Origin of the sequence: Streptomyces sp. NPDC006235 (assembly GCF_040613735.1) — a bacterium.
GTDB lineage: Bacteria > Actinomycetota > Actinomycetes > Streptomycetales > Streptomycetaceae > Streptomyces.
The window spans coordinates 1-57671 of the sequence record NZ_JBEXSR010000014.1; the positions used below are offsets into that span (position 1 = coordinate 1).

The following is a 57671-nucleotide window of genomic DNA, read 5'->3' on the forward strand; positions in this document are numbered from 1 at the left end:
GTCTCGTGACCAGCGACCCTCGATCAGATCGACCCTGGTCCGTGCCTAGCACGCGCAGCGCCTACTCAGGGACTCAACCCTGGGAGAGAGGGCAGCGCGGTGCCCGCGCCCGCAGCCTGCGGCCCCCGGCGGCCAGCCGCCCGCGGTCCCGGCCGTCGGCGTCCGGGTCCCTGGCGTTCCTGGCCCCCACGTTCCTGTCCCTGGTGTCCCTGCCCCCGACGCCCCTGTCCCCGACGTCCCTACACCCCCGACGCAAGCCACCGCGCCCGCTGTGCCCCGCTGCGTCCCCGCCCTAGAGGACAAGCCCCGCCCCGCACGCCGCCATCGCGAGTGTGCACAGCACCGTGGCCGTGGCGTGGCGTGGTGCGAAGGCCTCGGGGCTGGGCGTGGCCGCGAGTGTGCGGATGCGGCGGTGGGCGATGGTCAGGAAGGCCAGCCACAGGACGCAGCACAGTGCGCAGGCGACGATCCTGGGCGCCGACAGCCCGCCCTGCAGCGCGGTCTTCACGGCGAGCACGGCGGCGGCCGTGCCCGACAGCGTCGTACGCCGCCACGCGAGCCGGGTCCGCTCGGGTTGCAGCCCGGGGTCGCGGTCGGGGTCCTGCCGCCGGGCCGCCGGTGCGTTCACCCCTCCCATCCCACCAGCACCACGACGACCATGGCGAGGGCCACGATCGCGACGACGAGGCTCAGCACCGCCGGGAACCGGGACACCGGCAGGTCCTCGCCCCGGCGCATGGCCCGCTCACAGCGGACCCAGTGGTTGACCGCGCGCAGCGCGCACAGCACGCCCGCACCCAGCAGCGCGAGCGCCAGTCCCACCCGCCAGCCCCAGCGCAGGTCCGGCAGGAACTGGTCCACGGCGAAGCCGCCGCCGATCAGCGCCATGGCGGTGCGCAGCCAGGCCAGGAAGGTGCGTTCGTTCGCCAGCGAGAACCGGTAGTCCGGCGTCTCGCCGTCCCGCCGCACCTCCGCCGGCGCGAACCACAAACGGACGTTCCGTACGAACTCGATCACGTGCGCGACCCTACCGGGGCCTTCGTCACGGAGCGCTGCCGGTGGTCGCCCGGCGCTCCGCCCCTGCCTCGCGGCGGCCTCCTCGGCCCTCAGTCCGTCGACCGGAACGCCACGAGCCGCTCGTACGCCGCCAGCCCGTCCGGCACCCACTCCCAGTCGCCCAGCCGCCGCCGCACCTCCTCCTCGGGCAGGAAGTCGTGCCAGGCCACCTCCTCGGCCTGCGGCTGGACCGGAAGGTCGCAGCGGACCTCGTACACCGCCGACCACCAGGTCTGCCCGGCGCCGTTGTCGTAGAGGAACTTGAAGAGGTACCGGGGGTGCGGCAGACCCGTGACGCCCAGCTCCTCCTCGGCCTCGCGCAGCGCCGCCGTGTCGTAGGCCTCGCCCGCGCCGACCACGCCGCCGACGAACATGTCGTAGAGGGAGGGGAAGACCAGTTTGGTCGGCGTCCGCCGGTGCACGAAGATCCGGCCCTCGGCGTCCCGGGCCTGGATGAACACACAGCGGTGCCGCAGTCCCCGGGCGTAGGCCTCGCCCCGGGGCGACTGCCCGATGACCCGGTCGTTCTCGTCGACGATGTCGAGGATCTCGTCAGCCGGGCTCGTGCCCTCGTCAGCCGGGCTCGTGCCCTCGTCAACTGGGCCCATGCCCTCGTCCGCAGCGCTCATGCCCTCATCCAAGCAGGGCGTGAGGCCTCACTGCGCCTGCGGCTGCGGCTGAAGCCGCCCCGCCCGGGCCCGCTCCGGCGCCCCCGTCGGCATGGCCGGATGCAGACCCAGGAGCACGATGCCGGCGATCACGGCCAGGAGACCGCCCGCCTCCCAGCTCAGGGCGACGGTGTCGGTCCGCAGCCGGTCGCCCAGGAAGCCGACGCCGCAGATGATCCCGGCGATCGGCTGGGCCGCGGTCAGGGCCGGCAGCGACTTGCGCAGGGACGCGGTCTCGAAGGCGCTCTGCACGAGGACCAGCCCCGTGACGCCCAGCGCGAGCACGGCGTACGGCTGCCAGCCGGTCAGCAGCTCGGTGAAGCCGCCCTCGGAGAACCTCTCCCCGCTCACCCGCGTGAGCGCGTCCTGCACGCCGTAGAGGAGCCCGGCGCCCAGGGCCAGCAGTACCGGCCCGGAGCTCAGCCGGGAGCGCTTGGCGTGCGCGGTGAGCAGCAGGGCGAGCCCGATCATGGCCCCGATGATCAGCCACTGCCGGGTGGGATCGGCCGTCGCGGCGCCGCCCTGTGGCTCGCCCGCCACGATGAACGCGCTCACCCCGCCCGCCAGCAGCAGCAGGCCCGCCCAGCCCTGGCGGCCGAGCGGCTGCCGGGTCTGCCGACGGGACAGCGCGAGGGCGAACAGCAGGTTCGTCGCCAGCAGCGGCTCCACGAGCGACAGCTCGCCCTGCCCCAGCGCGGCCGCGCCCAGCGCCATGCCGACCACCATCAGCCCGATGCCGCCGAGCCAGCGCGGCACCTTCACCAGGTCGAGCAGCAGCCGGAAGGACAGGAAGTCGTTGAGCGGGGCGCGCTGGGCCGCGTTCTGCTGGAGCACGAAACCGAAGCCCAGACAGCAAGCGGCGCTCACGGCGAGCACCAGTACCAGAACCGACACGCGGTGTACCTCGATCATCAGGTCGGGTCACGATGGCGTAGGGGCCGACTGTACCGGCCGGCTCCGCCCGGCGCGCCCGTACGTCATGCCATGGTGCGCGGTGGTGACCGCCCAGCACTATGACGCACGCCACAAAGGGCGAAACGGATAAATCGGATGCCCGACTCGCCTACCCCTTCAGCTTCGCTGGTCACAAAATCCTCACAAGTGGTGGGAGTTGACGCGTGTAACGCCCTTGCGGCCCTTGACGTCAACCGTTGGCTGGGGGTTGGCTGTCCGTGATCAGTTCATGGCGAAGCGCACACACGCGCTCCATCGACCGCCGTGAGCCGAAACACCAGAAGAGCGCGTGAGGAAGTTCCGCGGTGCCCCCACCCCCGCCTCCCCTCGGCCGTGGCCGCAGACGTGCGTCGCAGGCCTTCGACGAGGCCCTCGACGACGCCGACCTCGTGACCGCGCGCTCCGCGCTGGCGCAGGGCCGCTGGCAGAACGCCCGCTCCCTGCTGGTGCACACCGGAGACGACTGGGACCGGCGCGGCCACCGCGTCACCGTCCTCGCCCGGGAGTCCTACTGCGCCGCATGGGCCCGCGAGTGGCTGCTCGCCGAACCCGAGTCCGCCGACGCCTCCGTCCTGCTCGCCCTCGCCCAGGTCCGGCGCGCCCTGCACGGCAAGGGCAAGCCGGTCCGCGCCCGCGAGGCCTGCGCGACCGCCGCCGCCCGCGCCCCCGCCGACCCCACTCCCTGGCTCGGGCTGCTCCTGCTGGAGTGCGCGGTCGGCACCGACCAGGACGTGGTCCGGACCTTCGAGCAGGTCCGCGCCCGGTACGCCGACCACCACCACGCCCACCACCTGATGGTCGCCCGGCTCGCCGGGCGCCGTGCGGAGGCCGGCGACGACCCGCTGCACGAGGTCTACGACTTCGCCAACTGGGCCGCCGAACAGGCACCCGCCGACTCCCCGCTCGCGATCCTGCCGGTCATCGCGCACGCCGAGCGCTACCGCGTCCTCGCCGCCGCCGGGCACCAGCCCGCCGACCCGGCCGCCTCGGGCCACTGGACCGGCCGCCGCGCCCGGCAGGTCATGAAGGCCGCCTTCGACTGGTGGCTGGAGTGGGAGCTGGAGGGACATCCGCGCCGGCTGATCGACCTGAACTTCCTCGCCCACGCCAAGTACTGCGAGGGCCGCGGCGCCGAGGCCGCCGCCCTGTTCCACCGGATCGGCCGGTACGCCACCCCGGCGCCCTGGTCGTACCCGGACCGCGACCCGCACACCGTCTTCGCCGCCGCCCGCGCCGGCGCGCTCGGCACGGCCTGACACCCCCGGAAATCCAGAAGTGAGGACGCTCTCCCGATGACCACGGACAGTAGTTCGCGCACGAATGCGAGTACGAGCACATCCGCAGCCGGCGGCATCAGTACGTTCAAGGGGCAGGAGCGCGCCCTGCGCGCCGACCGGCTCGGCACCGGGGGACTGCTGCTCTCCGTCCTCGCCGCGACCGCCCCGCTCATGGTGGTCGCGGGTGTCATGCCCACCACATTCGCGGTGATGGGCATCGTCGGCCAGCCGCTGCTCTTCGTCGTCCTCGGCGTCGTCCTGATCCTGTTCAGCATCGGGTACGCCGAGATGAGCCGCCACGTCCACAACGCGGGCGCCTTCTACGCGTACATCTCCCGCGGCCTCGGCGGCACCGCCGGCGCGGGCGCCGCCCTGGTCGCCCTCGTCGCCTACAACGCGCTCCAGATCGGCATCTACGGCATCTTCGGCTTCGAGGTTTCCGGGCTCCTCGCCACCTACGCCGAGGTCGAGATCGCCTGGTGGATACCGGCGCTCGTGGCCGCGCTCGCCGTCGGTCTGCTGGGCTGGCTGAAGATCGACGTCAACGCGCGCGTGCTCGGCGTGCTGCTCGTCATCGAAGTGCTCCTCGTCGTGATCTTCGACGTCGCCGCCCTCGCCGACCCGGGCACGGAAGGCCTCTCGCTGCACGCCTTCAACCCGGACACCCTCACCGGCGCGGGCGTCGGCACCGCGCTGTGCTTCTGCATCGCCGCGTTCCTCGGCTTCGAGCAGGCACCCGTGTACGCCGAGGAGACCAGCCGCCCCCACGTCCTCGTGCCGCGCGTGATGTTCCTCGCCGTCGGCGGGGTCGCCGTCTTCTTCGCGCTGAGCAGCTGGGCCCTCACCGTCGCCACCGGCCCCGCCGCGATCGTCGGCACCGCCCAGAAGCAGAGCGCCGGACTGCTGTTCTTCCTCACCGAGTCCCGCCTCGGCGGCACCTTCACCGACGTCCTGCACGTCCTGTTCGTCACCGGCATGTTCGCCGCGCTGCTCAGCTTCCACAACGTCGTCGCCCGGTACGCCTTCGCCATGGGCCGCGAGGGCCTGCTGCCCGCCGCCTTCGGCCGCACCAGCGGCACCAGCGGTGCCCCCGGCACCGGCTCGCTGCTCCAGAGCGTCGTGGCGGTCGTCGTCGTGGTCGGCTTCGCGATCGCCGACGACAAGCCGGTCGGCGACCCGACCGCGCCCGTCCTGCAGCTGTTCACCTGGTTCGGCAACATCGGCGCCCTCGGCGTGATCGTGCTGATGGCGGCGGCCTCCCTGTCCGTCGTCGTCTTCTTCGTCCGCCGGGGTGCCGCGGGCGCCCAGGCCTGGCGGCTGGTCACCTCCGCGCTGGCGGGCCTCGCCCTGCTGGTGATCGCCGGCTACACGGTGAAGGACTTCGAGGTCCTCGTCGGCGCCGGCCCGGACTCCTCGCTGAGCTGGATACTGCCCGGCATCATCGGCCTCGCCCTGGCCGCCGGCCTGGTCCTGGGTCTGGTGCTGCGCGCCCGCGCCCCCGAGAAGCACGCCCGGATCGGGCTCGGCAACGAGGCGTTCCAGCTGGACAAGGCGGCGTCGTCCTGACCCCGGCCGCGTAAGAAGTGGTTACGGAACTCTGACGAGCACCCGCGATCCCTGTCCTGACGGGGCCGCGGGTGTTCGAATGAGAACGTGAACGAGGACGTACATGAGGGCATGAACGACGAACGCCCCCCACAACGGGGCACCCCGGTTGGCCGCCGCGTCTTCCTCGGCACCCTCGGCCTGGGCGCCCTCGGCGTGGTCGCCGCGCCCCGGCTGCAGCGCGGCCTGGAGGACTTCCTCGGCGGCGCCGCCGACAAGGACCCCACCGGCCTGACCGGACTGCTCCCGAACGGTGGCGGCTTCCGCTACTACTCGGTCGCCTCGTCCGTTCCCCGCAAGAACGCCGACAGCTACCGCCTCAGGGTCGACGGCCTGGTCGACCGCCCCACCACGTACACGCTGGCCGACCTCAAGGCCCTGCCCCAGACCCGCATGGTCCGCGACGTCCAGTGCGTCACCGGCTGGCGCGTCCCCGACACTCCCTTCGAGGGCGTACGCCTCTCCCGCCTCCTGGACGCCGCCAAGGTCCGCCCCACCGCGAAGGCCATCCGCTTCACCTGCTTCGACGGCACCTACACCGAGAGCCTCACCCTCGACCAGGCCCGCCGCGCGGACGTCCTGGTCGCCCTGCGCATGCAGGACAAGGACCTCGGCCACTCCCACGGCGGCCCGGTCCGCCTCTACGTGGCGCCCATGTACTTCTACAAGTCCGCCAAGTGGCTCTCCGGCATCACCGTCACTGACGAGGTCCGGCCGGGCTACTGGGAGGAGCGCGGCTACGACGTCGACGCCTGGGTGGGCCGCTCGAACGGACGCGACGATGAGCCTACGAGCTGACGCCCCGGCCGGTGTCAGGCGCTTCAGCCGGACCGAGCGCTGGGTGCACCGCACGACGGCCGCGCTCATGGGCGTCTGCGTCCTGACGGCGGCCTGCCTCTACGTTCCCCAGCTCGCCGAACTCGTCGGCCGCCGCGAACTGGTCGTCCGCATCCACGAGTGGGCCGGCCTCGCCCTGCCCGTCCCGGTCCTGGCGGGCCTCGCCTCCCGCGCCTTCCGCGCCGACCTGGGCCGGCTCAACCGCTTCGGCCCGCACGACCGGACCTGGCTGCGTGCCGCCCTGCACCGCGACAAGAGCCCCGCGTCCCGCCCGGCCGGCAAGTTCAACGCGGGCCAGAAGCTCTACGCGTCCTGGATCGCCGGCGCCACCCTCGTCATGCTCGGCACCGGCCTGATGATGTGGTTCACCCGCCTCACCCCCCTGCTCTGGCGCACCAGCGCGACGTTCGTCCACGACTGGCTGGCCCTCACGATCGGCATAGTCCTGGCCGGCCACATCGGCATGGCCCTGGCCGACCCGGAATCGAGGAGAGGCATGCGCACGGGCTCGGTGAGCAGAGACTGGGCGGACCAACAGCACCCTCTATGGCGCCAGTAGGTGGGTCTCAGGGGCGCGGGGAACTGCGCGAACAACCCCCACGCACCCGCAGCCGCACCACAACGCACAGCCCTATGGCGAGGGGGCGAAATCCAACAGCACCTTGCACGACCGACTCCGATCAGCGGCCAAGGCAAAAGCGGACTCGGCATCCCAAACAGGCACCACCGCACTCACGAGCCCGTCGAACGCCGCCTCCCCCGCCAACAACTCCAACGCCTGATCGAACTCCCCGTCGAACCGAAACGCCCCCCGCAACTCGATCTCCCGACTCACCACGAGGTTCCCCGCAAACGCACTGTGCCCCGCCGGCAGCATCCCCAACTGCACGACGACCCCGCCCCGCCGCACCCGCCGCAGACACGTGTCGAGCCCGGCAGCCACTCCCGACGCCTCGATCGCGACGTCCACTTCGGAAGGCCACCCCGGGTCGTCAGGATCATCGGCCCGTACGAGAGCCCCGGCACCGGCGACCCGCGCGTACTGCAGCGCTTCGGGCAGCAGATCCGTGACAGTCACCCGGGAAGCCCCCGCCGCCTTCGCCGCCGCGACGACGAGACACCCGATGGGCCCGGCACCGGTCACCAGGACATGCCGCCCGGCCACGTCCCCGGCCCGCCGCACCGCGTGCAGCGCGACGGACAGCGGCTCGGCGAGCGCGGCCCGCCGCAGCTCCAGACCGTCCGGCAGGGCCCGCACCTGCTCGCAGGGCACGACGACCTGCGCCGCGAATCCGCCCTGCACGTGCGGAAAACGCGCCGCACTGCCCAGGTACCGCGTGTCCCGGCAGATGTTCCGCCGCCCCTCCGCGCACTCCGGACACACCCCGCACGGGGTCGCCGGATGCACGGCGACGGCGGTACCCGGTGCCGGCCCCGACGCGCCGGCACCGTACCCGACCACCGTCCCCACGACCTCGTGCCCGAGCACCATCGGCTCCCGGAGCCGGAAGTCCCCGACCCCGCCGTGCCGCCAGTAGTGCAGATCGGACCCGCACACCCCGCCGTACCGCACGGCGACCAGCGCCTGCCCCGGCCCGGGCTCGGGAACCGGCAACTCCGCCACGCGCAGGTCACCCTGACCGTGGATCACACAACCCAGCATCACAGCCTCCCGGCAGGTGGTCACAGCACGCTCGTCATACCGCCGTCGACATACAGCACCTGCCCGCTGACGAAGTCGGCCGCGGGGGAGGCGAGGAACAGCACCCCGCCCACCAGATCCTGGGTGCGACCCCACCGGCCGGCCGGGGTGCGCCGCCGCACCCAGGCACTGAACTCCTCGTCGTCGACCAGCGGCCGCGTCAGTTCGGTCTCGATGTAGCCCGGGCCGAGCCCGTTGACCTGCACACCGCTTGGCCCCCAGTCCGCACACATGCCCTTGGTGAGCATCTTCAGCGCGCCCTTGGTGGCGGCGTACGGCGCGATCCCGGGCCGTACCACCTCGCTCTGCAGGGAGCAGATGTTGATGATCTTGCCGTGGCCGCGTTCCGTCATCCGGCGCGCGGCCTCCCGGCCGACCAGGAAGGCACTGGTCAGATTGGTGTCGATGATCCGGTGCCAGTCGGAGTCGGTGAACTCCAGCAGCGGGGCGCGCAGTTGCATGCCCGCGTTGTTGACGAGGATGTCGAGCGGGCCCACCCGCTCCTCGACGTCCGCGATGCCGTCCGCCACCGACGGGCCGTCGGTCACGTCGAACGCCGCCGTGTGCACCCGGTCGCCGGGCAGTCCGGCGGCGGCCTCGGTGAGCCGGTCCTTGTCGCGTCCGTTGAGGACGACCGTGCATCCGGCCTCCGCCAGACCACGGGCGAGGGCGAGTCCGATGCCCCGGCTGGAGCCGGTCACCAGCGCCGTACGGCCGCTGATGTCGAAGAGGGGGTGAGCCGTCATGGCCGTGGCACTCCTAGATCACGAGGGACAACAGCAGGACGATGCCGCCGGCGACCACCGAGATGATCGTCTCCATGACCGACCAGGTCTTGATGTTCTGGCCGACACTCAGCCCGAAGTACTCCTTCACCATCCAGAACCCGGCGTCGTTGACATGGCTGAAGAACAGCGAGCCGGCGCCGATGGCGAGGACCAGCAGGGCCGCATGCGTGGTGGACATGTCGGCCGCGAGCGGGGCGACCAGCCCGGCGGCCGAGACCGTCGCCACCGTCGCCGAACCGGTCGCCAGCCGGATCACCACCGCGATCAGCCAGGCCAGCAGCAGCGCGGGGATCGACCAGTCCTTGGAGATGTCCAGGACCATCTGGCCCACCCCGGTGTCGATCAGGGTCTGCTTGAAGCCGCCGCCCGCGCCGACGATCAGCAGGATGCCCGCGATGGGCGCGAGGCTCTTCTCGACGAGCGGCGAGATCCGCTCCTTGGAGAACCCGGCGGGCCGCAGCAGCGTGAAGATGCCGACCAGCACCGACGCGAGCAGCGCGATCATCGGGGCGCCGATGACGTCGAAGACCCGCTGGACCAGGTTCTCCGGGTCGTCGATGACGATGTCGACGAGCGCCTTGGCCAGCATGAGGATCACCGGCAGCAGGATCGTGAACAGCGTGGCGCCAAAGCTGGGGCGCTTGTCCAGGTCCTCCGAAGCGCGCTGCGGGATCATGCGGTCGGGGGCGGGGACGTCCACCCAGCGGGCCGCGTACCGCGAGAACAGCGGGCCGGCGATGATCACCGTGGGTATGGCGACGAGGACACCCAGCGCCAGCGTCACCCCGAGGTCGGCCTTGACCGCCTCGATCGCGACCAGCGGACCGGGGTGCGGCGGCACCAGCCCGTGCATCACGGACAGGCCCGCGAGCGCCGGGATGCCGATCCGCATGAGCGAGTAGTTGCCGCGCTTGGCGACCATCAGCACCACCGGGATCAGCAGCACGATGCCGACCTCGAAGAACAGCGGCAGCCCGATCACGGAGGCGATGAGCACCATCGCCCACGGCATCGACCGGCCGCCGGCCTTCGCGAGGATGGTGTCGACGATCTGGTCGGCGCCCCCGGAGTCGGCGAGCATCTTCCCGAGGATGGCACCGAGGGCGATCAGCACGCCGACGCCGGCGACCGTGGTGCCGAGGCCGGTGCTGAAGCTGGTGAGGACCTTGTCCAGCGGCGCCCCGGCGATCGCGCCGAGCGCCAGTGACCCGATGGTCAGCGCCAGGAAGGCGTGCAGCTTGGACTTGGTGATGAGCAGGACGATGACGGCGATGCCCGCCAGGACGGCGATGCCCAGCTGAGCGTGGCCGGCCGAGGTGATCGGCTCGGGTGCGTCCGCTGCCAGCATCTCGACGCTGAGTCTGGTCACGGGGTGGGTTCCCTTGAGTTGGAGGGGAGTCGGGGGAGGGGACCGCCAGGGACTACTGGACGGGCTCGGGGAGATCCTCCAGAGCGAGCGCCGCCCGCTCGGTGATCTCCTCCGGGCTGCCCGAGACGTCCACGTCGACCCCCGCCTCGTCCGCCTGGAGCGGCTGGAGCGTGGCGAACTGGGAGTCGAGCAGCGCCGTGGGCATGAAGTGCCCCTGCCGGTGCGACATCCGGTCCTCGATGAGCGCGCGGTCACCCGTGAGGTGCACGAAGACCACGCCGGGCGCGGCGGCCCGCAGCCGGTCGCGGTACGACCGCTTCAGTGCCGAGCAGCTGACCACCCCGCCGAGCCCGGCCCGCCCGTGCGCCCACGTGCCGATGGCGTCCAGCCAGGGCAGGCGGTCCTCGTCGGTGAGCGGGGTACCGGCCGACATCTTGGAGATGTTGGCCTGCGGGTGGAAGTCGTCGCCCTCGGCGTACGGAACGCCGAGCCGGGCCGCGAGCAGGGGACCGATGGTGGTCTTGCCGGTGCCGGCGACGCCCATGACCACGACGACGTGGGGGGTGTTCATCGCTGCCTCACTGTCTGCTGTCTCCGTCGACACGTGATGTCGACGCAACTGAAACCCATTAGGTACGACGAATTCAAGAGGTCGTGATGAATAAGTCTGACTTTTTGTCTCCGTGATCTACCCCGTACGCTGAGTGCATGAGCACACCGGGCCGGGGGCTGCACGGCCATGTTCTGGACACCCTGGGCCCCGAGATCACGGCGGGCGAGTACCCGCCGGGCAGTGTCCTGCGCACGGACGAGCTCGCCCAGCGTTTCGACGTGTCACGCTCGGTGATGCGCGAGGCGGTCCGCGTCCTGGAGTCCATGCACCTGGTCGAGTCCCGCCGCCGCGTGGGCGTGACCGTGCGCCCGAAGTCGGAGTGGAACGTCTACGATCCGCAGGTCATCCGCTGGCGCTTGGCCGGCAAGGACCGCGCTCCCCAGCTGCGCTCCCTCACGGTGCTGCGCTCGGCGATCGAACCGGTCGCCGCCGGCCTCGCCGCCCGGCACGCCACCGCCGACCAGTGTGCCGAACTCACCGAGTGCGCCCTCGGCATGGTCGCCAACTCACGCGGTCACAAGCTGGAGGAGTACCTCGTCCACGACATGGCCTTCCACCGCGTCATCCTGGACGCCTCCGGCAACGAGATGTTCGCCCGCCTCGGCGATGTCGTCGCCGAGGTCCTGGCCGGCCGCACCCACCACGACGTGATGTTCGAGGACCCCGACCCCGCCGCCGTCACCCTGCACGTCCAGGTCGCCGAGGCGGTCCGCGCCGGCGACGCGACCCGCGCGGAGGAACTGACCCGCGAGATCACGGTCGGCGCCCTCCAGGAGCTCGACATCCTGGCGCCGTAGGGGGATCCGCTCCCGCTACGGCAGGAACTCCCCGTCGACGTACACCCAGGCCCCGTCGACCCGCTCGAACCGGCTTCGCTCGTGCAGCGAACCGCCCCGGTACGACGCCCGGAACTCCACCGTCCCGGCGGAGTGGAACGCCGACCCGTCACTCGTGCCCAGGATCTCCAGCCCGGCCCACCGCATCCGCGGATCCAGCTCCAGCGTCCCGGGCCGCGTCCGCGGATGCCAGGTCCGCAGCAGATACCCGGCGTCCTCCTTCACGAAGGCGCAGTACCGCGACCGCATCAGCGCCTCGGCGGTCGGCGCGGCGGCGGCGCCGGAGTGGTAGCGGCCGCAGCACGCCTCGTAGGCCTGAGGCAGCCCGCACGGGCAGGAACGCGTACTCATGCCGGTCATTGTCCTAGACAGCCGCGTCCGTCCCGGACGAGGGCAGCGGCGGCAGCGCCGTCCCGTACACCCACGCGTCGAACAACTCGTCCGGCGACTCGTCCGCGAACCGCGCCACGTGCGCGATGAAGGCCGCCGTCGTCACCGCCCCGCCCCGGTGCAGGCCCGCCCACCCGCGCAGCATGCGGAAGAACGCGTCGTCGCCCAGGGCGCACCGCACCGCGTGCAGGGTGAGCCCGCCGCGCTGGTAAAGACGGTCGTCGAACATCGACTTCCGCCCCGGATCGGCGAGGCAGAGGTCCTGCGGCAGCGCGGACAGCGACCGGTGTGCGGCGGCGGCCAGCTGCCGGGCACCGCGGCCTCCCGAGCGCTCCGACCACAGCCACTCGGCGTACTTCGCGAACCCCTCGTTCAGCCAGATCTGCCGCCAGTCGGCGATGGACACGCTGTTGCCGAACCACTGGTGCGCCAGCTCGTGCGCGACCAGCCGTTCCGAACCCCGCGCCCCGTCCACGTGGTTGGACCCGAACAGCGACAACCCCTGCGCCTCGACGGGGACGTCGAGCTCCTCCTCGGTCACGACGACCGCGTACTCGTCGAACGGGTACGGCCCGAACAGTTCCTGGAACAGCTCCATCATCGCGGGCTGCCGTGCGAAGTCCCGGGAGAACCGGGGGAGCAGGTGCGCCGGAATGTGCCCGTGCTGCGGCACCCCGCCCGGGCCCGGGTCACCCAGCAGTACGGTCTGGTACTTCCCGATCGACAGCCCCACCAGGTAACTGGAGGTCGGCGCCGCCTGCTCGTACACCCAGGTGGTCGTCGAGGCCTTCGTCGTGCGGGTGAGCAGGCGTCCACCGGCCACCACCGCGTAGGCCGACGGCGTCGTGACCGAGATCTGGTACGAGGCCTTGTCCGCCGGCCGGTCGTTGCACGGGTACCACGACGGCGCCCCGACCGGCTGGCTCGCCACCAGCGCCCCGTCCTCCAGCTCCTCCCAGCCGAGGCCGCCCCAGGGGCTGTTCACCGGCCGGGGATTCCCCGACCACTGCACCTCGACGGTGAACGCGGCACCGGCGCGCAGCGGCTTGGCGGGGCGCACGCGCAACTTGCCGCCCCGGTGCGTGTAGTGCGCCGTACGGCCGTCGACCTTCACCCGGCCCACCCGGAAATCGGCGAGGTTCAGCTGGAACTCGGTGAGCTGGCCACGGCCCGCGATGGCGTTGATCCGCGCCGTTCCCGACAGCCGGTTCGGCGCGGGGCGGTAGTCCAGCGTGAGCTCGTACCGGTGCACCCGGTACCGGTGGTCACCGTGGCCCGGGAAGTACGGGTCCTGACCCGCTGACTGCTGAACCGCCACTGTTGCGTCCGCTCCCTGCACTGCGCTCGTACGACGTCCGTCGGCCCCCGGCCCCGCGGGGGTACCGCCTAGCGACGCCATGCCTCGATCGGGTTGCCCAGCCAGCGCGTGTCGTCGGGCACGGACTCCGCGGCCATCACCAGGGACGCCGGACCCAGCGTGGTGCGGGCCCCGACGGTGCTGCCGGGCAGGACGATCCCGCCCGGGCCCAGAGTGGCGCCCTCACGGAGGACCACAGTATCCGTCCGCAAGATCCGGTCGTGGAAGAGGTGGGTCTGGAGCACACAGCCGCGGTTCACGGTCGTCCCCTCGCCGAGCGTCACCAGGTCGGTCTCCGGCAGCCAGTAGCTCTCCACCCACACGCCCCGGCCGATCCGGGCACCGAGCCCGCGCAGCCACAGCGTCATCAGCGGCGTACCGGGCACGCGCCCGGCCAGCCACGGCACCGCCACCACCTCGACGAACGTGTCCGCCAGCTCGTTGCGCCACACGAAGGAGCTCCACAGCGGGTGCTCACCACTACGGTGCCGCCCCACGAGCAGCCACTTGGCGACCACGGACAGTGCACACCCCGCGGCCCCCGCCGCCAGCAGCACGACCCCGGCCAGCGGCCACGCCCAGCCACCCAGCGCGCTCAGCGCCGCCACCGTCAGCACCGCCAGCGCGGCCGAGCACAGCACCGGAGCGATCCGGCACACCTCCACCAGGCCCCGCGCCCACAGCAGCCGCGCCGGCGGCTCGTACGTCCGGCTCTGGTCGCCGCCGCCCGCGTTGCGCGGCAGCTTCACCGGCGGCAGCCCCAGGTACGAGCTGCCCTTCTTCGCCTTCTTCGGCGTCGCCGACAGCACCCCGACCAGCCCGCCGTCCGGCACGCTGCGCCCCGGCGCGGTCATCCCCGAGTTCCCGAGGAACGCCCGGCGCCCGATCTGCGCACGCCCGATCCGCATCCACCCGCCGCCCAGCTCGTACGGCGCGGTCAGCGTGTCGTCCGCGAGGAACGCGCCGTCGCCCACCGTGGTCAGACTGGGCAGCGCGAGCACCGTCGACACCTCGGCGCCCCGCCCGATCCGCATCCCGAGCAGCCGCAGCCACACCGGCGTGACCAGCCCGGCGTACAGCGGGAACAGTATCTCCCGGGACTGGTCCATCAGTTGCGTGACCGTCCAGGCCTGCCAGCCGACCCTGCTGTGCGTGGCGTGCGTGCCCTCGCGCAGCCGGAGGCTCAGCAGCCGTACCGCGACGAGCAGCAGCAGCGCGTACACCGCACCGAAGGCCAGGGTCGCCGGAACCAGCGCGAGCGCCGCGCCCCGCAGCGCCTCACCGAGCCCGGCACCGGGCGCCACGAACAGGCCGGCGGTGAGGAGCGCGGCGAGTCCGGCGAGCAGGGGCAGAGCGCTCAGCCCGAACCCGGAGACGCCGTACATCGCCCGCCAGAACACGCCCTTGCCCGGCCGCTCCTCGGGCCAGTTCCGCTTGGCCTTGCCGAGCTTCACGGCGGGCGCCCCGGCCCAGCGCTGCCCGGTGGGCACCTGCCCGGCGACGGCGGAACCGGGCGCGACCTCGGCCCGCTTGCCCACGCGCGCCCCCGGGAACAGCATGCTGCGCGTCCCGAGCACCGCACCGGCACCCACCTTGACCGGCCCGATCTCCAGCCGGTCACCGTCCAGCCAGTAGCCCGACAGATCCACCTCGGACTCCACGGCGGCACCCCGCCCGAGCTTGAGCATCCCGGTCACCGGCGGCAGGGAGTGCAGGTCCACGTCGGCCCCGACCCTGGCGCCGAGCGCCCGGGCGTACCGCTCCAGCCAGGAACCGGTGAGCGAGGCCGCGCCACTGAACTCGGCGAGACGCTCGGCCGTCCACAGCCGCAGATGCGCACTCCCACCGCGTGGGTAGCGACCCGGCGTCACCCCGCGCAACAGCAGCCGCGCCCCACCGGCGGCGATGGCCAGCCGTCCCGGCGGACTGAAGAACAGCAACGCCCCGGCGCCCACGACCCACCAGGGAGCGGTCGGCAGCCAGGCGTACGCCCCCAGCACGTTCCCCAGGGCGGCCAGCGGCACCATCCAGCGCAGCCCGAGCAGCGTGAACAACGGCAGCAGCAGGAGGAGTTGCAGCACCCCGGCCCGCACCGGCACGGGCTCGACCACCCGCCGGGAGCCGTCGCCCTGCGTGGACTCCTCCAGGTGCCGGGCCAGCTTGCGCAGCGTCGGATGCTGGTAGAGGTCCAGCACCGCCGCGCTCGGGTAGCGGGTGCGCAGCCTCGTCGTCAGCTGGGCGGCGGCCAGACTGTTCCCGCCGATGGCGAAGAAGTCGTCCGAGGCGCTGCCCACCGGGATGCCCAGCACCTCGCCCCACTGCTCGGCGAGCCACGCCTCGGTCCCGTACAGCTCTTCGGCCGGGCCATCGCCGACCAGGCCCTCCAGCGGCCACGGCAGCGCGTTCCGGTCGACCTTTCCGGACGTACGGGTGGGCAGTTCGTCGACCTGCGCGAGCAGCGGCACGAGAGCGGCGGGCAGTTCGGCACGCAGCTTCTCGACGGCGGCGGCCTGATCCCACCCTTCCTGGATGACGACGTACCCGACGAGGAGCTGATTTCCGCTGCGAGCGGTACGCACGGCGGCGGCCGCGCCGGCGACACCGGGAAGCGCCTGCAGGGCGGCGTCCACCTCACCGAGCTCGATCCGCCGCCCCCCGAGCTTGATCTGCTCGTCGGCCCGCCCGAGGAAGACCAGCCCCTCCGGCTCGGCCCGCACCAGGTCACCGCTGCGGTACGCCCGCTCCCAGCCCAGCGCCTGAAGCGGCGCGTACTTCTCCGCGTCCTTCTCGGTGTCGAGATACCGGGCGAGCCCGACCCCACCGATCACCAGCTGCCCGCTGCCGCCCATCGGCACGGGCTCCCCGGCCTCGTCCACGACGGCCAGCTCCCAGCCGTCCAGCGGCAGCCCGATCCGGATCGGCTCCTCGCCGCTCATCAGCGACGCGCACGCCACGACGGTGGCCTCGGTCGGCCCGTAGGTGTTCCACACCTCGCGCCCCTCGGTCACCAGCCGCTGTGCCAGCTCGGGCGGGCACGCCTCCCCGCCGAAGATCAGCAGGCGTACGTCATTGAGCGTCTCCGGCTCCCACAGCGCCGCCAGCGTCGGCACGGTGGACACGACCGTGATCTCCCGCTCGACCAGCCAGGGCCCGAGATCGGCACCGCTCCTGACCTGCGAGCGCGGCACCGGCACCAGACAGGCGCCGTACCGCCACGCCAGCCACATCTCCTCACAGGACGCGTCGAACGCGACGGACAGCCCCGCCATGACGCGGTCTCCGGGTCCGATCGGCTCGTCGGTCAGGAACAGGGCGGCTTCCGCGTCGACGAAGGCCGCGGCGCTGCGGTGGCTGACGGCCACGCCCTTGGGCTTTCCGGTGGAGCCGGAGGTGAAGATGATCCACGCGTCGTGCCCGGCACCGGGCCGGGTTGCGGTGTGACCGGCGCCGCCTCGGACGGTCAGCTCGTGACCGGCCCCGACGACCGCCCGCACCCCGGCCTCGCCGAAGACCAGATCGGCCCGCTCGTCGGGGTCCTCGGCGTCCACGGGCACGTACGCGGCGCCGGCGGCCAGCACCGCGAGGATCGCCACGTACAAGTCGTTGGTGCCCGACGGGACCCGGACACCGACGCGGTCCCCGAGCCCGACGTCCAGGGCGGCCAGCCGCTGCCGCAGGTGGTCCACCTCGACCGCCAGCGCGCGGTAGGTGAGCGGCCGGTGGCCGTCGTCGAGCGCGGGCTCGTCGGGGTACGCGCGTACGGACGCCTCGAAGATGTCGACCAGGGTGCGGGGGGAGGCCGCGGCACCGGCGGAGAAACGGGCGACGTCGCTCGGAGCCGTGCTCAGCTCCCGGTCCAGCACGGTGAGGTCAGGGCTGTCGTGCAGGGCGGCCATCGGATCCTCGAAGTCTCGAACCCGGACCATCCGGGGCGCCGGTGGGCCCGCAGGTCTGCCTGGGGATGTTCCGTTCCGGTGCGAACAAGCCCAATACTCTAGTGGTCGGGTGACTTCGCCCTGTCATGTCCGCCACGCGGAGGCGAACGCGAGAAACCGCGGAGATCCGGCGCCCCGGCTCCCACCTGTGCTTCTGCCGACCTGGCGAGATGTCGCCCACATTCCCCCGGTGGGAGGCCGTCCTGCCCGGAAAACGACGAAAAGCCCCTCGGTGAGAGGGGCTTTTCGATCTGTGTCCGAGGGGGGACTTGAACCCCCACGCCCGATAAAGGGCACTAGCACCTCAAGCTAGCGCGTCTGCCATTCCGCCACCCGGACAAGGTGTCTGTCGCGCGGGTTCTCCCCGCGGCGACGACGTAAACATTACCAGGCTCTCAGGGGTGGCCGATCACCCCCGCCCGCACCCGGCCGGGCGTGAACGGCGTGTGACGGGCCGGGACCGGTCTTGGGGTGCGGGCCGGGGAGAGGGAGGATGAGGGGGACCCACCAGCAGTGACACCGGGAGGAAGCACGTGAGCGAGACGGACACGGCCAGGAACGTCACCGGCGAGGACGAGGTCGTGGACCTCTGCCGCGAGCTGATCCAGATCGACACCAGCAACTACGGTGACCACTCGGGTCCGGGCGAGCGCAAGGCGGCGGAGTACGTCGCCGAGAAGCTCGCCGAGGTAGGGCTCGAACCGCAGATCTTCGAGTCGCACCCGGGCCGCGCCTCCACGGTGGCCCGGATCGAGGGCGAGGACCGGTCCCGGCCCGCGCTCCTCATCCACGGGCACACCGATGTCGTACCGGCCAACGCCGACGACTGGACCCACCACCCCTTCTCCGGCGAGGTCGCCGACGGCTGCGTGTGGGGCCGCGGTGCCGTCGACATGAAGGACATGGACGCGATGACCCTCGCGGTCGTCCGGGACCGGATGCGCAGCGGGCGCAAGCCCCCGCGCGACATCGTCCTGGCGTTCCTCGCGGACGAGGAGGCGGGCGGCACGTACGGGGCCCGTTACCTCGTCGACAACCACCGGGACCTCTTCGAGGGCGTCACCGAGGCGATCAGTGAGGTGGGCGGATTCTCCTTCACCGTGAGCGAGGAGCGGCGGCTGTACCTGATCCAGACGGCCGAGAAGGGCATGCACTGGATGAAGCTGACCGTGGCCGGCACGGCCGGGCACGGGTCGATGATCCACCGGGACAACGCGATCACCGAGCTGTCGGAGGCCGTCGCCCGGCTGGGGCGGCACAAGTTCCCGGTGCGGGTCACCAAGACCACCCGCGCCTTCCTCGACGAGCTCGGTGACGCGCTCGGCATCGAGCTCGACCCGGAGGACATGGAGTCGACCCTCGTGCGGCTCGGCGGCATCGCCAAGTTCATCGGCGCGACGCTGAGCAACACGGCCAACCCCACGCAGCTGGGTGCCGGCTACAAGGTCAACGTCATCCCGGGCGAGGCGACCGCCCACGTCGACGGACGGTTCCTGCCCGGGCACGAGGAGGAGTTCCTCGCCGACCTCGACCGGATCCTCGGCCCGAAGGTGCGGCGCGAGGACGTCCACGCCGACAAGGCCGTCGAGACCACCTTCGACGGGGCGCTCGTGGAGGCGATGCAGTCCTCGCTGCTGGCCGAGGACCCGACCGCCAAGGCGATCCCCTACATGCTCTCCGGCGGGACGGACGCGAAGTCCTTCGACGACCTGGGCATCCGGGGCTTCGGCTTCGCGCCGCTGAAGCTGCCGCCGGAGCTGGACTTCGCCGGCATGTTCCACGGCGTGGACGAGCGGGTGCCGGTGGACGGCCTGAAGTTCGGTACGCGGGTGCTCGACCGGTTCATCGACGCGTCCTGAGGCAGCCCATACGAAACAGCGCTATTCGGTCGGGTGTACGAGATCAACTGGGAAGGGTGAATGCGACCATAAGCTCGTAGCCTCATTACTCCCTCCTCGTTACAGGTAATGCGATCGCAAGATGGGTCGCTTTGCCAACTAGGAGGAATAATGATCAAGAAGGTCGTCGCTGCTGCGGCTGCCACCGGTGGTCTGGTTCTCGCGGGCGCGGGCATGGCCGTCGCCGACTCGGGTGCCCAGGGTGTCGCCGCGCACTCCCCGGGCGTCCTGTCCGGCAACGTCATTCAGGCGCCCGTTCACGTCCCGGTGAACGTCTGCGGCAACACGGTCTCCGTGATCGGGCTGCTGAACCCCGCCTTCGGCAACACCTGCGTCAACAAGTGACGCTCCCCGCTCTTCAAGGGGAGTTCTGAGCCATCGGTCCCGGAGCGCGTGCCATGCGCTCCGGGACCGAACGCTTCTTTCGAGGAATTCGAGAAGAATTCGAGACAGTCCGAAGGCAGGTATTCAGGAATGCGACAGGTCACCCGCAAGGGTCTGATGACCGTGGCGGCCGCGACCGGCGTGATCGCCGCCGCGGGCGGCTCCGCTCACGCCGACTCGGGCGCGCAGGGCTCCAGCGCGGGCTCGCCCGGCGTGCTGTCCGGTAACACGGTGCAGGCGCCGGTGCACGCGCCGGTCAACGTCTGCGGGAACACGGTCAATGTGATCGGTGTCCTCAACCCGTCGGTGGGCAACTCGTGTGCCAACGAGGGCGGTGGATCGTCGTCGGGGGGATACGGCGATTCAGGCGGTAACGGCGGCTCGCACGCCGGCGGCCATGCCGGTGACTCGCCCGGCGTCGGCTCGGGCAACCATGTCGAGGCGCCGGTCTACGCGCCGGTGAACGTCTGCGGCAACAGCGTCGACGTCATCGGCGCCGGCAACTCCAGCACGGGCAACGACTGCGCGAACGGCGGCTCCGGCGGGCATCACACCGACCCGCCCGGCGGCGGCCACGAGAACCCGGGACAGCCGGGCGACCCGGGCAACCCCGGAAACCCGGGCGACCCCGGTGGTCCGGACGGTCCCGGAAACCCGGGCGACCCCGGTGGTCCGGACGGTCCCGGAAACCCGGGCGACCCCGGCAAGCCCGGACACCCGGACGACCCCGGCACCCCGCCCGGCGAGAAGCCGGGCGGTTCGTCGGACGGCAACGAGCTGGGCGGCCAGTTCGTCACCCAGCCCAAGGGCGACGCCCAGCTCGCCAGCACCGGCAGCGACCTGCCGCTCGGCCTCGCCCTGCCGGCCGGCGCGGGCGCGCTGCTCGCGGGCTCGATCCTCTACCGCAAGGCGCGCACCTCGGCCTGACAGCCCCGGGGAAGGCCGAGCCAAGGCCTGGCACCAGCGGAAAACGGAGCGGGCCCCGCCGATGCGGGGCCCGCTCCCGTGTGTGCCTTCTCCCAGTGCCCCGTCTCAGCTCACCACGTGGCCCGCACCTGACGGATGATCCGCCGGCGCAACCGCACCTTGCGGCTGCCGTCGCGCAGCAGGCTCAGACGGTGCAACTCCCAGTGTCCGTACTCGGCGTGGTCGGTCAACAGACGTGCCGTCTCCTTGCGGGAGACCCCGCGCGGCACGTACACGTCGACAAATTCGTATTCCGGCATCGCATCTATTGTGCGGGCTGGGGCCTGGTACGGATAGCGTCTGCACTATGTCTGATGCTGCGCAGCCCACCGCTGCCGAGGTACGCGCCGCCGCCGAGGCGGTCAAGACCGCGCTCGACCGCCACCTGGCCGCGGTCGAACGCAGGTCGGGGGAGGACGACCCGGCCGTCTACGAGGCGTTCAACCAGCTGGCCGCGGCCGCAGAGGTGTACGACGAACTGCTCTATGACCGTTACGACGAGGTCACACCCTTCGAGATCCCCGGTACGGAGGACGCGCTGCCCCCGTACACGGGGCCCGAGGAACCGAACGCGCTGAGCGTACTGATCCGCCGCGACTACGCGGTGGCGGAGCCACAGCGGCTGCTCGCCCATGCCCAGCGGATCGAGGCCGCGGAGGGCGAGGACGGCCCGGCCGCCTCCGGGACGATCCACGGTGCGCTCGGCCTCCTCTTCGGCGAGTTCGAACCGGACGAGATCGCCTCCCGGCACAAGGAGTTCGGGCTGGAGGAGGGCGACTCCACGCTCTGGGTGACGGCGGCGGAGGAACCGGCCGACCCCGGCGAGTGGCTGGAGGCGCCGTTCGAGCAGGTCGATCCGCAGAGTGTGGTCTGCCGCTTCGACGTCAGCGCCGTGTTCGACGACGTCGACGACGAGGACGACGAGGTGGTGGACGAGGCCGAGGACGACCTCGACACCGACCTGGACGAGGACGAGGATCTGGAACCGCTCGACGCGGACCGCCGCTGAGCGCACACGTCAGCCACCCGACGGCGGTGGTCACGGGGCCGCCCCGTGACCACCGCCGTCGTCGTCAGCCGCTGATCTGCGGGGCGAGCAGCACCGGAAGCCGGGTCGTCCGGGGCTTCGCCGGAACCTCGGCCACAGCCCTGGCCAAGGCCTGTTCCACGCCGTGCACGACGGACAGATGGCGGTCGGCCCGCCCGAACGCCGTGTACACCCACGGCCGGCTGAGGGCCTGCGCGGCATCGCCGGGCAGCACCACGACCACCGCCGGCCACCGGCTCCCCACCGCCTGGTGCGCGGTGAGCGCCCAGCCGTGCCGCACGGACTGCTCCACCCGCTCCTTCGGTACGACGACGTCCTCGCCCTCGCACGCCAGATGCAGCCCCTCGGCATCTGCCTTCACCACGCGGCCCGGCAGCGCACGGCCCGGCACGGGGGAGTGGACGACACGGTCACCGGGGTCGAAGCCGCCGAAGCGGCCCGGGCCCGGATTGAGCCGCTCCTTCAACGCCGCGTTGAGCGCACGCGTGCCGACGGCGCCGCCGTGCCCCGGCGTGATCACCTGCGTCTGCTCGGCCGGTACGCCGATCGCCCGCGGCACCGAGTCCGCGACGAGCTGCACCGTCCGGTGCACGGCCTCGCCCGCGTCCCGCACCGGCACGATCACGACCTCCTTGCCGGGGGCCTCCACCTGGTTCAGCTCACCGACGCCGATACCGGAGACCAGCTCGCCCAGCGGCCCGGGATCCGGCTGCCGCGAGGCGATCTGCGGGCAGATCCGCGCGGCGAGCAGATCCGCGAACACCCGGCCCGGACCGACGGACCACAGCACCGCCGGATCCCCGGCCAGCACCAGCCGCGCCCCGTCCGGCAGCGACTCCGTCAGCAGCGCGGCCGTCTCGACATCCAGCTGCGGCGCGTCGAGCACGACGAGCAGATCGAGATCCAGCGCCCCGTCCGCGTCCCGGCCAGGTCCTTCGGCCCCGGAGAGCAGCCCGGCGACGGTGACCACGGGGGCGTGGGCGCCGGGAGCGGCATCGGCCGTTTCGGCGGTCTGCCCGGGGACGGCCTGCCCGGGGACGACCTGCCCGGGGAGGGCCGCCGCCAGATCCGCGCCCGGGTCCGCCGGGTGGCCGGACCGACGGAGCAGCGCCGCGAAGCGGTTACGGCCGATCGGGCCGTGGGTGGCGGCCCAGGCGCGCAGGCCCAGGGTGTGCGCGGCGGTCAGCAGTGCCGCGGGCTCGGTCAGGGAGGCCTCGCCGCCGGTGTGCAGGACCAGGCCGTGTGCGGCGACCGCGCGGAGCAGCTCGGCCGTCGAACCCCGGGTCGCGGCGGCGGCCCGCTCCCAGTCCTCGGCCGAACCGTCCTGCTTGGGCACCGAGTTCACCAGCCGGGCCAGACCGTCGGCCAGGCTCTCCTCCGCGAGCGCGTACCGCTCCAGGCCGACCAGGACACGGACCGGACGCTCCTCGTCGTCCTCGTCCGCGCCCTCCTCCTCCGCACGGGCAGGCGCGCCACCGGGCTCCTCCAGGGCGTCCTGGAAGACCAGTGCCTCGCCCTCCGCGATCGCGTCCTGCACGGCACTGTTGGGGTCAGGCACGCCCCGCTGGGCCAGGGCCGCGAGGAGCGCCGGCATCTCCAGGGCCGTGTGACCGGCGAGCGCGGCCTGCTCCAGGAGCCAGACGGTGACGGCCCGGCCCCGCCGCTCGTCGTCCGGGCCGCACTCGGCGCCGAGCAGGGCCCGGGCGAACCCGTCGGCCTGCTCGGGACGCACACCGGCGACCCGCAGCAGCTGCCACGGATCGGCCCGCAGAAGTTCGTCGGCTCCCTCGCCGAGTGCGGCGGCCACCTGCGGTGCGAGCACCTCGGGGGCACCGCCCTCGCCGAGCACCTGCCGCACGGCCTGCACCGCGGCCGGCGCGGGGGCCGTCGACGCGGCGGCGGTCCCGGCCGCGGCCGGCTGTGGCCGTCGGACCGGCTCCGGGGCGGAGCGGCGGGGGGCGGGCTCGGGCTCCGCGAACACCGCGGCGACCGGCTTCTCGCCGCTCTCCACGGCCCGTACGGCCGCGAGGAGATCGGCGGCCTTGCCGCTCAGCTTGGTGCCGGCCTCGACCGGCGCCTTCTTCCCGGCCTTGCGCTGCTCGATGCGCTCCCGCTCCAGGCGCTGGGCCCGCAGCTCGGCCTCGGCCTCGGACACCTCACCGGCATCGGCCGCGTCCCCTTCGGCCCCCTCGGCCTCGGACACATCACCGGAACCGGCCGCATCCGCCCCGGGCTCCTCGGCCCCCTCGGTCTGCGCACCACCGGTCGGCGTCCCCGGCTCGGCGTCCTCCGTGGTCTCCGGCTCCGTGCTCACAGCGTGCTCCAGTCGTGATCGGGATAGCGGTGCACAGGCGCCGACACGTCGTCGAGCGCCCGGCAGATCTCGTCAGGAAGACTAAGGGTCTCCACTGACAACGCCGCCGTGAGCTGCTGCGCGTTGCGCGCGCCGACGATGGGCGCGGCCACTCCCGGCCGGTCGCGGACCCAGGCCAGCGCCACCTGGAGCGGTGTCACCGCGAGACCGTCGGCCGCGGTGGTCACGGCGTCCACGATGCGCCTGGCCGTGTCGTCCAGGTACGGCGCGACGAACGGCGCGAGATGCTCCGAGGCACCGCGCGAGTCCGGCGGGGTGGTGTCGCCCCGGTACTTGCCCGTCAGCACGCCACGCCCCAGAGGTGAGGACGGCAGCAGCCCGATGCCCAGGTCCAGCGCCGCAGGCAGCACCTCGCGCTCGACGCCCCGCTGGAGCAGTGAGTACTCCAGCTGCGTGGCCGCCAGCCGGGTCCGCGTGCCGGGGGCCGCCAGCTGCCAGGTCGCGGCCTTGGCGAGCTGCCAGCCGCAGAAGTTGGAGACGGCGGCGTAGCGGGCCCGGCCGCTCGCGACCGCGAGGTCGAGGGCCTGGAGGGTCTCCTCCAGCGGGGTGTCCGGGTCGAAGGCGTGCACGTGCCACAGGTCGACGTAGTCGGTGCCGAGCCGGGAGAGCGAGGCGTCCAGCGCGGAGAGCAGATGGCCGCGGGAGGTGTCGAAGCGGCGGTCGGGGTCCGGCACGCTGCCGGCCTTGGTCGAGATGACCAGGTCCCGGCGGGCCACCAGGCCGTCCATGAGCCTGCCGAGGAGGTACTCGGCGTCTCCGTCGCCGTACACGTCCGCGGTGTCGACGAGGGTCCCGCCCGCTTCCCAGAACGTCTTCATCAAGTCCGCTGCGTCGTGCTCGTCGGTGTCCCGTCCCCAGGTCAGGGTGCCGAGCCCGATCCGGGACACACGCAGGCCGGTGCGGCCGAGATGCCTCTGCTCCATGAACGCCGAGATTACTGGCCAGAGCCTTCCCTGTGGTGGGCTGTGGACAGCCGATTTCGCGGATCCGGCCGCGAGTTGTTCCGGCACCGCTGCCCGCGGCCGGGCCCATACACCTAGGTCCCCGCCGAGCCGCACGCTAAGGTCTCCGCACATGCACGTTACTGATCGGTAAGGGGATTCGGCATGCAGCTCGGTATCAACCTCGGCTACTGGGGTGCCGGAATGGACGCGGACAATCTGGCCGTCGCCCAGGAGGCCGACCGGCTCGGATACGCCGTCTGCTGGGCCGCCGAGGCCTACGGCTCCGACGCCGCCACCGTACTGACCTGGGTCGCCGCCCAGACCGAACGCATCGACGTCGGCTCCGCCATCTTCCAGATCCCGGCCCGCCAGCCCGCGATGACCGCCATGACGGCGGCCACCCTCGACTCCCTCTCCGGCGGCCGCTTCCGCCTCGGCCTCGGCGTCTCCGGCCCGCAGGTCTCCGAGGGCTGGTACGGCGTCAAGTTCGACAAGCCCCTGGCACGCACGCGTGAGTACGTCGAGATCGTCCGCAAGGCCATGACGCGCGAGCGCCTGTCCTACGAGGGGCAGCACTGGACGCTGCCCCTGCCCGACGGCCCGGGCAAGCCCATCAAGCTGACCGTGCACCCGCAGCGCGAGCACATCCCGCTGTACATCGCCGCGATCGGCCCGAAGAATCTCGAGCAGACCGGCGAGATCGCCGACGGCGCCCTGCTGATCTTCCCCTCCGCCGACCACCTGGAGGAGACGACGATCAAGTACCTGCGCGCCGGGCGCGAGAAGGCCGGCAAGACCCTCGACGGCTTCGACGTCTGCCCGACCGTCCCGCTCGCCGTCGGCGACGACAAGGACGTCGCCGCGCTCGCCGACACCTTCCGCCCCTACACCGCGCTGTACGTCGGCGGCATGGGCAGCCCCAAGCAGAACTTCTACAACCAGCTCGCCCAGCGCATGGGCTACGAGAAGGAGGCCGCCGAGATCCAGGGCAAGTACCTGTCCGGCGACAAGCAGGGCGCCGCGGCCGCCGTCCCGCACGAGCTGATCGACAAGACCACGCTGCTGGGGTCCGTCGACCGGATCGCGGACCGGATGAAGGCCTACGCGGAGGCCGGCGTCACCACCCTGAGCCTGGCCCCGGCCGGCTTCACCCTCGACGAGCGGCTCGCGTCTCTCCGCGCCGGCACCGAGGCCCTGGAGCGCGCCGGGCTCGCCTGACACGACGCCACCCGGCGGAGTTGTCTGCGGCCGTGGTGGGGGCTCGGGGGTCTTCCCCGCCACGGCCGTCACGCAGAACAACGCCCCGCGCCCCCCGCGGTTACGCGGGGATCTCACCGCCCCAGGCGGCAGAGACCCCCGCGGCCGTGCCGGACTCGCCTGTCCTCCATTCGGCGGAGTTGTCCGTCGCACCTGTTGCCGCGCCTTTCCTCCCGCATTTGACTCGTTCCTTGCGGAAACCTGCGGAATCACGCAGCACGCGCACGTGCGCGGGAGAGGTGCTCACGATGCTTTCGGCCAAGAGTGTGTTCCAGGAGATCCTCGCCGACGACGAGGCCTTCGCCCTGTTCTGCTCCATCGCCGCGAGCGGCGAGTCCCAGGGCGGCTGGGAGAACGCCCGAATCGCCGCGCTGGTCCCCGACAGCGAGCGGGAACTCGCCCCCAAGATCACCCGGCACGGCGCCGACGAGGACAAGCACGGCCGGATCTTCAACGCCCTGCTGAAGAAGCGCGGCCTCGACCCCGTCCCGGTCCCGCCGGAGACCGACTACACGATGCTCCTGGAGAAGAACGGCATCGGCCTCGCGCACGAGCAGCTGGGCCGCGACGAGCGGCTCACGGTCCAGGACATCGTCACGTACCTCTCGCACAGCAGGGTCACCGAACAGCGCGCCTCCGAGCAGATGCAACTGCTCCGCAAGCACTTCGCCGACGATCCCGACATCGGCCGCGCCGTCAAGCAGATCTCCCACGACGAGGACAACCACCTCGCCTACTGCCACGAGGAACTGCTGCGCTTCGCCTACGCGGGCCACGGCCGGGCCATCCAGCGGACCCTGCGCGCCTGCGCGCTCGCCGAGATCCGGATCTACCGGGACGTCAGCCTCGCCGTCATGGCGCACATGGGCCGCATCCTCGGCTGGTCCCGGGCCAAGTCGGCGGTGCTCGCCGCGGGCATCCACGCCATGTACGCCTACGAACGGCTGGGCGGCTGGCGCCGGATGGTGTCGCTGAAGATGCCCGAGCGCCGCGACGCCCTCGGCGGACCCGCGTCCACGGCCCCCGAGTTCGCCTGAGCCGGCCCGCCCGCAGCTCCGCCCTACAGCCAGCCCCGGCGCTTGAACAGCCGGAACACCAGCACCTCGAGCACGGCCATCACCGCGATCAGCGCCGGGTAGGACCACTCCCACCGCAGCTCGGGCATGTGCTCGAAGTTCATGCCGTAGATCCCCGCGATCATCGTGGGGATCGCGGCCATGGCCGCCCACGCGGAGATCTTCCGCATGTCGTCGTTCTGCCGGACGCTCATCTGCGCCAGATGCGCGTTGAGGATGTCCGACACCAGCCGGTCCAGGTTCTCCACCGACTCGTTCACGCGCGTGAGGTGATCGCTGACGTCGCGGAAGAACGGCCGCGCCCGGTCGTCCACGAACGGCACGGCCACGCCGGCGGGTGCCGTGCCCGCCAGCCGGCTCATCGGCAGGGCCAGCGGCCCGGTCGCCCGGCGGAACTCCAGGACCTGCCGCTTGAAGTTGTAGATCCGGGACGCGGTGTGCCGCGAGCCCCCGTCGTCCGGCGAGAAGACCTCCGCCTCCAGTCCCTCCAGGTCGGCCTGCAGCTCGGTGGCGACCTCCAGGTAGTGGTCGACGGCGGCGTCGGCGACCGCGTAGAGGACGGAGGTGGGACCGGTGCCCAGCAGGTCCGGCTCCTGCTCCAGCCGGCGCCGTACGGCCTTGAGCGGGGCGCCCTCGCCGTGCCGGACGGTGACGACGAACGCGTCGCCCAGGAAGATCATGATCTCTCCGGTGGAGACGGTGTCGCTGTGCGGCTCGTACGCCACCGGCTTCAGCACCACGAAGAGCGAGTCGTCGTACACCTCCAGCTTGGGCCGCTGGTGGGCCTTGAGGGCGTCCTCGACGGCCAGCGGATGCAGCCCGAACTCCTGGGTCACGACGTCGAATTCGCGCTCTGTCGGCTCATGCAGCCCGATCCACACGAAACCGCCCGCCGCCCGGGCCTCACCCAGGGCGTCGGAGAAGTCCTCCGGCCCTTCCGACCGGTGTCCCTCGCGGTAGATGGCACAGTCGACGATCACGAAGCGAGTCTCCCGTCACTCGAACGACACCGTACGCGCGCGTGCGCCTACGCTGGACCGCATGCCCACGTTGATCCTGGTCCGGCACGGACGTTCCACCGCCAACACCGAGGGACTGCTCGCCGGCTGGACACCCGGTGTCGCCCTCGACGAACGCGGCGCGGCGCAGGCCGCCGCGCTGCCCGGGCGGCTCGCCGAACTGCCCCTCGCCGAGATCGTCACCAGCCCGCTCCAGCGCTGCCAGGAGACGATCCGGCCCCTTCTCCGGGCCCGGCCGGACCTCAGCCCGCACACCGACGAGCGCATCGGCGAGTGCCACTACGGCGACTGGTCGGGGCGCAAGCTCGACGAGCTCAAGGACCAGCCCCTGATGGAGGTCGTGCAGGCGCACCCGTCCGCCGCGGCGTTCCCCGGGGGCGAGTCGATGCGGGCCATGCAGACACGCGCCGCCGAGGCCGTACGCGAGTGGAACGCGCGCGTGGAGCGCGACCACGGCGCCGACGCCGTCTACCTCATGTGCTCGCACGGCGACGTCATCAAGTCGCTCGTCGCGGACGCACTCGGGCTTCATCTGGACCTCTTCCAGCGGATTTCCGTTGAACCGTGTTCCATCACCGCGATCCGTTACACGCGGCTGCGTCCGTTTCTCGTCCGCCTCGGCGACACGGGCGACTTCACGTCCCTGGTGCCGCGCGAGGAACCGCCGGGCGAGGAGGCCCCCGTCGGGGGTGGTGCGGGCGCACCGTGATCGTCGGCCGCAGTAGGGTGAAGCGGTCGCAGCAGTGCCGTAGTCACACGGTTCCCACGATTCCAATGGAGACAGGACGTGTCCCGTCAGGTGTTCCTCTACGACCATCCGGAGCGTTTCGTGGCCGGTACGGTCGGACTGCCCGGGCGCCGTTCGTTCTTCCTCCAGGCCACCGCCGGCTCCCGGGTGACCAGCGTGGCCCTGGAGAAGACCCAGGTCGCCGCACTCGCCGAACGCATGGACGAACTGCTCGACGAGGTCGTACGCCGTAGCGGGGGCAGCGCCGCCGTCCCCGCCGTCGCACCGTCGGAGATCACCGACACCGCCCCGCTGGACACCCCCATCGAGGAGGAGTTCAGGGTCGGCACGATGGCGCTCGCCTGGGACGGCGAGGAGCAGCTGATGATCGTCGAGGCGCAGGCGCTCGTCGAGCTCGACGCCGACACCGAGGAGGACCTCGCCGAGGCGGAGGAGCGGCTGCTCCAGGACGAGGAGAACGGGCCTCCGATGCTGCGGGTGCGGCTCACCGGCGCGCAGGCGAGGGCCTTCGCCAAGCGCGCCCTCGACATCGTCAACGCCGGGCGGCCGCCGTGCCCGCTGTGCAGCCTCCCGCTCGACCCGGAAGGACACGTATGTCCGCGCCAGAACGGATACCGCCGCGGAGCGTGACACCTCCGGACGCCGCCGAACTGCTCGCCCGGGGCGAACTCGCCGTGCGCGGACGCATCCGTGAGGCGTCCAACGCGGCCCTGTACTGCACGGTCTCCCTCGACGGCCGTGACGCGGCCTGCATCTACAAGCCGGTCGCCGGGGAGCGGCCCCTGTGGGACTTCCCCGACGGGACGCTCGCCCAGCGCGAGGTCGCCGCGTACGAGGTCTCCGAGGCGACCGGCTGGGGCCTCGTCCCGCCCACCGTGCTGAGGGACGGCCCCTACGGCGAGGGCATGTGCCAGCTCTGGGTCGAGGCGACGCCGGAGGCGGAGCTGCTCGCGCTGGTCGACGCCGAGGAACCGGAGCCGGGCTGGAAGGCGATCGGCTTCGCCGAGGTCGGCGAAGGCCGCACCGCGCTCCTCGTCCACGCGGACGACGAGCGCCTGCGGCGGCTCGCGGTGCTGGACGCGGTGCTCAACAACGCCGACCGCAAGGGCGGGCACCTGCTGCCGATCGGCGAGGGGCGGCTGTACGGGATCGACCACGGGGTCACCTTCAACGTCGAGAACAAGCTGCGGACCCTGCTGTGGGGGTGGGCGGGAGAGCCCCTCACACAGGAGGCCGTCCACGTCCTCGAAGGTCTCAGGAAAAATCTGGCGGACGGCGGTCCCCTCACGGCCCGGCTCCAGCCGCTGATCACCGGCGCGGAGATCGAGGCCACCCGCGCGCGGGTCGCCGCGCTGCTCGCCTCGGGGAAACATCCCGAGCCCAGCGGGGAGTGGCCGGCGATCCCCTGGCCCCCGGTGTAGCAGCACAGCCGCCGAGCTCCCGCAAGAGCGCCTTCTCGGCCGTCCGGTCCGCTCCCATTCGTATATGGAACTTCAGTCCGGTTAGGCTCAAGGCATGCATGCCTGGCCCGCTTCCGAGGTCCCCGCCCTGCCTGGTCAGGGCCGCGACCTGAGGATCCACGACACCGCGACCGGTGGTCTGGTCACCCTCGACCCCGGTCCCGTCGCCCGTATCTACGTCTGTGGCATCACCCCGTACGACGCCACCCACATAGGACACGCGGCGACCTACAACGCGTTCGACCTCGTGCAGCGCGTGTGGCTCGACACCAAGCGGCAGGTTCACTACGTCCAGAACGTCACCGACGTCGACGACCCGCTCCTGGAGCGGGCGCAGCGCGACGGCATCGACTGGGCCGGGCTCGCCGAGCAGGAGACGGCCCTCTTCCGCGAGGACATGACGGCCCTGCGGATGCTCCCGCCGCGGCAGTACATAGGCGCCGTCGAGGCGATACCCGGGATCGTCCCGCTCGTCGAGCGGCTGCGGGACATGGGTGCGGCGTACGAACTCGAGGGCGACGTCTACTTCTCCGTCGAGTCCGACCCGCACTTCGGCAAGGTCTCCGGGCTGGACGCCGCGGCGATGCGGCTGCTGTCCGCCGAGCGCGGCGGCGACCCGGACCGGCCGGGCAAGAAGAACCCGCTCGACCCGATGCTGTGGATGGCGGCCCGGGAGGGCGAGCCCAGCTGGGACGGCGGATCGCTCGGGCGTGGACGCCCCGGCTGGCACATCGAGTGCGTGGCCATCGCCCTCGACCACCTCGGCATGGGCTTCGACATCCAGGGCGGCGGCTCCGACCTGGCCTTCCCGCACCACGAGATGGGCGCCTCGCACGCCCAGGCCCTCACCGGCGAATTCCCCATGGCCAAGGCGTACGTGCACGCCGGCATGGTCGCCCTCGACGGCGAGAAGATGTCCAAGTCCAAGGGCAACCTGGTCTTCGTCTCCACGCTCCGCCGCGACGGCATCGACCCGGCCGCCATCCGGCTCGCGCTGCTCGCCCACCACTACCGCGCCGACTGGGAGTGGACCGACCAGGTCCTCGAGGACGCCGTGGCACGGCTCGGCCGCTGGCGGGCCGCCGTGTCCCGGCCCGACGGACCGCCGGCGGAGGCGCTCGTGGCGGAGATCCGCGAGGCACTCGCCAACGACCTGGACGCCCCGGCCGCGCTCACCGCGGTCGACCGCTGGGCCGCGCTCCAGGAGCGCAGCGGCGGCACGGACGAGGGCGCCCCCGGGGTCGTCTCCCGGGCGGTGGACGCGCTGCTGGGCGTCGCGCTGTAGCCGTACAGCACTGCAGCCGTACAGCACGCGAAGGGGCGCCTCCCGGCCGGGAGGCGCCCCTTCTGCTGCCGCTCGGGACCGCTCAGTCCTCCGACGACTCCTCGTCGTCCGTGCCCGGCTTGGGCGGCTTCGGAGGCCGCGTACGGCCGCTGGGGTTGTCCCGCAGGTACGACGTGCTGTCGCTGCCGTCGGCCGTGGCGTGCCCGCCGGAGGCGGTCGGTCCGCCCCCGTCCCGGCGCCGCAGATAGCGCTCGAACTCGCGGGCGATCGCCTCGCCGGACGCCTCCGGCAGCTCGGCGGTGTCCCGGGCCTCCTCCAGCGACTGGACGTACTCGGCGACCTCGCTGTCCTCGGCGGCCAGCTGGTCCACGCCGACCTGCCAGGCGCGCGCGTCCTCGGGCAGCTCGCCCAGCGGGATGCGCACGTCGATCAGGTCCTCCAGCCGGTTCAGCAGGGCCAGCGTGGCCTTCGGGTTCGGCGGCTGCGACACGTAGTGCGGCACCGCCGCCCACAGCGAGACGGCCGGCACGCCCGCGTGCGTGCACGCCTCCTGCAGGACGCCGACGATGCCCGTGGGCCCCTCGTACTTGGTCTCCTCCAGGTCCATGCGGCGGGCCAGGTCAGGGTCGGACGTCGTCCCGCTGATCGGAACCGGACGGGTGTGCGGGGTGTCACCGAGCAGGGCGCCCAGGACGACCACCAGTTCCACGCCGAGTTCGTGTGCGAAGCCGAGCAGTTCGTTGCAGAACGACCGCCATCGCATGGACGGTTCGATACCCCGGACCAGGACGAGATCGCGTGGCTTGTCCCCGCCGACCCGGACCACCGACAGTCTTGTCGTCGGCCAGGTGATCTTGCGGACGCCGGCTTCCATGAACACCGTGGGCCGGTTGACCTGGAAGTCGTAGTAGTCCTCGGCGTCCAGCGCCGCGAAGACCTCGCCCTTCCACTCCCTGTCCAGATGCGCGACCGCGGTGGAGGCGGCGTCGCCGGCATCGTTCCAGCCCTCGAACGCGGCCACCATGACCGGGTCGATCAGCTCGGGAACCCCCTCGAGCTCGATCACCCAGCGCCTCCTTCCGACGTGCCCTCGCGTACCCCCCAACCTTACGGCGTGCCAAGGGGGCGCCCGCAGCCCCCTTGCAGGGGGAGTGACCCCATCACTGCCCCGCGATCCACCGCGGAACACCCCGGATTCATCCGAGCTGTGCGTGAGTCCCTGGTCACAGCGTGGAGCGCAGCCACTGCTCCACGCTCGCGATGTGCACCGTCGCCCACGAGCGCGCCGCCTCGGCGTCCCGGTCCCGCAGGGCCGCGAGGATCGCCCGGTGCTCGCGCAGCGTGCGGCCGACCGCGTCCTCCTGGGTGAGGCCGCGCCAGATCCGGGCCCGGGTGGTGGGACCCGACAGCCCGTCGAGCAGCGAGCACAGCACGGAGTTGCCCGAGCTGTGCACGATGCCCCGGTGGAACTCCAGGTCGCAGGCGACGAGGTCCTCCACGGACGGGTCGTCACCGAGCTTGTCCAGCTGGGCCGTGAGCGCGTCGAGTTGCTGTTCGCTGATCCGCAGGGCCGCCATCGCCGTCGCCGCCGGCTCCAGGATGCGGCGCACGGCCAGGAACTCCAGGACCGTGTCGTCGCGGTGGAAGTCCACGACGAAGCTCAGGGCCTCCAGCAGCAGCTGCGGATCGAGGCTGGTGACGTACGTGCCGTCGCCCTGCCGGACGTCCAGGATCCGGATGAGGGACAGCGCGCGCACGGCCTCCCGCAGGGAGTTGCGGGACAGGCCGAGGTCGGCGGCGAGTTCGCTCTCCTTGGGCAGCCGGTCGCCCGGGCGCAACGCGCCGGAGACGATCATGCCCTTGATCTTCTCGATCGCCTCGTCGGTGACTGCCATGGCCGGCCTCCCTGTCGCTCAAGACCTCCGACGTATCAGGTCATTATGGGGGTCCCGAACGGCGTCGGGAACGCGGAAGGGGCGGCTCCGTCGGCGTGGAGCCGCCCCTTCCGGCAACGGGAGCCCCCTCGGTCCCCGTGGCGGGGCCCCTCCCGGGCCGTACCTACTTCTTGTCGAGCAGGTCCTGGACCTTGGCGCGGACGTCGTCCGTGGCCAGGCCGCGGATCGTCAGCGTCGTGCGGCGGCGCAGCACGTCGTCCTGCGTCTCGGCCCACTCGTGGTCCCGGGCCCACACGACCTGCGCCCAGATCTCCGGGGCGTCCGGGTGGACGCGCTCGGCGAGCTCGGGGCTCTCGTTGGCCAGACGGGCGATGTCGAAGGCCAGCGAGCCGTAGTGGGTGGCCAGGTGCCTGGCGGTGTCGGCCGCCATGCGCGGGCCGGGCGCCGGGCGGTCGGTCAGCAGCCGGTGGGCGACCGCGCGTGGGTTGGCGATGCCGGGCAGCGGCAGCTTCTTCGGCAGCGAGCTGATCGGCTCGAAGTCGTCGCCCAGCGGGTGGCCCGGCAGCGACTCCAGCTTCTGCATGATCGTGCGGCCGATGTGCCGGAACGTGGTCCACTTGCCGCCCGCGACGGACAGCATGCCGCCCTTGCCCTCGGTCACCACCGTCTCGCGCTTGGCCTTCGCCGTGTCGCCGGGGCCGCCCGGCAGCACGCGCAGACCGGCGAAGGCGTACGTGATGAGGTCACGGCTCAGCTGCTGGTCGCGGACCGAGAAGGCGGCCTCGTCGAGGATCTGGGATATGTCCTTCTCGGTGACCGAGACATCCGCCGGGTCGCCCTCGAACTCCTCGTCGGTGGTGCCCAGCAGCAGCATGTCCTCCCAGGGGAGGGCGAAGGTGATGCGGTACTTGTCGATCGGGGTGGCGAGCGCGGCCTTCCACGGGGAGGTCCGCTTCAGGACCAGGTGCGCGCCCTTCGACAGGCGGATGGAGGGCGCCGCGTTCGGGTCCTCCATCTTCCGCAGGTGGTCGACCCACGGGCCGGTCGCGTTCAGCACCAGCCGGGCGTTGACGCCGAACTCGTCGCCGGAGAGACGGTCCCTGAGCTCAGCGCCGGTGACACGGCCCTGGGTGAAGCGCAGGCCCGTCACCTCGGCGTGGTTGAGGACGACCGCGCCCGCCTCGACAGCGCCGCGGACCGTCATCAGCGCCATGCGCGCGTCGTTCATCTGGTCGTCGCCGTACACGGCCACGGCCTTGAGGTTCTCGGTGCGCAGCTCGGGCACGTCCTGCGCGGCCTTGGCCGGCGAGAGCAGGTGCCCGACGCCGTCACCGAAGGCCGACAGCGCGGAGTAGGCGAAGACGCCCGCCCCGAGCTTCGCCGCGCCGTGCGGCCCGCCCTTGTAGACGGGGAGGTAGAACGTGAGCGGGTTCGCCAGGTGGGGAGCCACCTGCCGGGAGACCGCACGGCGCTCGAAGTGGTTCTCCGCCACCAGCTTCACCGCGCCGGTCTGCAGGTAGCGCAGACCGCCGTGGAGCAGCTTGGAGGAGGCGGAGGACGTGGCACCGGCGAAGTCGCCGGCGTCGACCAGAGCCACCCTGAGGCCGGACTGCGCGGCGTGCCAGGCGGTGGAGATGCCCAGAATGCCGCCGCCGATCACGAGAAGGTCGTACGACGCCTTGGCGAGCTGCTCCCTGGTCTCGGCTCGGCTCGGGTTCGAGCCGGAGGACGGGCGCGTCCCCAGGGCAGGCACGGACTTCAGGGTGGACTGAGTGGTCATGCTGTTTCTTACTCCTCGTCCTCGAGCCAGCCCATGGTCCGCTCGACGGCCTTGAGCCAGTTCTTGTACTCACGGGCGCGGGTGTCCGCGTCCATGCGGGGGGTCCACTCGGCGGCCCGGCGCCAGTTGGCGCGCAGGTCGTCGGTGCTGTTCCAGAAGCCGACGGCGAGGCCGGCGGCGTAGGCGGCGCCGAGGCAGGTGGTCTCGGCGACCATCGGGCGCACCACGGGGGCGTCCACGAAGTCGGCGAGGGTCTGCATCAGCAGGTTGTTGGAGGTCATGCCGCCGTCGACCTTCAGGGCGGCCAGCTCGACGCCGGAGTCCTTCGTCATGGCGTCGGCGATCTCGCGGGTCTGCCAGGCGGTGGCCTCCAGGACGGCACGGGCCAGGTGCGCCTTGGTGACGTACCGGGTCAGGCCGGCGATCACGCCGCGGGCGTCGGAGCGCCAGTACGGGGCGAACAGGCCGGAGAAGGCCGGCACGAAGTAGGCACCGCCGTTGTCCTCGACCGACAGCGCGAGGGTCTCGATCTCGGCGGCCGTGGAGATCAGGCCCATCTGGTCGCGCATCCACTGCACCAGCGAGCCGGTGACGGCGATCGAGCCCTCCAGGGCGTAGACCGTGTCCTGGTCGCCGATCTTGTAGCCGACGGTGGTCAGCAGCCCGCTGTACGAGTTGATGATCTTGTCGCCGGTGTTCATCACCATGAAGGTGCCGGTGCCGTACGTCGACTTGGTCTCGCCCTCGGCGAAACAGGTCTGGCCGAACAGGGCCGCCTGCTGGTCGCCGAGCGCGGAGGCGACGGGGATGCCGCCGAGCAGGTCGCCGAGCTTGCCGCCGGTGATCTCGCCGTAGACCTCGGCGGAGGAGCGGATCTCGGGCAGGATCTGCTTCGGGACGCCGATCGACTCGCAGATCTTGTCGTCCCACTCCATGGTGTGGAGGTTCATCAGCATCGTGCGGGACGCGTTGGTGACGTCCGTGACGTGCTTGCCGCCGTCGGTACCGCCGGTCAGGTTCCAGATGACCCAGCTGTCCATGGTGCCGAAGAGGATGTCGCCCGCCTCGGCGCGCTCCTTCAGCCCGTCGACGTTGTCGAGCAGCCAGCGGGCCTTCGGACCGGCGAAGTAGGAGGCGAGGGGGAGACCCGTCTCGCGGCGGAAGCGGTCCTGGCCCACGTTGCGCCCGAGCTCGCGGCAGAGGGCGTCGGTGCGGGTGTCCTGCCAGACGATGGCGTTGTGGACGGGCTCACCGGTGTTCTTGTCCCACAGCACGGTCGTCTCGCGCTGGTTGGTGATGCCGATGGCCTTGATGTCGTCGCGGGTGATGCCGGCCTTCTCGATGGCCCCGGCGACGACCTCCTGGACGTTCGTCCAGATCTCGGTGGCGTTGTGCTCGACCCAGCCCGGCTTCGGGAAGATCTGCTCGTGTTCCTTCTGGTCGACGGACACGATCCGGCCGTCACGGTCGAAGACGATGCAGCGGGACGAGGTGGTGCCCTGGTCGATGGCGGCGATGAAGGGGCCGGCGGTGTGCGCGTCGGTCACTGTGTGCTCCTGATAATTCCGGGTTTAAGGGGCTTTACGTACGGCGCGTGCTGGAAGTTTCGCGACGGGCGCGAGGATTGCTTCCTAAGCGAATGCGACGTTGTAGATGCCTGCCGCGATGGCGCCGCCGATCAGCGGACCGACCACCGGGACCCAGGCGTAGCCCCAGTCGGAGCCGCCCTTGTTGGGCAGGGGCAGCAGGGCGTGCACGATGCGCGGACCGAGGTCACGCGCCGGGTTGATCGCGTAGCCCGTCGGGCCGCCGAGGGACAGGCCGATGGACACCACCACGAGCGCGGTGATCAGCGCGCCCAGCGTGCCCAGGCCGTTGCCCTTGTCGTTCAGGCCCTGCGTGAGCACGGCGAGCACCAGCACGACGGTGCCGATGATCTCCGTGGCGACGTTCTGCCAGGCGACCCGGACCTCGGGCCCGGTGGAGAAGATGCCCAGCACGGGGCCGGCGGCCTTCTCCTGGGCCTCGACGGCCTTGGCCGTGTCCTGCGCGCCCGGACCGCCGACGATCTCGCGGTCGGTGAGGTGGGCTTGGAACTGGCCGTAGTAGGCGATCCAGACCAGGGCGGCACCGATCATGGCGCCCAGGATCTGTCCGGCCCAGTAGACCGGGACGTTCTTCCAGTCGCCGTCCTTGATCGCGATCGCGAGGGTCACGGCGGGGTTCAGATGGGCGCCGGACAGCGGCGCCGACGTGTAGACCGCCGTGAGCACCGCGAAGCCCCACCCGAAGGTGATGGCGAGCCAGCCGGCGTTACGGGCCTTGGAGGCCTTCAGCGTGACGGCGGCGCAGACTCCGCCGCCGAGGAGGATGAGTATGGCGGTACCGATGGTCTCGCCGATGAAGATGTCGGAGCTGGACACCCGCGACTCCTTTGTCCTTCGTCCAGGGGTGAAGTTCTGTACCGGCCTGGCGTTGTCACACTCTAGCGCGTATTGCCGGTAGCTGTTCGACAATGTCGACCGATGGACGGGAGTCTTGCTTCGGCGTTACGAGCACGTCAAGGGCTGTGTTGTCGAAAACACGATCGTTACTGATCGCCGCGGCCTCGTGGATCTCCAGCGCGGTTCGCCGGCGGCCCGTGCGCGGGCATGCCGAGGACCGGAACGCCCCGTGGCGTCCCGGTCCTTCCGTGTCCCTGTCAGAAGCGCCCGGCACCCAGATCCCGTGAGACCGCGCGGGCGCAGTCCCGGACCGCCGCGATCAGCTCGGGGCGCAGCGCTCGCTCTTCGTCGGGCCGGCACAGCCGCTCCACGGCGCCCGTGATGCCGACCGCGCCGACCGGCATGCGCCGCCGGTCGTGGATGGGCGCGGCCAGGGAGGCGACGCCCTCCCAGGTCTCCTCGACGTCCGCCGCGTAACCGCGCGCGCGGGTGACGTCGAGGATGTGCTCGAAGTCCTCCGGCTCGCACACGGTCCGGTCCGTGAACGCCTTGCGGTCGGCCTCCAGGGCCTCGCTGTGCGCCACCGGGTCGTAGGCGGAGAGCACCTTGCCCAGAGCCGTGGAGTGCAGCGGCTGCATGGCCCCGATCTCCAGGACCTGGCGGCTGTCGTCGGGCCGGAACACGTGGTGCACGATCAGCACGCCCTGCTGGTGCAGCACGCCCAGGTAGACGCTCTCGCCGCTGGAGCGGGCCAGGTCGTCGGTCCACACCAGGGCGCGCGCCCGCAGCTCGTGCACGTCGAGGTAGGTGGTGCCCAGGCGCAGCAGCTCCGCGCCGAGCTGGTAGCGCCCCGAGGTGTCGTCCTGCTCCACGAAGCCCTCCTGCTGGAGGGTGCGCAGGATGCCGTGAGCGGTGCCTTTGGCCAGGCCCAGCGACGAGGCGATGTCCGACAGGCCGAGCCGCCGCTCGCCGCCCGCGAGCAGCCGCAGCATCGCGGCCGCCCGTTCGAGCGACTGGATGTTCCGTGCCATCGCCGTACTGCCTCCGTCCCCTTCGACCGCCGACCAGCGGCGCCCGCAGCCTTTGTTCGGCAATGCCGAACACTACCGGTCGATGCCGACCTCTCGCTAATGGCGGTCACCATTTGTTGCGTCGGCGGGTGGCACATCAGGGGCATCAGTGCCACAAGGGCGATCAGAGGCGCCATTCGCGTCCGTCCCGTGGACGCCCTGCCCATAGCGGCCCGCACCCGGTTACGCTGGCGCCGTGCGCCGTTCCCCCGGATGCCCCCCGTGTGTCCGGGAAGCCGCATAGCCGACAGCCGTCGCATTCGAGGGAGCCCTTTACATGGCCTCGTTGCCACCGACCCCTTCCGACAGCCGGACCCGCGTGTCCGCCCTCCGAGAGGCCCTGGCCAGCCGTGTGGTCGTGGCCGACGGGGCCATGGGCACCATGCTCCAGGCGCAGGACCCGACGCTCGAGGACTTCGAGAATCTCGAAGGCTGTAACGAGATCCTCAACGTGACCCGGCCGGACATCGTCCGTTCCGTCCACGACGCGTACTTCGCGGTCGGCGTCGACTGCGTCGAGACCAACACCTTCGGCGCCAACCACACGGCCGCGGCGGAGTACGAGATCTCCGACCGTGTGCACGAACTGTCCGAGGCGGGTGCCCGGATCGCCCGCGAGGCGGCCGACGAGTACGCCGCCCGGGACGGCCGGCCGCGCTGGGTGCTCGGCTCGATCGGCCCCGGCACCAAGCTGCCCACGCTCGGCCACGTCACCTACGGCACCATCCGCGACGGCTACCAGGCCAACGCCGAGGGCCTGCTCGCCGGCGGCGCCGACGCGCTGCTCGTGGAGACCACGCAGGACCTGCTCCAGACGAAGGCCTCCATTCTCGGCGCCCGCCGGGCCATGGAGGCCACCGGCGTCGAGGTGCCCCTGCTGTGCTCGATGGCCTTCGAGACCACCGGCACCATGCTGCTCGGCTCGGAGATCGGCGCGGCGCTGACCGCGCTGGAGCCGCTCGGCATCGACATGATCGGCCTGAACTGCTCCACCGGCCCGGCCGAGATGAGCGAGCACCTGCGCTATCTGACGCGCCACTCGCGCATCCCGCTGCTGTGCATGCCGAACGCCGGCCTGCCGATCCTCACCAAGGACGGCGCCCACTTCCCGCTCGACCCCGAGGGCCTGGCCGACGCCCAGCAGAACTTCGTCCGGGACTACGGCCTGTCCCTGGTCGGCGGCTGCTGCGGCACCACGCCGGAGCACCTGCGCCAGCTGGTGGAGCGCGTCCGGGACGTCACCCCGAGCGAGCGCAGCCCCCAGCCCGAGCCGGGCGCGGCGTCGCTGTACCAGTCGGTGCCGTTCCGCCAGGACACCTCCTACCTGGCCATCGGCGAGCGCACCAACGCCAACGGCTCGAAGAAGTTCCGCGAGGCCATGCTGGACGGCCGCTGGGACGACTGCGTGGAGATGGCCCGCGAGCAGATCCGCGAGGGCGCGCACATGCTCGACCTGTGCGTGGACTACGTCGGCCGCGACGGCGTCGCCGACATGGAGGAACTGGCCGGCCGCTTCGCCACCGCCTCGACGCTGCCGATCGTGCTGGACTCCACCGAGGTGGAGGTGATCCGGGCCGGGCTGGAGAAGCTCGGCGGCCGCGCGGTGATCAACTCGGTGAACTACGAGGACGGCGCGGGCCCCGAGTCCCGCTTCGCCAAGGTCACCCAGCTGGCCAGGGAGCACGGAGCCGCGCTGATCGCGCTGACCATCGACGAGGAGGGCCAGGCCCGCACCGCCGAGAAGAAGGTCGAGATCGCCGAGCGGCTCATCGACGACCTGACGGGCAACTGGGGCATCCACGAGGAGGACATCCTCGTCGACTGCCTGACCTTCACCATCTGCACCGGCCAGGAGGAGTCCCGCAAGGACGGCATCGCCACCATCGAGGGCATCCGCGAGCTGAAGCGGCGCCACCCGAAGGTGCAGACCACGCTCGGCCTGTCCAACATCTCCTTCGGCCTCAACCCGGCCGCCCGCATCCTGCTGAACTCCGTCTTCCTCGACGAGTGCGTCAAGGCGGGCCTGGACTCGGCGATCGTGCACGCGAGCAAGATCCTGCCGATCGCCCGCTTCAGCGAGGAAGAGGTCCAGACGGCTCTGGACCTCATCTACGACCGCCGCGCCGAGGGCTACGACCCGCTGCAGAAGCTGATGCAGCTGTTCGAGGGCGCCACCGCCAAGTCCCTCAAGGCCGGCAAGGCCGAGGAACTGGCCGCCCTGCCGCTGGACGAGCGCCTGAAGCGGCGCATCATCGACGGCGAGAAGAACGGCCTGGAGGCCGACCTCGACGAGGCCCTGCAGTCCCGCCCGGCCCTGGACATCGTCAACGAGACGCTGCTGGAGGGCATGAAGGTCGTCGGTGAGCTGTTCGGCTCCGGCCAGATGCAGCTGCCGTTCGTCCTGCAGTCGGCCGAGGTGATGAAGACGGCCGTCGCCCACCTCGAACCGCACATGGAGAAGACCGACGAGGCCGGCAAGGGCACCATCGTGCTGGCCACCGTGCGCGGCGACGTGCACGACATCGGCAAGAACCTCGTCGACATCATCCTGACCAACAACGGCTACAACGTCGTCAACCTGGGCATCAAGCAGCCGGTCTCGGCGATCCTGGACGCCGCCGAGGAGCACAAGGCCGACGTCATCGGCATGTCCGGTCTCCTGGTCAAGTCGACGGTGATCATGAAGGAGAACCTGGAGGAGCTCAACACCCGCGGCCTCGCCGCCCGCTTCCCGGTGATCCTCGGCGGCGCCGCCCTCACCCGCGCCTACGTCGAGCAGGACCTGCACGAGATCTACGAGGGCGAGGTCCGCTACGCCCGCGACGCCTTCGAGGGCCTGCGCCTGATGGACGCCCTGATCGGCGTCAAGCGGGGCGTGCCCGGTGCGAAGCTGCCCGAGCTGAAGCAGCGCCGGGTCCGGGCCGCCGCCCCGGCCGCCGTGGAGGAGCGCCCCGAGGAGGGGCACGTCCGCTCCGACGTCGCCACCGACAACCCGGTCCCCGAGCCGCCCTTCCGCGGCACCCGCGTGATCAAGGGCATCCAGCTCAAGGAGTACGCGAGCTGGCTCGACGAGGGCGCCCTCTTCAAGGGCCAGTGGGGCCTGAAGCAGGCCCGCACCGGCGAGGGCCCGTCGTACGAGGAACTCGTCGAGAGCGAGGGCCGGCCCCGGCTGCGCGGGCTGCTGGACAAGCTCCAGACGGAGAACCTGCTGGAGGCGGCCGTGGTCTACGGCTACTTCCCGTGCGTCTCCAAGGACGACGACCTGATCATCCTGGACGAGCAGGGCAACGAGCGCACCCGCTTCACCTTCCCGCGCCAGCGCCGCGGCCGGCGCCTGTGCCTGGCCGACTTCTTCCGCCCGGAGGAGTCCGGCGAGACCGACGTCGTCGGCCTCCAGGTCGTCACCGTCGGCTCGCGCATCGGCGAGGAGACCGCGCGGCTCTTCGAGGCCAACGCCTACCGCGACTACCTCGAGCTGCACGGCCTGTCCGTGCAGCTGGCCGAGGCGCTCGCCGAGTACTGGCACGCGCGCGTGCGCTCGGAACTCGGCTTCGCCGGCGAGGACCCGGACGAGATGCAGGGCATGTTCGAGCTGAAGTACCGGGGCGCCCGCTTCTCCCTCGGCTACGGCGCCTGCCCCAACCTGGAGGACCGCGCGAAGATCGCCGACCTGCTCCAGCCGGAGCGCATCGGCGTCCACCTGTCCGAGGAGTTCCAGCTGCACCCCGAGCAGTCCACGGACGCCATCGTGATCCACCACCCGGAGGCGAAGTACTTCAACGCCCGCTGAGCCCCTCCCGGGCGCCCGGGCCAAAAGAAGCGTTTCGTCCGCGCACGACGTAGACTGGTCGGTCCACCGCAGGCCGGTTCCCTCCTGGGAACCGGCCTGAATGTCCCTCAAGGAGGTACGTGGATGACCAGTACGGTCCGCGCGCTCGGCACCCTTACGGCCGAAGGTTCAGCTCTGCAAGCCGTGCTGCTCGACATGGACGGCACCCTGGTGGACACGGAGGGCTTCTGGTGGGACGTCGAGGTCGAGGTCTTCGCCTCCCTCGGCCACGTGCTCGACGAGTCCTGGCGCCACGTAGTGGTCGGCGGCCCCATGACCCGCAGCGCCGGGTTCCTGATCGAGGCCACCGGCGCCGACATCACCCTCGACGAGCTCACCGTGCTCCTGAACGACGGCTTCGAGGAGCGCATCGGCCGCGCCCTGCCGCTGATGCCCGGCGCCGGCCGGCTGCTGGCCGAACTGTACGAGTACGAGATCCCCACGGCCCTCGTCTCCGCCTCGCACCGGCGCATCATCGACCGGGTGCTGACCTCCCTGGGCGCGCACCACTTCGCCCTGACGGTGGCCGGTGACGAGGTGCCGCGCACCAAGCCCCACCCCGACCCGTACCTGGCGGCCGCCGCCGGCCTCGGCGCCGACCCCGCCCGGTGCGCCGTCATCGAGGACACCGCGACCGGAGTCGCCGCCGCCGAGGCCGCGGGCTGCCAGGTCGTGGCGGTGCCCTCCGTGGCCCCCATCGCCCCGGCCCTCAGGCGCACGGTCGTCACCTCTCTCGAAGAGGTCGACCTGACATTTCTGCACGGCCTGATGACGGAAATGCGCTAGCTGTTCACCCAGCGTGCAGCGGCGTTAGGACGGTAATTCCGAAGGTGAATTCGAACTCCCCGGAGGATCGAATTCCCGTACTCTCGCACCCGTTTACGAGTGTGACGTTCCCCACGCGGGCCGGGGTCGACAGCAGGTCCGGCGCGTGCTGCGCACCCCCTCAAGAGGGCTGTCGGCGTGCCCTTGTGTCCCGATTGATGGAACGCTGCACCAAAGCTTCCGCTGTCGGGTTTTCGGTGCGTCCACGCCCGGTTCCGCAGCGTGATGGGTGCTCAACTCCGGTGGCGGCGAACCCTCCTGCAGACCGCGACTAATCTCGACGCGAGAACATCGCCCCACCCCCGTGATCCGCTGCGCCACCCCTGCATGCCGGGTACACGGAGTCGACAGCTCTGGAGAAACTCGAGCATGAACCGCAAGACTTTGGTGCTGCCGGCCGTGATCGGCCTGCTCGCGCCGGTGCTCGCCGCCTGCGGCGGGACCGACAGCGGGAGCGACAACGGCGACGCGATCGTCGTCGGCACCACGGACCGGTTCACGGCCTCGAAGGACGCCCCCGCACCCCTCGACCCGGCGTACGCCTACGACGTCGGCACCTGGAACATCCTGCGCCAGACCGTGCAGACCCTGATGATCCAGCCGCGCGGCGAGGGCGAGCCGGTACCCGAGGCCGCCGAGCGGTGCGGCTTCACCGACACCGGCAACGAGCGCTACGCCTGCACCCTGCGCGATGGCCTGAAGTTCGCGAACGGCGACCCCGTCACCGCGGCCGACGTCAAGTACTCCATCGACCGCGCCCGTTCCCTCAAGGCCGACAGCGGCGTGTTCGCGCTGCTGTCCACCATCGACACCGTCGAGACGCAGGGCGACCGCGAGGTCATCTTCCACCTCAAGACCGCCGACGCGACCTTCCCGTACAAGCTGTCGACCCCGGTCGCCGGCATCGTCGACCCCGACGACTACCCGAAGAACAAGCTGCGCGACGGCTTCGACCTCGAGGGCTCCGGCCCGTACACGCTCAAGGCCGAGGTCGAGAACAACGAGATGGTCAAGGCCCGGTTCACCCGGAACCCCTCCTACAAGGGGAGCCTGAAGGTGAACAACGACAAGGCCGAGATGGTCGCCTTCAAGGACGCCGACGCCATGGGCACGGCGTTGCACAAGGGCGACATCGACCTGATGACCCGCGCGATGTCGCCCGAGCAGATCCGCAAGCTCTCGGGCGACGCGGACACCGACATCGACCTCGTCGAGATGCCCGGCCTGGAGATCCGCTACCTGGGCTTCAACACCGACGCCCCGACCGTGAAGTCCAAGGCCGTACGCCAGGCGATGGCCCAGGTCGTCAACCGCAGCGAGCTGATCTCCAAGGTCTACGGATCGCAGGCCGAGCCGCTGTACTCGCTCGTCCCGGCCAGCGTCACCGGCCACTCCAACTCGTTCTTCAACAAGTACGGCGACCCGAACGTCACCAAGGCGCGCTTGCTGCTCAACCAGGCCAACGTCACCACCCCGGTGAAGCTGACGCTGCACTACACCACCGACCACTACGGTCCGGCCACCAAGCAGGAGTTCCAGGTCCTCCGCGACCAGCTGAACTCCAGCGGGCTGTTCGACGTCAGCATCAAGGGCACGCCGTGGGACACCTTCCGCCCGGCTGAGAAGAAGGGCGAGTACGACGTCTACGGCATGGGCTGGTTCCCGGACTTCCCGGACGCCGACAACTTCCTCGCGCCGTTCCTGGACAAGGACAACACCCTCGGCTCGCCGTACGACAACAGCCGGATCCGCAACACCCTGATCCCGGAGTCGCGCCGTGAGGCGGACCGGCTGTCCGCCTCCACGAGCCTGACGGACATTCAGGACATCGTCGCCTCCGACGTGCCGGTGCTGCCGCTGTGGCAGGGCAAGCAGTACGTCGCCGCGCGCGACGACATCACGGGTACCGCGTACGCCCTCAACTCCTCGTCGACGCTCCAGTTGTGGGAGCTCGGCCGGGGCGTGAGTGGCTGACGGACCCATGGGAACCCCGGGGCCGGTGACCGCGGCCCCCGGGGAACCGTGCCCGGAGCCAGGGACATGCTCCGGGCGTTCTCGAGAACCGACGACAGGGCACACACGTGAACATACGCAACCAGTGGCCGGTCCTGCCCCTCGTGGCGGGGCTCGCCTCCGGCCTGCTGACCGGCTGTGGCACGGAGACCGGAGACTCCGCGGGGGACGACTCCAACGTGGTGGTGGGGATGTCGGACGACGTCCTGGCCACCGACCCGGCATCCGGCTACGACCCCGGCTCCTGGCTGTTGTTCAACAACGTCTTCCAGTCGCTGCTCAGCTTCCCCAAGGGCGCCACGGAACCCCAACCGGAGGCAGCCGAGAGCTGCTCCTTCAGTGACACGCAGACCACGGTCTACAAGTGCACGCTGAAGGACGGCCTCAAGTTCAGCAACGGTGACGAGCTCACCTCCGAGGACGTCAAGTTCTCCTTCGACCGCATGCTGAAGATCAACGACCCCGACGGGCCCGCGATCATGTTCCCCACGCTGGACAAGGTCGAGACGCCCGACGAGAAGACGGTCGTCTTCCGGCTCAACACGGCCGACGCCACCTTCCCGAGCAAGATCGCCTCGGGCGCCGGCTCCATCGTCGACCACCGCGAGTACGACGCGGACGGGCTGCGCAAGGACGGCAAGGCCGTCGGCTCCGGCCCCTACCAGCTCGACTCGATCGACGACGAGCAGGCCGTCTTCTCCGTCAACGAGAACTACAAGGGCACCGCCGAGGTGAAGAACGCCGGCGTGACGCTCAAGTTCTTCGACGGCGACCAGACCGCCCTGAAGCAGGCCATCCAGGGCGGGGAGGTCGACATCGCCTACCGCGGCCTGACCGCCGGCGACATCGCGGACATGGAGAAGGCCGACGACGGCACCGGCGTCGAGGTCGTCGAGGGCAGCAGCGCCGAGGTCCAGCACCTGGTGTTCAACATGGACGACCCGGTCGCCGGAAAGCCCGGCGTGCGCAAGGCCATCGCCCACCTGCTCGACCGCGAAGCCCTCATCAAGGACGTCTACCAGGGCACCGCGACTCCGCTGTACTCGATCATCCCCGCGGGAATCGCCGGCCACAACACGGCCTTCTTCGACACCTACGGCGCCCGCCCCTCCAAGTCCAAGGCGGCCGAGGCACTGCGCGCCGACGGCATCAACGGCAAGGTGAAGCTGACCCTCTGGTCGACGCCGTCCCGCTACGGCCCCGCCACCGACCAGGAGTTGAACGCCATCGCCGGCCAGCTCAACGCGAGCGGCCTGTTCGACGCCACCGTCAAGTCCGTCCCCTTCGGCCAGTACGAGAAGGACATCGCCGCCGGCAAGTACGGCGTCTACGTGAAGGGCTGGGTGCCCGACTACCCCGACGCCGACAACTTCACGGCCCCCTTCTTCGGCAAGGGCAACGTGCTGAACAACAACTACGACAACAGCACCATCACCGGCTCGCTCATCCCGCGCACCGCGGCCCTGACCAACCGCGCCGCCACGGACAAGGAGTTCGGTGAGCTCCAGGACATCGTCGCCGACGAACTGCCCGTCCTGCCGGTGTGGCAGGCCAAGCAGTACGCGGTCGTCCGCGACGGTGTCTACGGACTGGAGTACTGCCTCGACGCGTCCACCGTGTTCCGCTTCTGGGAGCTGAGCAAGGACGCCTGACGCACCCGCGTGCGTGAAGGAAGAGGGCGCCCCCTGCTCGGCAGGGGGCGCCCTCTGTGTGTCCGGGTGTCTACTGTGCGCCGGGGCGCACCAGCCCGCTCTCGTACGCGTACACCGCGGCCTGCACGCGGTCGCGCAGGCCCAGCTTGGTGAGCACATGCCCGACGTGCGTCTTGACGGTGGTCTCGCTGACGAACAGGTCGGCGGCGATCTCGGCGTTGGACAGCCCCCGCGCCACCAGCTTCAGCACCTCCACCTCGCGGTCGGTGAGCGTGTGCAGCGTGTCCGGCACCGGCTCCTCGCCCGACGGCAGATGCGTGGCGTACTTGTCGAGCAGCCGCCTGGTGATGCTCGGCGCGAGCATCGCCTCACCCGCGGCCACGACCCGGATCGCCTGCACCAGCTCGTTGGCCGGGGCGTCCTTGAGCAGGAAGCCGCTGGCACCGGCCCGCAGGGCCTCCACCACGTACTCGTCGAGGTCGAAGGTGGTCAGCACCAGGACCTTCGCCGGACCGTCCCGCCCGGGGCCGGTGATCTGACGGGTCGCCTCCACACCGTCCATCCGCGGCATGCGGATGTCCATCAGGACCACATCGGGCTGCAGCGCCCGCACCTGGTCCAGCGCCTGGAGGCCGTCTCCGGCCTCGCCGACGACCGCGAGGTCCTGCTCGGCCTCCAGGATCATCCGGAAGCCCGTACGGAGCAGTGGCTGGTCGTCGACCAGTAGGACGCGGATGGCCACGTAAGTCTCCTTCGCTAGTCCGGCCCCATTCTGCCCTGCGCCAGGCCGCCGGGCTCAGCCGCCCTGGCCGGTCACCCGCGGCGGCAGCGGCAGCGGGTACGGCGGGGGAGTGCCGCCGAACTCCGGGCAGTGGGCCTGGTGGTCGCACCAGCCGCACAGCTTCGTGGGGCGCGGCCGCCAGTCGCCCGTCTCGGTCGCCAGCCGGATCGCCTCCCACAGCGCGAGCAGCTTGCGCTCGACGCGCTCCAGGTCGGCGAGGACGGGGTCGTACGTCAGTACCTGACCGCTGCCGAGGTAGACCAGCTGAAGCCGCCTCGGGACCACGTTCTTCAGCCGCCAGACGACCAGGGCGTAGAACTTCATCTGGAACAGGGCGCCCTCGGAGTACTCGGGCCTGGGGGCCTTGCCCGTCTTGTAGTCGACGATCCGGACCTCGCCCGTGGGCGCCACGTCGACCCGGTCGATGATCCCGCGCAGCCGCAGCCCGGACTCCAGCTCGGCCTCGACGAACAGCTCCCGCTCGGCCGGCTCCAGCCGGCTGGGGTTCTCCAGGCTGAACCAGCGCTCGACGAGCTGCTCGGCCTCGCCCAGCCAGCGCGCCAGCCGCTCGCCCTGCGGATCGTCGGCGAACAGCTCCACGACCTCCGGCCGCGTCTCCCGCAGCCGGTCCCACTGGCCCGGGATCAGCGACTTCGCCCGCGGCGCCGTGCGCTCCGCCGCCGGGGCGTCGAAGAGGCGCTCCAGGACCGCGTGCACCAGCGTCCCTCTCGTCGCCGCCTCGCTCGGCTTCTCCGGCAGCCGGTCGATGACCCGGAAGCGGTAGAGCAGCGGGCACTGCATGAAGTCACTGGCACGCGAGGGGGACAGCGAGGCGGGCGGTTTGGCCGGGGGCGCGGTCTCGGCAGCGGTCCCGGCCGCCGTCTCCCCTGCTGTCTCCGTCGTCTCGACGGCCGCCTCCACCAGCCCGGCCCGGGCCGGCGGATCCACCGCCGCGGCAGGGCTGCTGTCGGGCTGCGCCGCGCCCTCGGTGCTCGTCTCCATGCCCCAGACCATACGGCCCGCCACTGACAGTGACCCAGCCGCGGTTACGCCGCGGGCGGGAGTGAGGAGACGGGACTGAGGGAAACTCAGGGGTGCCGGGGCGGAAGGCACCTCGACGGACGCATACCATCGACTCGATACCCTCCCGTCCGGCAGGCGCGGGAGACGATGCGAACGAGGGGACACCGGTGGACGAGAGCGGCGGGCGCGGGCAGCCGCGGTCCGGCAACGAGGAGTCGGCCGAGCGCCACGCAGGGCCTCCGGCCCCGGCCACCGACCCCACCTCCGCCGACGAACGGTCCACGGACGTACGGCGGTTCACCTCCACGAGCGACGACGACGCCCCTGCCACGACGCCGCCGACCCGGCCGGACGACCACCCGTCCGGGCAGACACCCGAACCGGCGGCCGACCCGGCAGCGGATGAGCCCTCCACCACCGGCGGCCCCCCGGAAGCGTCACCCCGGGAACACCCCGACCACGCCGAGGCCTCCGCGCGCGGCGAGGACGCCGACAGCCCCCGTTCGGAGGCCGCCCCGCACGCGGGCCGCCCCGAGGACTCCGCTCAGGACGACCCCGGCAGCCGCCCTTCCGGGAGCGACGCGCACCCGGACCGCCCGGAGGCGGATGCCCTTCGCAGGGCTCCCGCCCACGGCGGGGACGACCGGAGTCGCCGGTCGGAGGATGCCGCCGCGCACCCGGACCGCCCCGAGGCCGATACCCACCGCGAGGACGACGGCAGTCAGCCGGCGGACGCCGCCGCGCACCCCGACCGCCCCGAGCCCGACGCTCTGCGCAAGGCCCCCGCCCACGGCGACCACGACGGCAGCAGCCGGTCGCCGGAAGGCGACGCGCACCCCGACCGTGCCTACGCCACCGGTCCGCACACGGACCCGGCCGCGGGCAGGGCCGATACGACCGGCCGGCACGCCACCCCCGGCACCGGTGACCGCCACCTCGCGCACTCGGCCGACGGCAAGGGCCCCGCGCCCCAGCGCCCGGAGCCGCGCGGCGGACTGCTGATGGGACGGCCGTTCGGCGTGCCCGTCTACGTCGCGCCCAGCTGGTTCCTCGTCGCCGCGCTGATCACCTGGGTGTTCGGCGGACAGCTGGAGCGCGTGCTGCCCGAGCTCGGCGCCGCCCGGTACCTGGTCTCCCTGTTCTTCGCGGTCGCCTTCTACGCGTCCGTGCTGGTGCACGAGCTGGCCCACACGGTCGCCGCCCTCCGCTTCAAGCTCCCCGTCCGCCGCATCCAGCTCCAGTTCTTCGGCGGCGTCTCCGAGATCGAGAAGGAGGCCGAGACCCCCGGCCGGGAGTTCGTCCTCGCCTTCGTCGGACCGCTGCTCTCCCTCGCCCTGGCCGGCGTCTTCTACGCGGCCCTGCAGGCCGTGGAACCCGACACGGTTCCGGGCTTCCTGCTGGCCGGCCTGATGATCTCCAACCTGATCGTGGCCGCGTTCAACCTCCTGCCCGGCCTGCCCCTGGACGGCGGCCGCATGCTCCGCGCGGTCGTCTGGAAGATCACCGGCAAGCCGATGACCGGCACCGTGGCCGCCGCCTGGGTCGGCCGCGCCCTCGCCGTCTCCGTCCTGATCGGCCTGCCCCTGCTGACCCAGTCCGGCGCCCTCGGCACCGACGCCGTGGACAACGTCGGCATGGACACCGTCCTGGACGCCCTGCTCGCCGCCATCCTCGCCGCGATCATCTGGACCGGCGCCGGCAACAGCCTGCGCATGGCCCGCCTGCGCGAGCACCTCCCCGAACTGCGCGCCCGCGCGCTCACCCGCCGTGCCGTCCCGGTCGAGACCCACACGCCCCTCTCGGAGGCCCTGCGCCGTGCCAACGCCGCCGGCGCCCGCGCCCTGGTCGTCGTCGACGCCCACGGCAACCCCGTCTCCCTCGTCCGCGAGGCCGCCATCGTCGGCGTACCCGAACACCGCCGCCCCTGGGTCGCGGTCAGCGGCCTCGCCCAGGACCTGACCGACGGCATGCGTGTCTCCGCGGAACTGTCCGGCGAGGAGCTCCTGGACGCGCTCCGGGCGACCCCCGCGACCGAGTACCTGGTGGTCGAGGAGACCGGCGAGATCTACGGCGTCCTGTCCGCGGCCGACGTGGAACGAGCCTTCGTGAAGGCCATGGCCCGTCCCTCCTAGAGGCCGGACCGTGGTCGGAAGGCCTCTCAGGTGCCGGTAGGCTGGTCACATGTCCGAACCGACCGGTGCCGCCCGCAGGCGCGGGCCCTTCAAGGTCGGGGACCAGGTACAGCTGACCGACCCCAAGGGCCGCCACTACACGTTCACGCTCGAGGCCGGGAAGAACTTCCACACCCACAAGGGTTCCTTCCCGCACGACGAACTGATCGGCGCTCCCGAGGGCAGCGTTGTCCGCACCACGGGAAACGTCGCCTATCTCGCGCTGCGCCCCCTGCTCCCCGACTACGTCCTGTCCATGCCCCGCGGGGCAGCCGTCGTCTACCCGAAGGACGCGGGGCAGATCCTCGCCTTCGCCGACATCTTCCCCGGCGCCCGCGTCGTGGAGGCCGGTGTCGGCTCGGGCTCGCTCAGCAGCTTCCTGCTGCGCGCCATCGGCGACCAGGGCATGCTGCACAGCTACGAGCGCCGCGCGGATTTCGCCGAGATCGCCCAGGCGAACGTGGAGCGCTACTTCGGCGGCCCGCACCCCGCCTGGCAGCTCACCGTCGGCGACCTCCAGGACAACCTGTCCGACGCCGACGTCGACCGCGTCATCCTCGACATGCTCGCCCCCTGGGAGTGCCTGGAGGCCGTCTCCAAGGCGCTGGTCCCCGGCGGCATCCTGTGCTGCTACGTGGCGACCACCACCCAGCTCGCCCGGACCGTCGAGTCCATCCGCGAGATCGGCTGCTTCAACGAGCCGACCTCCTGGGAGACGATGATCCGCAACTGGCACATCGAGGGCCTGGCCGTCCGCCCGGACCACCGGATGATCGGCCACACCGGCTTCCTGCTCACGGCCCGCCGCCTCGCCGACGGCGTCGAGCCGCCCATGCGCCGCCGCCGCCCCGCCAAGGGCGCCTACGGCGAGGACTACGTCGGCCCCAACGCCGACGGCGGCACCGGCCGCTGACACGGCCCGCCGCCCGCACAACGCACAGGCGCCGTGGCGGAGTTCCCGGACCCACTCCGGAACTCCGCCACGGCGCCTTGCCGTTGCCCCGCGCCGCCGCGACGGGTGAACCAGCGCGTGTCCCCCTTGACCTGAAACAGGCCTCCGGTGGCCCGCCTTGCCGAGGTGACGGCCGTCGCGCAGCGGCCCGAGCCGGCATCCCCGCTGACACAGCGGCAGGGACCGTAACCCTTCTGACTTCCCCGGCGCAGGACCTGCACACCCCGCCGTTCCCTCGCGGTGTGACGTGTGGCACCATCTTGGCCACCCACCGGCACAGCCCTCAGGAGACACTCCTAGTGCAGCCTTCCGCCGTCCCGGAGCTCGCCCACACCCACACCCGCCCCATCCACTGGCTCGCCACCGCGACAGCCGTCGCCGGCGTCGTGGCCCTCTCCTCGCTCTTCCAGCCGGGCGCGGCCACGGCGGCCCAGTCGCCCGCCCCCGAGACCAGAAGCGCGCCGGCGAACGTGACGGCGCCCGACCCGGCCACGGTGGAGTTCCCCATCGAGTGCGGCCCGGTGAAGGCCGTGGTGGAGAAGAAGGCGTCCGGCGACCTCGACGGCGACGGCACCCCCGAGACGGTGGCCGTGGTCCACTGCGACTCCCCGATGGGCACCCCGCCGGACGGCGTGTACGTCCTCACCCGGGGCCGCGACGGCGGCGCACCGCGTGTGGTGGCGACCCTGCTCGACCCCGAGGACGGCACCACCGTCAGCGACTTCGCCGTACGCGACGGCGCCGTCACGGCCACGCTCCTCGGCTACTCGTCGTCCGATGTGCCGCGTTGCTGCCCCGATGTGCACAGCGACGCGAAATGGCGTTGGCGGAACGGCGCGTTCGTGCGCTCGGCACCGGCCGGTGCCCGCAGCGTGTGAGGCTTCTGCGACGCTACGTGTGAGATATCAGACAGTAGTAACGCAACGTAGAGAACTAGTCACTCCGCGTCCGGTCCGTAGACCTCGGTCCTGTCCGAAACCCGACGTACGTGGATGCAGTCGCCCGGACACTCCTTCGCCGAGTCGATCACGTCCGTGAGAAGCGGCAGCGGAACGGGCGTTGTCGCGCCCCTGTCCTGGAGCAACTCGTCGTCGGGGCTCTTCACATAGGCCAGACCGTCGATGTCCAGCTCGAACACCTCGGGCGCGTACTGGGCGCAGATGCCGTCACCGGTACACAGGTCCTGGTCGATCCAGACCTCCAGTGCCTCGCCCTCGACCCCGGCCTCCTGCTGCACGCTCATGTCTCCTGCCGTTTCATACGTCGAGCCGTGCCGGGAATCCGGCCAGCTCTGACGGGTGTTGAACGCTTCGACCCTACCTCCGGCTGGGTTCCATTCATGTTCGCTGGGTATTCCCCTGGCGTGAGGGAGAGCGCAAGGGTGAAGATCGGACACACCCCGACCGTCTTTGTGATCTAGGGGTTTCAATCGACACCCGCCCAGGTAGGGTCTGGAAGCGTCCAGCTCCCCTTGGAGGAGGTGAGGACCGTGGCAGCCCACGACGACGACATGAACCGCGGCATCCGCCCGGGACGCGGGTCCGACGACCCGGCCGGGCAGATTGCCTACCTTGAGCAGGAGATCGCCGTCCTGCGACGCAAGCTCGCCGACTCTCCGCGACACACGAGGATTCTCGAAGAGCGGATCGTCGAGCTGCAGACCAATCTGGCCGGCGTGTCCGCGCAGAACGAGCGACTCGCCAACACGCTCCGTGAGGCTCGTGACCAGATCGTGGCCCTCAAGGAGGAAGTCGACCGGCTCGCGCAGCCGCCGGCCGGCTTCGGTGTCTTCCTGACGGCGAACGAGGACGGCACCGCCGACATCTTCACCGGCGGCCGCAAGCTCAGGGTGAACGTCAGCCCCAGCGTCGAGCTCGACGAGCTCCGGCGCGGCCAGGAAGTGATGCTCAACGAAGCGCTCAACGTGGTCGACGCCATGGAGTTCGAGCGCGTCGGCGACATCGTCACACTCAAGGAGATCCTCGAGGACGGCGAGCGGGCCCTGGTGCTCGGGCACACCGACGAGGAGCGGGTGGTACGGCTCGCCGAGCCGCTGCTGGACGTCACCATCCGCCCCGGCGACGCCCTCCTGCTCGAACCCCGCTCCGGCTACGTCTACGAGGTCGTGCCCAAGAGCGAGGTCGAGGAGCTCGTCCTCGAAGAGGTCCCCGACATCGGCTACGAGCAGATCGGCGGCCTGGGTGGCCAGATCGAGGCCATCCGCGACGCCGTCGAGCTCCCGTACCTCTACCCGGACCTGTTCAAGGAGCACGAACTGCGGCCGCCGAAGGGTGTCCTGCTGTACGGGCCCCCCGGATGCGGTAAGACCCTGATCGCCAAGGCCGTGGCCAACTCGCTGGCCAAGAAGGTCGCCGAGGTGACCGGCCAGGCCGCCGGCAAGAGCTTCTTCCTCAACATCAAGGGCCCGGAGCTCCTGAACAAGTACGTCGGTGAGACGGAGCGGCAGATCCGCCTCGTCTTCCAGCGGGCCCGTGAGAAGGCCAGCGAGGGCACCCCCGTTATCGTCTTCTTCGACGAGATGGAGTCCCTCTTCCGCACCCGTGGCTCCGGTGTCAGCTCGGACGTGGAGAACACCATCGTCCCGCAGCTGCTCGCCGAGATCGACGGTGTGGAGGGCCTGCAGAACGTTGTCGTGATCGGTGCCTCCAACCGTGAGGACATGATCGACCCCGCCATCCTGCGTCCCGGCCGGCTGGACGTGAAGATCAAGATCGAGCGTCCGGACGCCGAGGCGGCCAAGGACATCTTCGGCAAGTACCTCACCGAGCGCCTCCCGCTGCACAGCGAGGACCTCGCCGAGCACAGTGGGTCCAAGGCGGCCACGGTCCAGAGCATGATCCAGACGGCCGTCGAACAGATGTACGCCGAATCCGAGGAGAACCGCTTCCTGGAGGTCACCTACGCCAACGGCGACAAGGAAGTTCTGTACTTCAAGGACTTCAACTCCGGCGCCATGATCGAGAACATCGTGGGCCGCGCCAAGAAGATGGCGATCAAGGACTTTCTCGAGAAGAACCAGAAGGGACTCAGGGTCTCCCACCTCCTCCAGGCCTGCGTGGACGAGTTCAAGGAGAACGAGGACCTGCCCAACACCACCAACCCGGACGACTGGGCCCGGATCTCCGGCAAGAAGGGCGAGCGGATCGTGTACATCCGTACGCTCATCACCGGAAAGCAGGGCGCGGACACCGGACGCTCCATCGACACGGTGGCGAACACCGGTCAGTACCTGTAAAAGGCAGGGCGGCTGCGGGTGCCCTCGGCGGGTACCCGCAGCCGACTGTTTTTCAGGCCACGGCTGGAGCAACGCAATGACGCAAATGATCTCCCCACCAGCGCAAAGGCGTTCTAGGCTCTTGCGTACCGCCACGTCGCGCAGTGCGGGGACGGGCACCGCACACGCAACCGAGCGCCAGCGGTATCTGAGTGGCGCCCACGACCGAGGGCGCCGCCGGGCAAGGAGGGCCGCATGACCGTACGGCGAGTAATGGGCATCGAGACGGAGTACGGAATCTCCGTCCCCGGCCACCCCAACGCCAATGCCATGCTCACCTCGTCCCAGATCGTGAACGCCTACGCGGCGGCGATGCACCGGGCCCGCCGGGCCCGCTGGGACTTCGAGGAGGAGAACCCGCTGCGGGACGCGCGAGGCTTCGACCTCGCCCGCGAGGCCGCCGACTCCAGCCAGCTCACCGACGAGGACATCGGCCTGGCCAACGTGATCCTCACCAACGGCGCACGGCTCTACGTCGACCACGCACACCCCGAGTACAGCGCCCCGGAGGTCACCAATCCGAGGGACGCCGTCCTCTGGGACAAGGCCGGCGAGCGGATCATGGCGGAGGCCGCGGAACGGGCCGCCCAGCTGCCCGGTGCCCAGCCGATCCACCTGTACAAGAACAACACCGACAACAAGGGCGCGTCCTACGGCACGCACGAGAACTACCTGATGAAGCGGGAGACCCCCTTCTCGGACATCGTGCGCCACCTGACGCCGTTCTTCGTCTCCCGCCAGGTCTTCACCGGCGCGGGCCGCGTCGGCATCGGCCAGGACGGGCACGAGCACGGCTTCCAGCTCAGCCAGCGAGCCGACTACTTCGAGGTCGAGGTCGGCCTCGAGACGACGCTCAAGCGCCCGATCATCAACACCCGCGACGAGCCGCACGCGGACGCCGAGAAGTACCGACGGCTGCACGTGATCATCGGCGACGCGAACCTGTCGGAGATCTCGACCTACCTCAAGCTGGGGACGACCTCCCTGGTCCTGTCCATGATCGAGGACGGTTTCATCGCCGTCGACCTGGCCGTCGACCAGCCCGTCCGCACCCTCCACCAGGTCTCGCACGACCCCTCCCTGAAGCGTCTGGTCACGCTGCGCAGCGGCCGTACGCTCACGGCGGTCCAGCTTCAGATGGAGTACTACGAGCTCGCGCGCAAGTACGTGGAGGAGCGCTACGGCGCGGACGCCGACGACCAGACCAAGGACGTCCTCTCGCGCTGGGAGGACACCCTCACCCGTCTGGAGCACGACCCGATGAGCCTGGCCGGGGAGCTGGACTGGGTCGCCAAGCGGGAGCTCATGGAGGGCTACCGGCGCCGGGACAGCCTCGACTGGGACGCGGCGCGGCTGCACCTGGTCGACCTCCAGTACGCCGACGTACGGCCCGAGAAGGGCCTGTACAACCGTCTGGTGGCCCGCGGGCGCATGAAGCGGCTCCTGGACGAGGCGGACGTCGAGCGGGCCCGTACGGCGCCGCCGGAGGACACGCGCGCCTACTTCCGCGGCCGCTGCCTGGAGCAGTACGCGGACGACGTGGCGGCGGCCTCCTGGGACTCGGTGATCTTCGATCTGCCGGGCCGGGACTCCCTCCAGCGCGTTCCAACCCTGGAACCGCTTCGCGGAACGCGTAATCACGTCAAGGAGCTCCTGGACCGCTGCCGCACCGCGGAAGACCTGGTCAGGGTCCTTTCGGGCGGGTGAGCGCGGTCAACGGGTACACGGTTGGGGCCCGCCGGACAGGGTGGAAAATCCCAGGTCCGGGAATCATCGAGGTGGTCCCCGTACGTTGGAGCAACTGCGGGGCCATTGTCAGACCCGGCGAGTAGGGTCTGATCTTGACCGAGCAACTGTGTCGGGCGAACCGAGCGGGGTGAGGGATATGGCGACCAAGGACACCGGCGGCGGACAGCAGAAGGCCACCCGGTCCACCGAGGAGGTCGAGGAGCAGGCGGCAGAGGCGCAGGCTTCGGAAGACGTCAAGGAGCGTCACGAGAAGCTGAGCGACGACGTGGACTCGGTTCTGGACGAGATCGACGACGTCCTCGAGGAGAACGCCGAGGACTTCGTGCGGTCCTTCGTTCAAAAGGGT

48 protein-coding genes, 1 tRNA gene and 1 pseudogene (1 of these 50 running past the window's edge) are annotated in these 57671 nt (G+C 71.2%); 25 read left to right on the top strand and 25 right to left on the bottom strand.

Annotation, left to right across the window (positions count from 1 at the left end; genetic code table 11):
* Nucleotides 1–292 precede the first annotated feature (292 nt).
* The 4 genes from ABZ192_RS18315 to ABZ192_RS18330 form a co-directional block, all read right to left on the bottom strand.
* A complete protein-coding gene (locus tag ABZ192_RS18315; protein ID WP_356925506.1) occupies nt 293–628 on the bottom strand; it encodes a DUF202 domain-containing protein in 336 nt (111 codons plus the stop codon).
* Complete coding sequence (locus ABZ192_RS18320; protein ID WP_356925507.1) at nt 625–1017, bottom strand: DUF202 domain-containing protein; 393 nt, start codon at nt 1015–1017, stop codon at nt 625–627. The genes ABZ192_RS18315 and ABZ192_RS18320 overlap by 4 nt, the downstream gene beginning before the upstream one ends.
* A gap of 89 nt (nt 1018–1106) precedes the next feature.
* The gene (locus ABZ192_RS18325) at nt 1107–1664 is read right to left on the bottom strand and encodes an NUDIX domain-containing protein (protein ID WP_356925642.1); all 558 of its coding nucleotides are present in this window, start codon (nt 1662–1664) and stop codon (nt 1107–1109) included.
* Nucleotides 1665–1712: 48 nt separating this feature from the next.
* Nucleotides 1713–2618, bottom strand: a complete 906-nt coding sequence (locus ABZ192_RS18330; RefSeq protein WP_356925508.1) for a DMT family transporter — start codon at nt 2616–2618, stop codon at nt 1713–1715.
* Between the two features lie 365 nt (nt 2619–2983).
* Between ABZ192_RS18330 and ABZ192_RS18335 the strand changes: the two genes are divergently transcribed.
* The 4 genes from ABZ192_RS18335 (at nt 2984) to ABZ192_RS18350 (ending at nt 6956) form a co-directional block, all read left to right on the top strand.
* Nucleotides 2984–3934, top strand: coding sequence for a hypothetical protein (locus ABZ192_RS18335; RefSeq protein ID WP_356925509.1), 951 nt, complete (start codon nt 2984–2986; stop codon nt 3932–3934).
* Nucleotides 3935–3970: 36 nt separating this feature from the next.
* Entirely contained in the window at nt 3971–5521 is a 1551-nt protein-coding gene (locus tag ABZ192_RS18340) for an APC family permease (protein ID WP_356925510.1), read from the top strand.
* Nucleotides 5522–5632: 111 nt separating this feature from the next.
* Nucleotides 5633–6358 carry a molybdopterin-dependent oxidoreductase gene (locus ABZ192_RS18345; RefSeq protein ID WP_356925643.1) on the top strand — a complete coding sequence of 242 codons (726 nt, stop codon included), beginning with the start codon at nt 5633–5635 and terminating at the stop codon, nt 6356–6358.
* Nucleotides 6342–6956: a cytochrome b/b6 domain-containing protein gene (locus ABZ192_RS18350; RefSeq protein WP_356925511.1), complete on the top strand. Its 615-nt coding sequence runs from the start codon at nt 6342–6344 to the stop codon at nt 6954–6956. Before ABZ192_RS18345 ends, ABZ192_RS18350 begins: the two co-directional genes overlap by 17 nt.
* A gap of 72 nt (nt 6957–7028) precedes the next feature.
* Here the strand turns inward: ABZ192_RS18350 and ABZ192_RS18355 are convergent, their stop codons facing one another.
* From ABZ192_RS18355 to ABZ192_RS18370, 4 genes are read right to left on the bottom strand one after another with little or no spacing between them, the layout of a single operon-like run.
* Complete coding sequence (locus ABZ192_RS18355; RefSeq protein ID WP_356925512.1) at nt 7029–8060, bottom strand: L-idonate 5-dehydrogenase; 1032 nt, start codon at nt 8058–8060, stop codon at nt 7029–7031.
* A 20-nt stretch (nt 8061–8080) separates the two neighbouring features.
* On the bottom strand, nt 8081–8845 hold the full coding sequence (locus ABZ192_RS18360; RefSeq protein ID WP_356925513.1) for an SDR family oxidoreductase: 765 nt from the start codon (nt 8843–8845) through the stop codon (nt 8081–8083).
* Nucleotides 8846–8858: 13 nt separating this feature from the next.
* Entirely contained in the window at nt 8859–10256 is a 1398-nt protein-coding gene (locus ABZ192_RS18365; protein WP_243381241.1) for a gluconate:H+ symporter, read from the bottom strand.
* A gap of 52 nt (nt 10257–10308) precedes the next feature.
* The gene (locus tag ABZ192_RS18370; protein ID WP_356925514.1) at nt 10309–10827 is read right to left on the bottom strand and encodes a gluconokinase; all 519 of its coding nucleotides are present in this window, start codon (nt 10825–10827) and stop codon (nt 10309–10311) included.
* A 137-nt stretch (nt 10828–10964) separates the two neighbouring features.
* Here ABZ192_RS18370 and ABZ192_RS18375 point away from each other — a divergent pair, with 137 nt between their 5' ends.
* Nucleotides 10965–11666 (top strand): FadR/GntR family transcriptional regulator, encoded by a 702-nt coding sequence (locus ABZ192_RS18375; RefSeq protein WP_356925515.1) that lies wholly within the window; start codon nt 10965–10967, stop codon nt 11664–11666.
* A 15-nt stretch (nt 11667–11681) separates the two neighbouring features.
* Here the strand turns inward: ABZ192_RS18375 and ABZ192_RS18380 are convergent, their stop codons facing one another.
* The 4 genes from ABZ192_RS18380 to ABZ192_RS18395 form a co-directional block, all read right to left on the bottom strand.
* Nucleotides 11682–12056, bottom strand: a complete 375-nt coding sequence (locus ABZ192_RS18380; protein ID WP_356925516.1) for a YchJ family metal-binding protein — start codon at nt 12054–12056, stop codon at nt 11682–11684.
* A gap of 13 nt (nt 12057–12069) precedes the next feature.
* Nucleotides 12070–13413 carry a M1 family metallopeptidase gene (locus ABZ192_RS18385; RefSeq protein WP_356925517.1) on the bottom strand — a complete coding sequence of 448 codons (1344 nt, stop codon included), beginning with the start codon at nt 13411–13413 and terminating at the stop codon, nt 12070–12072.
* 68 nt (nt 13414–13481) lie between these two features.
* Nucleotides 13482–17348, bottom strand: a complete 3867-nt coding sequence (locus ABZ192_RS18390; protein ID WP_356925518.1) for a Pls/PosA family non-ribosomal peptide synthetase — start codon at nt 17346–17348, stop codon at nt 13482–13484.
* Between the two features lie 293 nt (nt 17349–17641).
* Nucleotides 17642–17726, bottom strand: a tRNA-Leu gene (locus tag ABZ192_RS18395).
* Between the two features lie 194 nt (nt 17727–17920).
* Between ABZ192_RS18395 and ABZ192_RS18400 the strand changes: the two genes are divergently transcribed.
* The 3 genes from ABZ192_RS18400 (at nt 17921) to ABZ192_RS18410 (ending at nt 20596) form a co-directional block, all read left to right on the top strand.
* Nucleotides 17921–19246 carry a M20/M25/M40 family metallo-hydrolase gene (locus tag ABZ192_RS18400; protein WP_356925519.1) on the top strand — a complete coding sequence of 442 codons (1326 nt, stop codon included), beginning with the start codon at nt 17921–17923 and terminating at the stop codon, nt 19244–19246.
* A 150-nt stretch (nt 19247–19396) separates the two neighbouring features.
* Nucleotides 19397–19630, top strand: a complete 234-nt coding sequence (gene chpH / locus ABZ192_RS18405) for a chaplin ChpH (RefSeq protein WP_356925520.1) — start codon at nt 19397–19399, stop codon at nt 19628–19630.
* A 129-nt stretch (nt 19631–19759) separates the two neighbouring features.
* Nucleotides 19760–20596 carry a chaplin gene (locus tag ABZ192_RS18410; protein ID WP_356925521.1) on the top strand — a complete coding sequence of 279 codons (837 nt, stop codon included), beginning with the start codon at nt 19760–19762 and terminating at the stop codon, nt 20594–20596.
* A 110-nt stretch (nt 20597–20706) separates the two neighbouring features.
* On the opposite strand, the gene ABZ192_RS18415 is transcribed toward ABZ192_RS18410, so the two are convergent.
* A complete protein-coding gene (locus tag ABZ192_RS18415; RefSeq protein WP_010045410.1) occupies nt 20707–20895 on the bottom strand; it encodes a DUF5703 family protein in 189 nt (62 codons plus the stop codon).
* A 47-nt stretch (nt 20896–20942) separates the two neighbouring features.
* Between ABZ192_RS18415 and ABZ192_RS18420 the strand changes: the two genes are divergently transcribed.
* Complete coding sequence (locus tag ABZ192_RS18420) at nt 20943–21644, top strand: hypothetical protein (protein WP_356925522.1); 702 nt, start codon at nt 20943–20945, stop codon at nt 21642–21644.
* A gap of 64 nt (nt 21645–21708) precedes the next feature.
* Here the strand turns inward: ABZ192_RS18420 and ABZ192_RS18425 are convergent, their stop codons facing one another.
* Both ABZ192_RS18425 and ABZ192_RS18430 read right to left on the bottom strand, forming a co-directional pair.
* Entirely contained in the window at nt 21709–23997 is a 2289-nt protein-coding gene (locus tag ABZ192_RS18425) for a helix-hairpin-helix domain-containing protein (RefSeq protein WP_356925523.1), read from the bottom strand.
* Nucleotides 23994–24980 (bottom strand): aldo/keto reductase, encoded by a 987-nt coding sequence (locus tag ABZ192_RS18430; RefSeq protein WP_355848605.1) that lies wholly within the window; start codon nt 24978–24980, stop codon nt 23994–23996. Before ABZ192_RS18430 ends, ABZ192_RS18425 begins: the two co-directional genes overlap by 4 nt.
* A gap of 183 nt (nt 24981–25163) precedes the next feature.
* Between ABZ192_RS18430 and ABZ192_RS18435 the strand changes: the two genes are divergently transcribed.
* Together ABZ192_RS18435 and ABZ192_RS18440 are read left to right on the top strand one after the other, a co-directional pair.
* The gene (locus tag ABZ192_RS18435; RefSeq protein WP_356925524.1) at nt 25164–26219 is read left to right on the top strand and encodes an LLM class F420-dependent oxidoreductase; all 1056 of its coding nucleotides are present in this window, start codon (nt 25164–25166) and stop codon (nt 26217–26219) included.
* A 287-nt stretch (nt 26220–26506) separates the two neighbouring features.
* On the top strand, nt 26507–27295 hold the full coding sequence (locus ABZ192_RS18440) for a ferritin-like domain-containing protein (RefSeq protein WP_356925525.1): 789 nt from the start codon (nt 26507–26509) through the stop codon (nt 27293–27295).
* Nucleotides 27296–27318: 23 nt separating this feature from the next.
* Here the strand turns inward: ABZ192_RS18440 and corA are convergent, their stop codons facing one another.
* The gene (gene corA / locus ABZ192_RS18445) at nt 27319–28314 is read right to left on the bottom strand and encodes a magnesium/cobalt transporter CorA (RefSeq protein WP_356925526.1); all 996 of its coding nucleotides are present in this window, start codon (nt 28312–28314) and stop codon (nt 27319–27321) included.
* 61 nt (nt 28315–28375) lie between these two features.
* Here corA and ABZ192_RS18450 point away from each other — a divergent pair, with 61 nt between their 5' ends.
* From ABZ192_RS18450 to mshC, 4 genes are all read left to right on the top strand, one after another.
* The gene (locus tag ABZ192_RS18450) at nt 28376–29062 is read left to right on the top strand and encodes a histidine phosphatase family protein (protein WP_356925527.1); all 687 of its coding nucleotides are present in this window, start codon (nt 28376–28378) and stop codon (nt 29060–29062) included.
* Between the two features lie 78 nt (nt 29063–29140).
* Nucleotides 29141–29731, top strand: a complete 591-nt coding sequence (locus tag ABZ192_RS18455; protein ID WP_086839541.1) for a DUF3090 domain-containing protein — start codon at nt 29141–29143, stop codon at nt 29729–29731.
* Nucleotides 29695–30522, top strand: a complete 828-nt coding sequence (locus tag ABZ192_RS18460; RefSeq protein WP_356925528.1) for an SCO1664 family protein — start codon at nt 29695–29697, stop codon at nt 30520–30522. Before ABZ192_RS18455 ends, ABZ192_RS18460 begins: the two co-directional genes overlap by 37 nt.
* Before the next feature lie 94 nt (nt 30523–30616).
* Nucleotides 30617–31846 (top strand): cysteine--1-D-myo-inosityl 2-amino-2-deoxy-alpha-D-glucopyranoside ligase, encoded by a 1230-nt coding sequence (gene mshC, locus ABZ192_RS18465; protein WP_356925529.1) that lies wholly within the window; start codon nt 30617–30619, stop codon nt 31844–31846.
* An 82-nt stretch (nt 31847–31928) separates the two neighbouring features.
* Here the strand turns inward: mshC and ABZ192_RS18470 are convergent, their stop codons facing one another.
* From ABZ192_RS18470 to ABZ192_RS18495, 6 genes are all read right to left on the bottom strand, one after another.
* The gene (locus ABZ192_RS18470) at nt 31929–32912 is read right to left on the bottom strand and encodes a PAC2 family protein (RefSeq protein WP_020276825.1); all 984 of its coding nucleotides are present in this window, start codon (nt 32910–32912) and stop codon (nt 31929–31931) included.
* A gap of 157 nt (nt 32913–33069) precedes the next feature.
* Nucleotides 33070–33741, bottom strand: coding sequence for a FadR/GntR family transcriptional regulator (locus ABZ192_RS18475; protein WP_356925530.1), 672 nt, complete (start codon nt 33739–33741; stop codon nt 33070–33072).
* A 163-nt stretch (nt 33742–33904) separates the two neighbouring features.
* Nucleotides 33905–35521 (bottom strand): glycerol-3-phosphate dehydrogenase/oxidase, encoded by a 1617-nt coding sequence (locus ABZ192_RS18480; protein WP_356925531.1) that lies wholly within the window; start codon nt 35519–35521, stop codon nt 33905–33907.
* A gap of 8 nt (nt 35522–35529) precedes the next feature.
* A complete protein-coding gene (gene glpK / locus ABZ192_RS18485; protein ID WP_193504432.1) occupies nt 35530–37068 on the bottom strand; it encodes a glycerol kinase GlpK in 1539 nt (512 codons plus the stop codon).
* An 84-nt stretch (nt 37069–37152) separates the two neighbouring features.
* Entirely contained in the window at nt 37153–37944 is a 792-nt protein-coding gene (locus ABZ192_RS18490; RefSeq protein ID WP_356925532.1) for an MIP/aquaporin family protein, read from the bottom strand.
* 278 nt (nt 37945–38222) lie between these two features.
* The gene (locus tag ABZ192_RS18495) at nt 38223–38996 is read right to left on the bottom strand and encodes an IclR family transcriptional regulator (RefSeq protein ID WP_020276830.1); all 774 of its coding nucleotides are present in this window, start codon (nt 38994–38996) and stop codon (nt 38223–38225) included.
* 316 nt (nt 38997–39312) lie between these two features.
* Here ABZ192_RS18495 and metH point away from each other — a divergent pair, with 316 nt between their 5' ends.
* The 4 genes from metH (at nt 39313) to ABZ192_RS18515 (ending at nt 47354) form a co-directional block, all read left to right on the top strand.
* Nucleotides 39313–42825 carry a methionine synthase gene (gene metH / locus ABZ192_RS18500; RefSeq protein WP_356925533.1) on the top strand — a complete coding sequence of 1171 codons (3513 nt, stop codon included), beginning with the start codon at nt 39313–39315 and terminating at the stop codon, nt 42823–42825.
* Nucleotides 42826–42948: 123 nt separating this feature from the next.
* Nucleotides 42949–43650 carry an HAD family phosphatase gene (locus ABZ192_RS18505; protein ID WP_356925534.1) on the top strand — a complete coding sequence of 234 codons (702 nt, stop codon included), beginning with the start codon at nt 42949–42951 and terminating at the stop codon, nt 43648–43650.
* Between the two features lie 408 nt (nt 43651–44058).
* A complete protein-coding gene (locus tag ABZ192_RS18510) occupies nt 44059–45663 on the top strand; it encodes an ABC transporter substrate-binding protein (RefSeq protein ID WP_356925535.1) in 1605 nt (534 codons plus the stop codon).
* Between the two features lie 107 nt (nt 45664–45770).
* Entirely contained in the window at nt 45771–47354 is a 1584-nt protein-coding gene (locus tag ABZ192_RS18515; RefSeq protein ID WP_356925536.1) for an ABC transporter substrate-binding protein, read from the top strand.
* A 70-nt stretch (nt 47355–47424) separates the two neighbouring features.
* Here the strand turns inward: ABZ192_RS18515 and ABZ192_RS18520 are convergent, their stop codons facing one another.
* On the bottom strand, nt 47425–48096 hold the full coding sequence (locus ABZ192_RS18520; RefSeq protein ID WP_010045368.1) for a response regulator transcription factor: 672 nt from the start codon (nt 48094–48096) through the stop codon (nt 47425–47427).
* Nucleotides 48097–48110: 14 nt separating this feature from the next.
* A pseudogene (locus ABZ192_RS18525) lies at nt 48111–49137 on the bottom strand (PD-(D/E)XK nuclease family protein).
* A 188-nt stretch (nt 49138–49325) separates the two neighbouring features.
* On the opposite strand from ABZ192_RS18525, the gene ABZ192_RS18530 reads away from it, so the two are divergent.
* The 3 genes from ABZ192_RS18530 to ABZ192_RS18540 all read left to right on the top strand — a co-directional run bounded on the left by ABZ192_RS18530 (nt 49326) and on the right by ABZ192_RS18540 (nt 53159).
* Nucleotides 49326–51290: a site-2 protease family protein gene (locus tag ABZ192_RS18530; RefSeq protein ID WP_356925537.1), complete on the top strand. Its 1965-nt coding sequence runs from the start codon at nt 49326–49328 to the stop codon at nt 51288–51290.
* Between the two features lie 49 nt (nt 51291–51339).
* Nucleotides 51340–52242 (top strand): tRNA (adenine-N1)-methyltransferase, encoded by a 903-nt coding sequence (locus tag ABZ192_RS18535; RefSeq protein WP_356925538.1) that lies wholly within the window; start codon nt 51340–51342, stop codon nt 52240–52242.
* 338 nt (nt 52243–52580) lie between these two features.
* Entirely contained in the window at nt 52581–53159 is a 579-nt protein-coding gene (locus ABZ192_RS18540) for a hypothetical protein (protein WP_356925539.1), read from the top strand.
* A gap of 59 nt (nt 53160–53218) precedes the next feature.
* On the opposite strand, the gene ABZ192_RS18545 is transcribed toward ABZ192_RS18540, so the two are convergent.
* Nucleotides 53219–53524 (bottom strand): ferredoxin, encoded by a 306-nt coding sequence (locus ABZ192_RS18545; protein WP_356925540.1) that lies wholly within the window; start codon nt 53522–53524, stop codon nt 53219–53221.
* 246 nt (nt 53525–53770) lie between these two features.
* Between ABZ192_RS18545 and arc the strand changes: the two genes are divergently transcribed.
* The 3 genes from arc to ABZ192_RS18560 all read left to right on the top strand — a co-directional run.
* Nucleotides 53771–55537, top strand: a complete 1767-nt coding sequence (arc, locus tag ABZ192_RS18550) for a proteasome ATPase (RefSeq protein ID WP_356925541.1) — start codon at nt 53771–53773, stop codon at nt 55535–55537.
* Nucleotides 55538–55771: 234 nt separating this feature from the next.
* Complete coding sequence (dop, locus tag ABZ192_RS18555) at nt 55772–57283, top strand: depupylase/deamidase Dop (RefSeq protein WP_356925542.1); 1512 nt, start codon at nt 55772–55774, stop codon at nt 57281–57283.
* Nucleotides 57284–57461: 178 nt separating this feature from the next.
* Nucleotides 57462–57671, top strand: the 5' portion of a protein-coding gene (locus ABZ192_RS18560) for a ubiquitin-like protein Pup (RefSeq protein ID WP_010045349.1). The gene runs 9 nt beyond the window's last position; only the first 210 of its 219 coding nucleotides appear in the window; it begins with the start codon at nt 57462–57464; its stop codon lies off the right edge, out of view.

Bases quoted from the DNA above. Each gene is read 5' to 3' on its own strand.
- ABZ192_RS18325 (WP_356925642.1), bottom strand. From the start codon at position 1,664: ATGGGCCCAGTTGACGAGGGCACGAGCCCGGCTGACGAGGGCACGAGC.
- chpH (WP_356925520.1), top strand. From the start codon at position 19,397: ATGATCAAGAAGGTCGTCGCTGCTGCGGCTGCCACCGGTGGTCTGGTT.
- ABZ192_RS18475 (WP_356925530.1), bottom strand. From the start codon at position 33,741: ATGGCAGTCACCGACGAGGCGATCGAGAAGATCAAGGGCATGATCGTC.
- ABZ192_RS18370 (WP_356925514.1), bottom strand. From the start codon at position 10,827: ATGAACACCCCCCACGTCGTCGTGGTCATGGGCGTCGCCGGCACCGGC.
- ABZ192_RS18435 (WP_356925524.1), top strand. From the start codon at position 25,164: ATGCAGCTCGGTATCAACCTCGGCTACTGGGGTGCCGGAATGGACGCG.
- ABZ192_RS18340 (WP_356925510.1), top strand. From the start codon at position 3,971: ATGACCACGGACAGTAGTTCGCGCACGAATGCGAGTACGAGCACATCC.
- ABZ192_RS18545 (WP_356925540.1), bottom strand. From the start codon at position 53,524: ATGAGCGTGCAGCAGGAGGCCGGGGTCGAGGGCGAGGCACTGGAGGTC.
- dop (WP_356925542.1), top strand. From the start codon at position 55,772: ATGACCGTACGGCGAGTAATGGGCATCGAGACGGAGTACGGAATCTCC.
- ABZ192_RS18495 (WP_020276830.1), bottom strand. From the start codon at position 38,996: ATGGCACGGAACATCCAGTCGCTCGAACGGGCGGCCGCGATGCTGCGG.
- ABZ192_RS18460 (WP_356925528.1), top strand. From the start codon at position 29,695: ATGTCCGCGCCAGAACGGATACCGCCGCGGAGCGTGACACCTCCGGAC.
- ABZ192_RS18450 (WP_356925527.1), top strand. From the start codon at position 28,376: ATGCCCACGTTGATCCTGGTCCGGCACGGACGTTCCACCGCCAACACC.
- ABZ192_RS18505 (WP_356925534.1), top strand. From the start codon at position 42,949: ATGACCAGTACGGTCCGCGCGCTCGGCACCCTTACGGCCGAAGGTTCA.
- ABZ192_RS18480 (WP_356925531.1), bottom strand. From the start codon at position 35,521: ATGACCACTCAGTCCACCCTGAAGTCCGTGCCTGCCCTGGGGACGCGC.
- mshC (WP_356925529.1), top strand. From the start codon at position 30,617: ATGCATGCCTGGCCCGCTTCCGAGGTCCCCGCCCTGCCTGGTCAGGGC.
- ABZ192_RS18375 (WP_356925515.1), top strand. From the start codon at position 10,965: ATGAGCACACCGGGCCGGGGGCTGCACGGCCATGTTCTGGACACCCTG.
- ABZ192_RS18380 (WP_356925516.1), bottom strand. From the start codon at position 12,056: ATGAGTACGCGTTCCTGCCCGTGCGGGCTGCCTCAGGCCTACGAGGCG.
- ABZ192_RS18535 (WP_356925538.1), top strand. From the start codon at position 51,340: ATGTCCGAACCGACCGGTGCCGCCCGCAGGCGCGGGCCCTTCAAGGTC.
- ABZ192_RS18390 (WP_356925518.1), bottom strand. From the start codon at position 17,348: ATGGCCGCCCTGCACGACAGCCCTGACCTCACCGTGCTGGACCGGGAG.
- ABZ192_RS18360 (WP_356925513.1), bottom strand. From the start codon at position 8,845: ATGACGGCTCACCCCCTCTTCGACATCAGCGGCCGTACGGCGCTGGTG.
- ABZ192_RS18355 (WP_356925512.1), bottom strand. From the start codon at position 8,060: ATGCTGGGTTGTGTGATCCACGGTCAGGGTGACCTGCGCGTGGCGGAG.
- ABZ192_RS18350 (WP_356925511.1), top strand. From the start codon at position 6,342: ATGAGCCTACGAGCTGACGCCCCGGCCGGTGTCAGGCGCTTCAGCCGG.
- ABZ192_RS18510 (WP_356925535.1), top strand. From the start codon at position 44,059: ATGAACCGCAAGACTTTGGTGCTGCCGGCCGTGATCGGCCTGCTCGCG.
- ABZ192_RS18440 (WP_356925525.1), top strand. From the start codon at position 26,507: ATGCTTTCGGCCAAGAGTGTGTTCCAGGAGATCCTCGCCGACGACGAG.
- ABZ192_RS18410 (WP_356925521.1), top strand. From the start codon at position 19,760: ATGCGACAGGTCACCCGCAAGGGTCTGATGACCGTGGCGGCCGCGACC.
- metH (WP_356925533.1), top strand. From the start codon at position 39,313: ATGGCCTCGTTGCCACCGACCCCTTCCGACAGCCGGACCCGCGTGTCC.
- ABZ192_RS18420 (WP_356925522.1), top strand. From the start codon at position 20,943: ATGTCTGATGCTGCGCAGCCCACCGCTGCCGAGGTACGCGCCGCCGCC.
- ABZ192_RS18430 (WP_355848605.1), bottom strand. From the start codon at position 24,980: ATGGAGCAGAGGCATCTCGGCCGCACCGGCCTGCGTGTGTCCCGGATC.
- ABZ192_RS18415 (WP_010045410.1), bottom strand. From the start codon at position 20,895: ATGCCGGAATACGAATTTGTCGACGTGTACGTGCCGCGCGGGGTCTCC.
- ABZ192_RS18345 (WP_356925643.1), top strand. From the start codon at position 5,633: ATGAACGACGAACGCCCCCCACAACGGGGCACCCCGGTTGGCCGCCGC.